The sequence below is a fragment of the Bacillus sp. AFS037270 genome, assembly GCF_002585305.1.
This window is the reverse complement of sequence record NZ_NUNF01000030.1, coordinates 57,672-107,750: the sequence shown is the minus strand read 5'-3', so window position 1 is coordinate 107,750 and position 50,079 is coordinate 57,672. Positions and strand designations below refer to the sequence as shown.

Annotated in this window: 49 protein-coding genes, 2 pseudogenes and 1 other annotated feature (1 of these 52 cut by a window edge); of the genes and pseudogenes, 34 read left to right on the top strand and 17 right to left on the bottom strand. The window is 38.8% G+C overall.

What is annotated here, in order from left to right; translation table 11 throughout:
• Positions 1-117 precede the first annotated feature (117 nt).
• Positions 118-1,581 (bottom strand): TerD family protein, encoded by a 1,464-nt coding sequence (locus COD92_RS15410; protein WP_098531677.1) that lies wholly within the window; start codon positions 1,579-1,581, stop codon positions 118-120.
• Positions 1,582-1,990: 409 nt separating this feature from the next.
• On the opposite strand from COD92_RS15410, the gene COD92_RS15405 reads away from it, so the two are divergent.
• From COD92_RS15405 to COD92_RS15380, 6 genes are all read left to right on the top strand, one after another.
• Complete coding sequence (locus COD92_RS15405; RefSeq protein ID WP_098531676.1) at positions 1,991-2,941, top strand: efflux RND transporter periplasmic adaptor subunit; 951 nt, start codon at positions 1,991-1,993, stop codon at positions 2,939-2,941.
• The gene (locus COD92_RS15400; protein WP_098531675.1) at positions 2,941-3,651 is read left to right on the top strand and encodes an ABC transporter ATP-binding protein; all 711 of its coding nucleotides are present in this window, start codon (positions 2,941-2,943) and stop codon (positions 3,649-3,651) included. The genes COD92_RS15405 and COD92_RS15400 overlap by 1 nt, the downstream gene beginning before the upstream one ends.
• Positions 3,629-4,795 (top strand): ABC transporter permease, encoded by a 1,167-nt coding sequence (locus COD92_RS15395; RefSeq protein ID WP_098531674.1) that lies wholly within the window; start codon positions 3,629-3,631, stop codon positions 4,793-4,795. Before COD92_RS15400 ends, COD92_RS15395 begins: the two co-directional genes overlap by 23 nt.
• An 88-nt stretch (positions 4,796-4,883) precedes the next feature.
• Positions 4,884-5,555 (top strand): response regulator transcription factor, encoded by a 672-nt coding sequence (locus COD92_RS15390; RefSeq protein ID WP_098531673.1) that lies wholly within the window; start codon positions 4,884-4,886, stop codon positions 5,553-5,555.
• Positions 5,556-5,564: 9 nt separating this feature from the next.
• Complete coding sequence (locus COD92_RS15385; RefSeq protein ID WP_098531672.1) at positions 5,565-6,830, top strand: sensor histidine kinase; 1,266 nt, start codon at positions 5,565-5,567, stop codon at positions 6,828-6,830.
• Between the two features lie 103 nt (positions 6,831-6,933).
• Positions 6,934-7,497, top strand: a complete 564-nt coding sequence (locus COD92_RS15380) for a PepSY-associated TM helix domain-containing protein (RefSeq protein ID WP_098531671.1) — start codon at positions 6,934-6,936, stop codon at positions 7,495-7,497.
• A 41-nt stretch (positions 7,498-7,538) separates the two neighbouring features.
• Here the strand turns inward: COD92_RS15380 and COD92_RS15375 are convergent, their stop codons facing one another.
• Both COD92_RS15375 and COD92_RS32845 read right to left on the bottom strand, forming a co-directional pair.
• Positions 7,539-8,432, bottom strand: coding sequence for a cupredoxin domain-containing protein (locus COD92_RS15375; protein ID WP_098531670.1), 894 nt, complete (start codon positions 8,430-8,432; stop codon positions 7,539-7,541).
• 118 nt (positions 8,433-8,550) lie between these two features.
• Positions 8,551-8,679 (bottom strand): hypothetical protein, encoded by a 129-nt coding sequence (locus COD92_RS32845; RefSeq protein WP_255286724.1) that lies wholly within the window; start codon positions 8,677-8,679, stop codon positions 8,551-8,553.
• Positions 8,680-8,781: 102 nt separating this feature from the next.
• Positions 8,782-9,000: a binding site (T-box leader), on the top strand.
• 105 nt (positions 9,001-9,105) lie between these two features.
• Here COD92_RS32845 and proS point away from each other — a divergent pair.
• Entirely contained in the window at positions 9,106-10,536 is a 1,431-nt protein-coding gene (gene proS, locus COD92_RS15370; protein ID WP_098531669.1) for a proline--tRNA ligase, read from the top strand.
• A gap of 257 nt (positions 10,537-10,793) precedes the next feature.
• Positions 10,794-11,354 carry a GNAT family N-acetyltransferase gene (locus COD92_RS15365; RefSeq protein WP_098531668.1) on the top strand — a complete coding sequence of 187 codons (561 nt, stop codon included), beginning with the start codon at positions 10,794-10,796 and terminating at the stop codon, positions 11,352-11,354.
• A gap of 34 nt (positions 11,355-11,388) precedes the next feature.
• Here COD92_RS15365 and COD92_RS15360 read toward each other — a convergent pair whose 3' ends face one another.
• Positions 11,389-11,979, bottom strand: a complete 591-nt coding sequence (locus COD92_RS15360; RefSeq protein WP_098531667.1) for a YdcF family protein — start codon at positions 11,977-11,979, stop codon at positions 11,389-11,391.
• A gap of 143 nt (positions 11,980-12,122) precedes the next feature.
• On the opposite strand from COD92_RS15360, the pseudogene COD92_RS15355 reads away from it, so the two are divergent.
• The 4 genes and pseudogenes from COD92_RS15355 to COD92_RS15340 form a co-directional block, all read left to right on the top strand.
• Positions 12,123-12,260: pseudogene (locus COD92_RS15355) on the top strand (VWA domain-containing protein); the annotation flags it as partial.
• Positions 12,261-12,393: 133 nt separating this feature from the next.
• The gene (locus tag COD92_RS15350) at positions 12,394-13,080 is read left to right on the top strand and encodes a hypothetical protein (RefSeq protein WP_098531666.1); all 687 of its coding nucleotides are present in this window, start codon (positions 12,394-12,396) and stop codon (positions 13,078-13,080) included.
• A gap of 110 nt (positions 13,081-13,190) precedes the next feature.
• A complete protein-coding gene (locus COD92_RS15345; protein WP_098531665.1) occupies positions 13,191-13,934 on the top strand; it encodes an IS200/IS605 family accessory protein TnpB-related protein in 744 nt (247 codons plus the stop codon).
• Positions 13,935-14,295: 361 nt separating this feature from the next.
• Positions 14,296-14,844, top strand: a pseudogene (locus COD92_RS15340) (vWA domain-containing protein); the annotation flags it as partial.
• 31 nt (positions 14,845-14,875) lie between these two features.
• Here COD92_RS15340 and COD92_RS15335 read toward each other — a convergent pair.
• Positions 14,876-15,724, bottom strand: a complete 849-nt coding sequence (locus COD92_RS15335; protein ID WP_176541290.1) for a DegV family protein — start codon at positions 15,722-15,724, stop codon at positions 14,876-14,878.
• Between the two features lie 219 nt (positions 15,725-15,943).
• Between COD92_RS15335 and hmpA the strand changes: the two genes are divergently transcribed.
• The 5 genes from hmpA (at position 15,944) to COD92_RS15310 (ending at position 20,678) form a co-directional block, all read left to right on the top strand.
• Positions 15,944-17,158 (top strand): NO-inducible flavohemoprotein, encoded by a 1,215-nt coding sequence (hmpA, locus tag COD92_RS15330; RefSeq protein WP_098531663.1) that lies wholly within the window; start codon positions 15,944-15,946, stop codon positions 17,156-17,158.
• Between the two features lie 325 nt (positions 17,159-17,483).
• A complete protein-coding gene (locus tag COD92_RS15325; RefSeq protein WP_098531662.1) occupies positions 17,484-18,260 on the top strand; it encodes an SGNH/GDSL hydrolase family protein in 777 nt (258 codons plus the stop codon).
• A 12-nt stretch (positions 18,261-18,272) separates the two neighbouring features.
• Entirely contained in the window at positions 18,273-19,187 is a 915-nt protein-coding gene (locus COD92_RS15320; protein ID WP_098996429.1) for an ABC transporter ATP-binding protein, read from the top strand.
• On the top strand, positions 19,180-20,160 hold the full coding sequence (locus tag COD92_RS15315) for an ABC transporter permease subunit (protein WP_098531660.1): 981 nt from the start codon (positions 19,180-19,182) through the stop codon (positions 20,158-20,160). The genes COD92_RS15320 and COD92_RS15315 overlap by 8 nt, the downstream gene beginning before the upstream one ends.
• Before the next feature lie 149 nt (positions 20,161-20,309).
• Positions 20,310-20,678: a VOC family protein gene (locus tag COD92_RS15310; RefSeq protein WP_098531659.1), complete on the top strand. Its 369-nt coding sequence runs from the start codon at positions 20,310-20,312 to the stop codon at positions 20,676-20,678.
• A 149-nt stretch (positions 20,679-20,827) separates the two neighbouring features.
• On the opposite strand, the gene COD92_RS15305 is transcribed toward COD92_RS15310, so the two are convergent.
• Complete coding sequence (locus COD92_RS15305; RefSeq protein ID WP_098531658.1) at positions 20,828-22,060, bottom strand: NAD(P)/FAD-dependent oxidoreductase; 1,233 nt, start codon at positions 22,058-22,060, stop codon at positions 20,828-20,830.
• Between the two features lie 280 nt (positions 22,061-22,340).
• Here COD92_RS15305 and COD92_RS15300 point away from each other — a divergent pair, with 280 nt between their 5' ends.
• Positions 22,341-22,883 (top strand): hypothetical protein, encoded by a 543-nt coding sequence (locus COD92_RS15300; protein ID WP_098531657.1) that lies wholly within the window; start codon positions 22,341-22,343, stop codon positions 22,881-22,883.
• Positions 22,884-23,192: 309 nt separating this feature from the next.
• Here the strand turns inward: COD92_RS15300 and COD92_RS15295 are convergent, their stop codons facing one another.
• From COD92_RS15295 to COD92_RS15285, 3 genes are all read right to left on the bottom strand, one after another.
• Complete coding sequence (locus tag COD92_RS15295; RefSeq protein WP_098531656.1) at positions 23,193-23,408, bottom strand: twin-arginine translocase TatA/TatE family subunit; 216 nt, start codon at positions 23,406-23,408, stop codon at positions 23,193-23,195.
• A gap of 80 nt (positions 23,409-23,488) precedes the next feature.
• Positions 23,489-24,073: a hypothetical protein gene (locus COD92_RS15290; protein ID WP_098531655.1), complete on the bottom strand. Its 585-nt coding sequence runs from the start codon at positions 24,071-24,073 to the stop codon at positions 23,489-23,491.
• Between the two features lie 149 nt (positions 24,074-24,222).
• Positions 24,223-25,245 (bottom strand): M42 family metallopeptidase, encoded by a 1,023-nt coding sequence (locus COD92_RS15285; protein WP_483295679.1) that lies wholly within the window; start codon positions 25,243-25,245, stop codon positions 24,223-24,225.
• Positions 25,246-25,510: 265 nt separating this feature from the next.
• On the opposite strand from COD92_RS15285, the gene COD92_RS15280 reads away from it, so the two are divergent.
• The gene (locus COD92_RS15280; RefSeq protein WP_098531653.1) at positions 25,511-25,825 is read left to right on the top strand and encodes a hypothetical protein; all 315 of its coding nucleotides are present in this window, start codon (positions 25,511-25,513) and stop codon (positions 25,823-25,825) included.
• Positions 25,826-25,871: 46 nt separating this feature from the next.
• On the opposite strand, the gene corA is transcribed toward COD92_RS15280, so the two are convergent.
• Entirely contained in the window at positions 25,872-26,822 is a 951-nt protein-coding gene (gene corA, locus COD92_RS15275; protein WP_098531652.1) for a magnesium/cobalt transporter CorA, read from the bottom strand.
• 77 nt (positions 26,823-26,899) lie between these two features.
• On the bottom strand, positions 26,900-28,333 hold the full coding sequence (locus COD92_RS15270; RefSeq protein WP_098531651.1) for a hypothetical protein: 1,434 nt from the start codon (positions 28,331-28,333) through the stop codon (positions 26,900-26,902).
• A 228-nt stretch (positions 28,334-28,561) separates the two neighbouring features.
• Between COD92_RS15270 and COD92_RS15265 the strand changes: the two genes are divergently transcribed.
• From COD92_RS15265 to COD92_RS15255, 3 genes are all read left to right on the top strand, one after another.
• On the top strand, positions 28,562-29,833 hold the full coding sequence (locus COD92_RS15265; RefSeq protein WP_255295278.1) for a spore germination protein: 1,272 nt from the start codon (positions 28,562-28,564) through the stop codon (positions 29,831-29,833).
• A gap of 125 nt (positions 29,834-29,958) precedes the next feature.
• Complete coding sequence (locus COD92_RS32840; protein ID WP_255295277.1) at positions 29,959-30,588, top strand: hypothetical protein; 630 nt, start codon at positions 29,959-29,961, stop codon at positions 30,586-30,588.
• A 338-nt stretch (positions 30,589-30,926) separates the two neighbouring features.
• Positions 30,927-32,027, top strand: coding sequence for a Ger(x)C family spore germination protein (locus tag COD92_RS15255; RefSeq protein ID WP_098531650.1), 1,101 nt, complete (start codon positions 30,927-30,929; stop codon positions 32,025-32,027).
• 35 nt (positions 32,028-32,062) lie between these two features.
• On the opposite strand, the gene COD92_RS15250 is transcribed toward COD92_RS15255, so the two are convergent.
• Positions 32,063-33,229 carry a TIGR04053 family radical SAM/SPASM domain-containing protein gene (locus COD92_RS15250; RefSeq protein ID WP_098531685.1) on the bottom strand — a complete coding sequence of 389 codons (1,167 nt, stop codon included), beginning with the start codon at positions 33,227-33,229 and terminating at the stop codon, positions 32,063-32,065.
• A 395-nt stretch (positions 33,230-33,624) separates the two neighbouring features.
• Between COD92_RS15250 and COD92_RS15245 the strand changes: the two genes are divergently transcribed.
• The 3 genes from COD92_RS15245 (at position 33,625) to COD92_RS15235 (ending at position 36,726) form a co-directional block, all read left to right on the top strand.
• Complete coding sequence (locus tag COD92_RS15245) at positions 33,625-34,392, top strand: C40 family peptidase (protein WP_098531649.1); 768 nt, start codon at positions 33,625-33,627, stop codon at positions 34,390-34,392.
• Between the two features lie 186 nt (positions 34,393-34,578).
• A complete protein-coding gene (locus COD92_RS15240; protein ID WP_098531648.1) occupies positions 34,579-36,009 on the top strand; it encodes a PAS domain S-box protein in 1,431 nt (476 codons plus the stop codon).
• Between the two features lie 84 nt (positions 36,010-36,093).
• A complete protein-coding gene (locus tag COD92_RS15235) occupies positions 36,094-36,726 on the top strand; it encodes a TVP38/TMEM64 family protein (RefSeq protein ID WP_098531647.1) in 633 nt (210 codons plus the stop codon).
• On the opposite strand, the gene COD92_RS15230 is transcribed toward COD92_RS15235, so the two are convergent.
• Positions 36,723-37,073, bottom strand: coding sequence for a hypothetical protein (locus COD92_RS15230; protein ID WP_098531646.1), 351 nt, complete (start codon positions 37,071-37,073; stop codon positions 36,723-36,725). The genes COD92_RS15235 and COD92_RS15230 overlap by 4 nt on opposite strands.
• 158 nt (positions 37,074-37,231) lie before the next feature.
• Between COD92_RS15230 and COD92_RS15225 the strand changes: the two genes are divergently transcribed.
• The 6 genes from COD92_RS15225 (at position 37,232) to COD92_RS15200 (ending at position 43,002) form a co-directional block, all read left to right on the top strand.
• Positions 37,232-37,489 (top strand): hypothetical protein, encoded by a 258-nt coding sequence (locus COD92_RS15225; RefSeq protein ID WP_483295677.1) that lies wholly within the window; start codon positions 37,232-37,234, stop codon positions 37,487-37,489.
• A 146-nt stretch (positions 37,490-37,635) separates the two neighbouring features.
• Complete coding sequence (locus COD92_RS15220) at positions 37,636-37,998, top strand: hypothetical protein (protein ID WP_098531645.1); 363 nt, start codon at positions 37,636-37,638, stop codon at positions 37,996-37,998.
• 334 nt (positions 37,999-38,332) lie between these two features.
• Positions 38,333-39,349, top strand: a complete 1,017-nt coding sequence (locus COD92_RS15215; RefSeq protein ID WP_255286721.1) for an XdhC family protein — start codon at positions 38,333-38,335, stop codon at positions 39,347-39,349.
• 24 nt (positions 39,350-39,373) lie between these two features.
• Positions 39,374-41,704 (top strand): xanthine dehydrogenase family protein molybdopterin-binding subunit, encoded by a 2,331-nt coding sequence (locus COD92_RS15210; protein ID WP_098531644.1) that lies wholly within the window; start codon positions 39,374-39,376, stop codon positions 41,702-41,704.
• Positions 41,691-42,530, top strand: a complete 840-nt coding sequence (locus tag COD92_RS15205) for an FAD binding domain-containing protein (RefSeq protein ID WP_098531643.1) — start codon at positions 41,691-41,693, stop codon at positions 42,528-42,530. Before COD92_RS15210 ends, COD92_RS15205 begins: the two co-directional genes overlap by 14 nt.
• A 16-nt stretch (positions 42,531-42,546) precedes the next feature.
• Positions 42,547-43,002, top strand: coding sequence for a (2Fe-2S)-binding protein (locus tag COD92_RS15200; RefSeq protein ID WP_098531642.1), 456 nt, complete (start codon positions 42,547-42,549; stop codon positions 43,000-43,002).
• Positions 43,003-43,070: 68 nt separating this feature from the next.
• Here the strand turns inward: COD92_RS15200 and COD92_RS15195 are convergent, their stop codons facing one another.
• Positions 43,071-45,140 (bottom strand): peptidoglycan D,D-transpeptidase FtsI family protein, encoded by a 2,070-nt coding sequence (locus COD92_RS15195; RefSeq protein ID WP_098531641.1) that lies wholly within the window; start codon positions 45,138-45,140, stop codon positions 43,071-43,073.
• A gap of 171 nt (positions 45,141-45,311) precedes the next feature.
• Here COD92_RS15195 and COD92_RS15190 point away from each other — a divergent pair, with 171 nt between their 5' ends.
• The 3 genes from COD92_RS15190 to pssA all read left to right on the top strand — a co-directional run bounded on the left by COD92_RS15190 (position 45,312) and on the right by pssA (position 48,885).
• On the top strand, positions 45,312-46,847 hold the full coding sequence (locus COD92_RS15190; protein ID WP_098996428.1) for a carboxypeptidase M32: 1,536 nt from the start codon (positions 45,312-45,314) through the stop codon (positions 46,845-46,847).
• 266 nt (positions 46,848-47,113) lie between these two features.
• Entirely contained in the window at positions 47,114-47,887 is a 774-nt protein-coding gene (locus COD92_RS15185) for a TerC family protein (protein ID WP_098531639.1), read from the top strand.
• Between the two features lie 296 nt (positions 47,888-48,183).
• The gene (gene pssA / locus COD92_RS15180) at positions 48,184-48,885 is read left to right on the top strand and encodes a CDP-diacylglycerol--serine O-phosphatidyltransferase (protein ID WP_176541289.1); all 702 of its coding nucleotides are present in this window, start codon (positions 48,184-48,186) and stop codon (positions 48,883-48,885) included.
• Between the two features lie 71 nt (positions 48,886-48,956).
• Here pssA and qoxD read toward each other — a convergent pair whose 3' ends face one another.
• The 3 genes in view from qoxD to qoxB are tightly spaced (at most 1 nt apart) and all read right to left on the bottom strand, a layout consistent with a single transcriptional unit that may run on beyond the window.
• Positions 48,957-49,250, bottom strand: coding sequence for a cytochrome aa3 quinol oxidase subunit IV (gene qoxD, locus COD92_RS15175; protein ID WP_098531638.1), 294 nt, complete (start codon positions 49,248-49,250; stop codon positions 48,957-48,959).
• 1 nt (position 49,251) lies between these two features.
• Positions 49,252-49,857, bottom strand: coding sequence for a cytochrome aa3 quinol oxidase subunit III (gene qoxC / locus COD92_RS15170; RefSeq protein WP_098531637.1), 606 nt, complete (start codon positions 49,855-49,857; stop codon positions 49,252-49,254).
• Positions 49,847-50,079: the final stretch of a cytochrome aa3 quinol oxidase subunit I gene (gene qoxB, locus COD92_RS15165; RefSeq protein WP_098531636.1), read on the bottom strand. Its footprint extends 1,744 nt past the window's final position; 233 of the gene's 1,977 nt are visible here — the last part of the coding sequence; its start codon lies off the right edge, out of view; it ends in the stop codon at positions 49,847-49,849. The genes qoxC and qoxB overlap by 11 nt, the downstream gene beginning before the upstream one ends.

Sequence of the window (50,079 nt, the reverse complement as noted above, 5' to 3'; positions counted from 1 at the left end):
AGCTGGACGTCGACAGTCCTATTATAAGCAGTTATCGACAAGCGAAAATTTTATAATTTACTATGATACTAGGAAAAGCCTCCATTCACATTAGGATTGGAGGCTTTTCTTTATCGTCTACGAAAGAAACTCAGCAGGATTTAAGCCAAGCTCTCGGCAAATGTCAGTAACCATTTGCTGTTCATTTTGATCAAAGTTTCCATCAGCATAACCGATGGCGATACAGTATCGGGCCACTAATCGAGCTACTTCAGGTTTTGTCCTAATTTTTCCGAGGGCACGAAAAGCTTCTGCACGGCCCATCATTCGGTCATTTTCCATCCTAGATACATAGAGATTGAATTTTTGAATGACTTTATTTGTATCAAAAACGCGTAATTCCTCACTTTGATGAACAAATTCAATCATTTTTTGCCGCTCTGCTGGATCTAAATAACCATCAGCCATGGCCACTAAAGCACAAGCGGCTGTCACTGCGTCAAGAAGGTCTTGACTTTTATAGCGATTGAACAATTCTTGAGCCCTTCTTTTTTGATTATTAGCCCATTCTACATAATCTGTTTGTGATGGAGACCATGCATTGCCGCAATGATTACAAGTGAACTTTAATTGGTTTTTTCCAATAAAACCGCCTAGTAACCCAACAGGTCCAAGGATTAACCCGCCGATTGCGGCTTTGCCTAGGCCAAATCCTTTTTTCCCTGTTCGTACATTAGCTGAATGGCAGCGAGGACACACAATCTCATCTCCAACGTAAGAAGAAGGACTGGAAATAGGGGGAGCAGACTGTGTCGACTGCGGATACCCATAGGCAGGCTGACGGTGTGTCGATTCGGGCTGAAGATGAACACGCTGTTGATTCCCATTTTGGTTTAACTGCCTCTGCTGGTAGGGATCATAGTTTGTTTGGTTTTGTTGATATGGATTATTTTGACTCGTGTTATTGGCTTGATTTCTAAAATCCTGCTGGTAATTTGGCTGCAGAACCTGTGTATTTTGCGGTGGGTCATCAACTGTTACACCGAAATTTTGGCATAATGCTCCTAGACCTCCTTGAAAACCGCTGGCAATCGCATTAAATTTCCATTCCCCGTTATGACGGTAAAGTTCTGCCGCAACTATGGCTGTTTCAACTGTAAAGTCTCTTCCAAGGTTAAACCGCAATAATTCTTCATTAGTCAGTTCATTAAAAATACGAACATAAGAATCTGAGATTTGGCCAAAATTTTGCTGTTTTACTTGTGCGTCATGGATTGTAATCGTAAAAGCAATCCTGTGAATGTGGTCAGGAACTTTCTTTAAATCTATTCTAATTTGTTCATCATCACGTACACCTGAACCAATCCGGTTATCGCCGCTGTATAAAATGGAACCATTACCGCCAGAAGGGTTATTGTAAAAAACGAAATCTTGATCGCTGTTTACTTTCCCCAATGGTCCTAATAAAAAGGCTGAGGCATCCAAGTCAAAATTAGAACCAAGCTGGCTAATATTCCAGCCTAGCCCGACAACCACATTTTGCAGGCCAGGGTGTGATTTCGTTAAATCCACCTTTTGTCCTTTGCTAAGTGTTACACCCACTGTTTTCACTCCTTATCCAAATTTGGCACGTCCAGCTCCAGCGCCCAACGGCAAGTGTCCTTCGCGCTTCTCCCTACGATAAGTCAACATCGAATCGCTAACGCTCTTCGTGTTTCCTTTATCTCAGTCGAAGCGCTCCAGGCCATACGCCGCTAAACGGGCGCTTCCGCTTTTGCTTTTATGTACATTATACCGGTAATTCTAAAAAGGGAAAAATTTCAAGTTTAGCTTTGTGAGATAGCCGCTCTAGTAAGTACGAATGAAGAAAGGAAAAGTTTCAAGCAGGTAAAAGAAAAAAGCACACAGTCCGGAAATTCTCCTTCCATTATTTCCTTTAAGGAAAAGTTAAGAAACAAAGATAATAATAGGCTTATTCAAATGAAACGATTATGAAAAGGAGCCAGCACAAATGAAAAAATGGATTATGATAGCAGTGGCTGCAGTAGTCATTAGTATTGCCGGTTATCAATGGTACGCAGCAAAAACTAGTGCCGAGACAACATCAGAGGTGCGGACTGCAGTTGCTAAAAAAGGCACATTAGATGTAAACATTAGTGGATCTGGATCTGTTCAGGCAGTGACCAGTCAAGATATCATGTCCACATTTAATAATGATGAAATTGATGAAGTATTGGTTACAAGTGGTGAGAAGGTAAATGAAGGGGATGAATTGATTACATTTACGGACGGCAGTGATCCGATTACTGCTGCTGCTGCTGGGAAGATAACGACGGTATCAGTATCTGCAGGGGATAGCGTTACTTCCGGACAAGTTCTCGCCCATGTAACGGACTATAGTGGATTGCAAACAGCTGTTCAAATTGATGAACTAGATATTACTAAAATCCAAAAAGGGCAATCGGTCAACTTGAAGGTAAGTGCATTCCCTGATGAGAAGTATACAGGAAAAGTAACGGATATATCCAAAGAAGGTACTTCTTCTAATGGTATTTCTACTTTTACGGTGACAATTACAATTGATAAAATTGCTAACCTTAAAGTGGGTATGAGTGTCGAGGCTAGTATCCTAACTGAAAGTAAACAAAATGCCATTTATGTTCCACTAGATGCGGTCCATACGTCAAATGGAAAAAAATATGTCAATGTTGTTTCATCAGATGATCCTTCAAGCAGTACAAAGAAAACAGTATCAACTGGCATAGCAAATGAAGATTATGTAGAAATCACGGAAGGAATCTCAGAGGGTGAAACCGTACTGCTGCCAAAATTAGCTAAAGCAAGCTCTACGACCTCTACAACACAAACCAATACGCTGCAAAGCAGCCTAAGCGGCATGGGGGGAACGGGCTCGATGAAATCAATGTATCGTGGCACTGGTACCGGAAGGAGTGGACAGTAATGGCAAAACCGATCATGCAAATTAGTAACCTAAAGAAAGCATATAGGCTGGGCGGCGAAATCGTCCATGCATTAAATGATGTTTCAATTGAGATTCAAAAAGGAGAATTTCTAGCGATTATTGGCCCATCAGGTTCAGGTAAATCAACGTTAATGAACATGATTGGATGTCTCGACAAGCCACAAACGGGAAAATATCTCCTTGATGGGAAGGATATCTTTAAAATGGATGACAATGAATTAGCGACGATCAGGAATCAAAAAATCGGCTTTATTTTCCAAAACTTTAACTTGTTAACTAAATTAACGGCGATCGAAAATGTTGAGCTCCCGTTATTATATGCTGGGGTATCCACAAAGGAACGAAGGGAGAGGGCAATCGAGGCATTAGATAAAGTTGGATTAAGAGATAGGGCAGGTCATTTGCCAACACAACTGTCTGGCGGACAGCAGCAGCGGGTTGCTATAGCCAGAGCACTTGCAGGAAATCCTGCAATTCTCCTAGCTGATGAACCAACTGGTGCCCTTGACAGTAAAACGAGCAAGGAAATCATGCAGATTATGAAACAATTAAATGAATTGGGCCATACGATTATCCTTATTACCCATGACCTAAACATTGCCAAACAAGCAAAACGAATGGTCAGCATCCAGGATGGACAATTACTGGAAAATGGAGGTGAACTCATTGGGCATCTTGCAATCCATTAAAATGGCTCTCAAAAGTATAAAGGGAAATAAACTAAGATCGGTTCTTACCATGCTGGGTATGATCATTGGGGTATCATCCGTAATTGTCTTGGTTTCAATTGCCCAAGGTTCTTCTAAAAATGTGACGAGCCAAATCAACCAATTAGGGACTAACTTATTAACTGTAAGTACCTTTGATACAAATGTGACATTAACAGATGACAAAATTAATGAACTTAGTAAAGTGGATGGTGTAAAAGAAGTATCACCGGTTGTTACTGGACGAGTAAACGTTAAAAAGGACCGGACAACTTCTCAAGTGACCTTGACAGGAACGAATGCTGCCTATTCAGATGTGCGTGATACTAAAGTAAGTGCAGGAAGATTTATCACGGATCTGGATATTGAATATAGGCAAAAGGTTGCCGTCATTGGTTCATCTACGGCTACAACTTTCTTTGGTACAGAAGACCCTGTTGGTCAATATCTGCAAATTGAAGGAACTTCATATAAAGTTATCGGTGTACTTGTTTCAAAAGGAAGCTCGATGGGACAAGGCGGAGACAATACGATTATAGTCCCGCTTAGCACGGGCCAGCGTTTAATTGGAAGTACCACGATTAGCACAGTGTACTTAAAAGGAGAAAGCGAAGACCAGATGGATACAGTCATGAGTTTAGTTGAGACGAAAATGGCTTCCCTTTTCCCAGGTCAAACGGATTCTTATAGTGTGACAAATCAACAGGATGTCATGGACACGATGAGCTCTGTTTCTGATACCATGACGTTGATGCTAGGCGGTATTGCAAGTATCTCCTTGCTTGTTGGCGGAATTGGTATTATGAATATTATGCTTGTATCTGTTTCCGAACGAACAAAGGAAATTGGTATACGTAAAGCGATTGGAGCCAAAAGGCGAGATGTCCTTGTCCAATTTTTAATTGAAGCGGTTGTATTGAGCGGTGTCGGCGGGCTAATAGGGATTATCTCAGGGTTAGGTATAGGAAAATTAGTATCCTCTCTATTTAGCTTAAGCGTCTCCTTCTCGTCAAACGTTATTTTATTCTCATTCTTGTTCTCGTTAGCCGTTGGAGTGGTATTTGGTGTATTCCCAGCAAATAAAGCCTCCAAGCTAAATCCAATTCAAGCATTAAGGTATGAATAATTGGGGAAATGAAGCGGTGCGCTACTGTTGCGTCCGCTTCGTTTCCTATATAATGAAATGAATTCTATTATTTTAAGGAGAGATAGAAATGCGTTTATTGGTGGTAGAGGATAACCTTTCTTTATTAGAATCCATCGTTCAATTATTATCCGATGAATTTGAGGTTGATCAAGCTTCAAATGGGGAGGATGCTTTATTTTTAGCAATGCAAAACATCCATGATGTAATTGTTTTGGATGTCATGATACCCGAAATCGATGGCTTTGAAGTGCTGCAGACCATCCGGAAGGAAGGATTAAAAATTCCGGTCTTATTTTTGACAGCAAGAGACTCTTTAGAAGACCGCGTCAAAGGACTTGATTTTGGCGGTGATGATTATTTAGTCAAACCGTTTCAAGCTGCCGAATTAAAGGCGAGAATCAGGGCGTTATTAAGAAGAAGCGGCAGCTTAACGACAGATCAAACAATTAAATATCGCGGCATAGAGTTATTAGGCAAGGAACGCGACATTCTTGTCGATGGAGAATCGATTAAACTAACAGCTAAACAATATGAGTTGTTGGAATATTTAATTCAAAATAAGGGTGCTATCCTAACAAAAGAACAGATTTATGACCGTGTATGGGGATTTGACTCCGATACAACGGTAGCAATTGTTGAGGTGTTCATGCACCATCTCCGCAAGAAATTAGAGCCGTTCGGCTACCATGCTGATATTAAAACCATCCGCGGTGTCGGCTACATGCTGAATGAAGAATAGGGGCAGCATATGTTTCGTCAAACACATATTCGACTTACTTTGATCAATTCGATTGTTTTTATTGTTTTAATTAGTATACTAGGGAGCATTATTTATTTTTATACAGATAATAAATTATATCAGGATGTTAACCAATCATTAATGGAATCTGTCAATCATTTTCAGCAGCCAAATGGGCCAGATAATAAGCAAGGGGACAATCTCGATGGAAATGAGGCTGAACCAAAATTCATGCGAAGAGATCCGCGGATTATCACATTGGTATGGGATGAAAAGGGCCAGCTATTGGCAGAGCAAGATCGTGGCTCAGCGTTATTTCAGGATAATACAAATCTCATCCGTCCAAAAAAATACGGCACCTTAGAGGATGTTGAAGTAGAGAACTTTACGTTTCGATATATGGCTTTCAAGACTGAATTGCCTCAAATAGGGAAAATAACAGTCCAAGTGATTCGAAATGTGGATTCTGAAAAAGACCTATTAAACAGACTCCTATTAATCATATTAATAGGTTGTGGTGTGGGAATCATTTGTGCAGTCGTTTCGGGTTATTTCTTAGCTGGCAGGGCATTAGTGCCAATTAAAAAATCTTGGCAAAAGCAGCAAGAGTTTGTTTCCGATGCATCACATGAGTTAAGAACGCCGTTAGCAGTCATTCAGGCCAAAACGGATATCCTTTTCCGCTCCCCATCCGCAACCATTCAGGAAAAAATATTAGATATCTCAACTATTTCAAAGGAATCAAGGCGGCTCTCCAAACTAGTAACCAATTTGCTGACTTTGGCTAGATCTGATTCCGATCAAATTGAAATGAAAAAGTCCACTTTTCAATTAGATGAGCTTTTATCAGAAATTATTCAGCAGTATGAAGATATAGCGTTGTACCAAGAGAAAACGTTAAAATTAGAGACAGTAGAGCCAGTTACATTTTTTGCAGATAAAGAAAGAATCCATCAATTGATTGTTATTTTATTAGACAACGCCATAAAGTATACAAAAGAGGGCGGGGAAATCTCACTTTCATGCACCCAGAGTCATTCCTCTATCTTCCTAAAAATAAACGATACGGGGATTGGAATTCCTGAACAGGACATTCCAAAGATTTTTGACCGTTTTTACCAAAGCGATAAGGCACGGACTGCGGCGGAAGGAACAGGGCTGGGGTTATCGATTGCAAAATGGATTATTGAAAAACATCATGGTAAGTCAAAGGTTCAAAGCGTCCTTGGTCAAGGAACAAAAATTGAAATCACCTTTCCAAAGTCCCAAAAATAATTTTTGGGGCTTCTTTAAAATCTTAAGAAAAACTTAAGGAAACCTCTTCATAATGTGCTTATCTACTTAAACAAGCTTCATGATTTTTGAAGGGAGAATACAGATGAAGAACACTAGAAAAGCCCATTTATGGATTGGATTAATTGCGTCTATTTTTATCTTTATGGAGTCAATAACAGGTCTATTGATGAATGAACCGTGGTTAATCGGACAAACATCGATGGAAGGCGGAAAGGGCAATTTTCAATCAGGTCAAATGAATCAAAATCAATTTAACAACGGTCAAACTAATCAGGGACAAACTAAGCAAGGAATGACCCAGAACTCTGGACAAACTGCCGGTCAAACACAGGGGCAAAACGGCAATCAAAACCAAAAGTTTAATGGAAATGGCCAATTCCAAGGACGTGGTAATTTTGGCGGGAATGGAAATTTTCCAGCTGGAATGACGATGAACAGAGAAGGAATGGGACAAACCTCCGCTATGGGCATCATCCGTGGTCTGCACGAAGGCAGAATTGGCAATACCGATATTAAATGGTTAATAGATTTAGTTGCGCTTGCCATGATCGCTTTAACAGGTACGGGAATCTATTTATCCATTAAGGTACTAGGTGCGGAAGCGAAACGAAAGAAACGCCAATCAGATATGTTAACCGAAATTTAATAAACAAAAGCACACGAGTCATGACCCGTGTGCATTTTGGCTTACTCTACTATGATTTTCCCCGTAAACATTTCCATTCCACAGCTAAACGTATATTCACCTGTTTTATCTAGAGTAAATGATAGTTTTGTCGATCCAGTTTTAAGGTTAATATTGTTAATGTTGAAATCCGGGATCATAAAGGTGGATAAACAGCTGCTGCTATCTAATGGGTTCGTAATCTCGAGTTCAACGGGAACGCCTTTCTTGACCCGGATAATGTTCGGCGAATATCCTTTCTCAGTTACAAGCATTTTAACTTTTGGTGTACTCTCTCCGGACACATCTACTTCGGTTTTGTCAGCCGTTTGACTGTTGGTTTCTTGTGTTAGCTGTGTTTGAGCCGTATCGTATTTACCTGGAATCTTTACCATATCACTGCTGTACATAAATAAGAATAATGAAACAAGGACAATGCCGCCAGCAATAATTGCAAAAGGTGAAAGTTCTTCAGTGTTGATTGAAAATTTGGGATTCGTTGCCACCTGAATATATATGATCACAAAGCCGATAATCACCACGTAAAATCCTAATAAGATTCCTAAAAAAAAAGTCGGGTTGATATATTGGAGGAAAAGACCAAGAATAGCCCCGTTAATCCCGCCCATTAAACCAGAAATAGCTCCCATTAATATCGCTAAAATACCGACCGGATGGCCCGCCAAGAAACCAACCACAAAGCCAATAATTATGCTGATACCAACAGTCAGGAAGGTCTCACCGGATACAATCCCAATGATGCTTCCGGCTAGTAAACCCGTAATCACAGCGATTACCATACTAATCAGGATTCCCGGAGTATTATTAAATTTGTTTTTATGACGGTATACAAGAAAAATAGAATAGCCTGTGCCGATCGCCACAAATGCTGCTGAAATAATCGAAAATATATTCATGTTTCGTCTCCTCTTATGTGCCTTTATAATTAAACAACATAAGAGTATTATAAATTTAAATAATGGTTGAAAATTTGTATATTCCGTGATATATATGAACGTTTTATGACTCTTGGTGCTAGTCTTTGTTTTTATCTAATGTGTTCTTATAGATTCTTTTAAGGGCTTCATTTTGAAGTTTCATGTATTCGAGTAATATTTCTTTTTCTGCTTCTTCTTTTTCAAACTCATCCTTTTCTTTGGTCATGCGGCACCCCTTTTTGTCCTGAATTTGGTTTACTGAGTAAAATAATCCATAAATGATTTGACTTTTATTATAGAGAAATATATAATTTTTTCAAAAATACTAATTGAAACGATGATGGGGATTAGTAAAATGACTTGGTCTTACCAAGAGAGGAAACCAGTGGTGTGAGGTTTCTTAAGACATTCATTTGAACCTGCCTCTGAGTTCTGTATCGGATTATTGTTTGAAGATACATGCGGATAAAATCCGTTATCATGTGAGAGAGTTTAAAGCAATTGCTTTATGAATTTAGGGTGGTACCGCCAGGCCTTGGTCCCTTTTTTAGGATCAGGGTCTTTTTGCATTTAAATAAGCGGAAATCCTTGTTTAGCGGCAAAGGCGCTGGACAATTCTTTCTATATTTTAAAAAAATAATGAGGTGTCAAAATGGCAAAAGAATTTGTAAAAGATGTAACCAGCATGGACGAGGATTTCGCCCAGTGGTATACAGATGTTGTCACGAAAGCAGATTTAATTGATTATTCAAGTGTTCGTGGTTCGATGATTATCCGCCCATATGGTTATGCATTATGGGACAATATTAAAAACGAGCTGGACCGTCGAATTAAAGAAACAGGGCATGAAAATGTATATATGCCATTATTTATTCCAGAGAGCCTGCTTCAAAAGGAAAAAGACCATGTTGAAGGATTTGCTCCTGAAGTGGCTTGGGTCACTCATGGCGGTTCTGAGCCATTAACAGAACGCTTAGTCGTCCGCCCGACATCAGAGGTATTATTCTGTGAGCATTACAGTAATATCATTCACTCTTATCGTGATTTGCCAAAGTTATATAACCAATGGGCTAACGTAGTCCGTTGGGAAAAAACAACCCGTCCATTCTTACGTACATTAGAGTTCTTATGGCAGGAAGGTCATACTGCCCATGCAACGGATGAAGATGCAATGGAAGAAACGATTAAGATGTTAAATGTCTATGCGGCTATTTGTGAAGAGATTCTTGCTATTCCTGTAGTAAAGGGCCAAAAAACCGAGAAAGAGAAGTTTGCTGGTGCGAAAGCTACTTTTACAATTGAAAGCTTAATGCATGATGGAAAAGCATTACAATCCGGAACTTCCCATCACTTTGGTACAGGGTTTGCTGAAGCGTTTAATATTCAGTACACAGATAAAGAAGGTAAACTGCAATACGTTCATCAAACTTCATGGGGTTTTACAACCAGAATCATCGGTGCATTAATCATGGTTCACGGCGACGACCGCGGTTTGGTAATACCTCCAAAAGCTGCTCCAACACAGGTCATGATTGTTCCTATTGCGCAGCATAAAGAGGGCGTGCTTGATTTTGCTTATGATTTGAAAAAGTCTCTAGCTTCTGTTGCTCGTGTTGATATTGATGCCAGCGATAAAAAACCAGGCTGGAAGTTCAATGAGTATGAAATGAAAGGGATCCCTGTTCGTCTTGAAGTTGGACCTAAGGATATTGAAAACAAGCAGGTTGTGTTGGTTCGCAGGGATACGTTAGAAAAGGTTGTTGTTTCTTTAGACGAGTTAGAAACAAAGCTTGTTGAATTGTTAGATGATATTCAATCAAACCTTTATAATAAGGCGTTAAATCATCGTGAAGAAAGAACTTCGGTTGCGACTAATCTAGGGGAGTTAAAAGATACCCTTGAAGCTAAACCAGGGTTCATTAAAGCAATGTGGTGCGGCGATTTAGCCTGTGAAGAAAAGATCAAAGAGGATACTGGCGCAACTTCCCGTTGTATTCCATTTGAGCAGGAAAAAGTCGCTGATAAATGTGTATGCTGCGGTAAAGAAACAGATAAGATGGTTTACTGGGCAAAGGCTTACTAAAAAATATGAAGGCTCTTCCATTATGGGAGGGCCTTTTTTATATAATAGAAAAAAACGGGCATGTGAAGGAATTATGGGTTCATGAGGACAATCCAAGAGAAAAAACCGAGCAACCTGTCCTCATGATACTTTTCTAAGAACTAGGGTCGTAAAATCTAGTGAATTTTTGCAATAGATCTCTCAAATTGACACCTATAAAAAAGGAGAACTAAAGACCTTTAGCGAATTTTAATCATTCAGAAGGGGGATGTACCTATATGAAACCAATCTTAATAGATTTTCCAGATGAAATTTACACTGAGAGACTATATATTCGAAAGCCGATGCCTGGAGATGGAAAAGTGGTCTTTGGAGCTATGCAGGCATCTTTAAATGAACTGAAACCGTGGATGCCCTGGGCTAATAGGGAGCAATCCGAGCAAGAGGTTGAGGCAAACATGCGTGATGCACATGCGAAATTTCTAACTAGAGAGGATCTTAGACTTCATATATTCAATCGGGAAACCGGTGAATTTATCGGGGCTTCCGGTTTGCATCGGATGAACTGGGAAGTACCAAAGTTTGAAATTGGCTACTGGATTGATACAAGCCTTAGCGGAAATGGGTATATTACGGAAGCAGCAGAGGCAATCACGGAATTTGCCTTTCGTGAACTAAACGCAAAACGCGTAGAAATCCGTTGTGATAGTAAAAATACCAAAAGCCGAGCAATTCCTGAGAAATTAGGTTTTACATTAGAAGGGATATTAAAAAATGACGGAATTTCTGCAGATGGACAAGAACTCCGCGATACTTGTATCTATGCAAAAACCAAATAATGAACAAAAAACTCGACGCCGTCGAGTTTTTTTACTAGAAACCGATTATATATCTTTCTAAATAAAATTTTGTAATCGCTAAATATTCACGTGAGTAGGACTTTATTACGGCTGACCAAGGAGTCTTAGCAGATAGACCCTCTACACGTAAACCTTGGTAATATGCAATAGAAAGAGCACGATACAAATGGAAAGTGTTCGTTACAACAACGCCTAGTTCAGCATTAGGAGGAATGAATTCCTTCGAGAACTCAATATTTTCATATGTATCCGTAGAGCGCTCTTCTAATAGTATACGAGATTCGTTAATACCTTGACTTACTAGCTCTCTTTTAATGGCCTCCGCTTCAGATATATCTTCGCCTGGACCTTTGCCCCCTGAAGCAATCACAAGTGTATCAGTATTTTCCTTTAAGTACTTTGCTGCAGCGTCGATCCTACTAGCTAATACCTTAGATGGTTCCTTACCTTTAACCCTTGCTCCAAGGACAATTAGATAATCGGCGTTTTTAGGAGCAATTAAATGACTATATTGACTAATTATAATGTGTAATATGGCAACATATATCAGCCCCATTACAACAAAGGAACTTATAATCCATTGCAATCTTTTGTTTTTCATCATCAGTTCAAATCCATTCCACAAATTTATATGACTATATTATACAAAATAATCTAACATATTTTTGAAAGGAAGTATAATAATAGAAGATGCTGATATTCTGATATTCTACGAATGGCACCATAAAGAAATGGGAGGTATATAAAATGTCATCCATTAGTTTATTGAAACAAAAAGCAGGAATTGTTTTAGAAAAAAAGAAGCTTACAAATGTCGTTGCTAGAGTTGGATTAGTGTTGGATATTTCAGGGTCAATGAGAGGGTTTATAACAGTTTTTAAAAATATAGACGATAGTAGACAACAATAGACAATGGTAATATTTTATGTACTTATCATTAAATACTTGAAAAAGGGATAGGAAAATATGATAATACTCCTACGAATAAATGTTCCTATATTTATTTGGAGGTGCAAAAATGTTACAAACCTACCAAACGAAACTAATAAACTTCTCACTACATGATGGACTCTCAGCAACCATGTACCTACATGAGTATGCAGAATACTTTGGCAGGCTGGAACGAAAACTTTTTGTTCAGTCACACATAAAAGGTGTTTCGTCCTCTAGCCTAAAAAAGAACTTTCTAACTCAATTTGGAATCACAGCCCGACAATTCAATTCTTTGAGAATGCAGCTTGACGGAAAAGTCTCTTCCTTTGTCGAAAAAAGAAAGTTAGATATCAAGGAGCTGGAAACCAAAACGACTTATCTGCAAAAAAACATCGACAAGAAAACTACACAAAAAGAACAACTCCATCAAAAACTCCAGGAAATCCCACAAACCCATTCATTATTCTTGAAACAGGTAAAGAAGTATCGTAATCTCAAGTTTTACCTTCATCAAAAAAAACGCCGGCTGAGGAATCTTCAACAAAAATTAAAAAAGCTACAGGTAGACGTGATAAATAAAAAGATTCGCATCTGCTTCGGCTCGAAGAAACTGTTTCACAAACAATTCCATTTGGAGGAAAATCAATACAAGTGTCATCAAGAGTGGCGAAAGGATTGGGCTGAGGTGCGTGGCTCTCAATTTTTGGTCATTGGTTCCAAGGATGAAACATTTGGAAACCAGACAGCTACCTATGATTTGAAGGCACGTTAAGACTGCGTGCCACGAATCACTTCACCGATAAATATGGAAAATATATCGAGTTTCCTGAAGTGATTTTCCCTTACGGACAAGAGTGGCTGGACAAGGGGAAGGTTCCCTATATGGGTCATACCCGAAGTGGAAGAACACAAAAGTACTATACTTCTATTACATATCGTTTTATTAGACGGGAAAAAGGATGGTATGTAAACGCAACGGTTGAACGGAAGACACCTAAGGCGGGGACATCGAATTTAAATGGGCTCATCGGAATAGATATCAATGCCGGATTTTTGGCCATTTGTGAAATTGACCGATTTGGAAATCCCATCAAAAACTGGTCGATTAAAGTCCCCATGTATAGCAGAAGAAAAGAACAGGTAACGGCCTCCATGAGTGATGCCATAAAGGAGATCCTCAAATACGCCATTTTGGTTCAAAAGGATGTCATGATTGAAAAATTGAATTTTTCGAAGAAAAAGACACAGCTGCGGGAAAAAGGGGCAGCCTATGCCAGGATGCTTTCGGGGTTTACCTATTCGAATTTCCACCAATTAATTGAGGCAAAAGCGAAAAAAGCAGGAGTCAGAATAAAGCAGGTAAATCCCGCCTACACAAGCCAAATTGGACAAATGAAATTTATGGCACGATATGGGTTAAGCTCCCATTCAGCGGCCGCTTGTGTGATCGCGAGAAGAGGATATCACTTGAAAGTGGAAAAACCAAGGTATGATACCATCCTTTCACTGCCCCCAAATTTCAATAAGCAACAATCTAACTTAAGCAATTGGCGAACGATTACCGCTCATATAAAAAAACAATATTCATTTAAAGATAAAATTGAACTTTTAAAAGCCGATCGTTAAAGCTACAAAAAAATTGGAGCAACGCTTCCTCTTTACCTGCAAGGAAAAAATGGACCACGTACTCCAATTAACCAATTGATTTTGCTTCACCAGCGTGGCTAACAGCCTTCCTAGAGTATCGAAAGGTATCCTCTGCCGTGCATTTCCTAATTGAAAAACATGGCATTGTGATGGAAACGATGAAGTGTATAGTGGTTGAAAGACTCCTATGGTACGGATGTTTCCATTCTAGAATTAGGGTGTGATTCCCTAACGCGATTCGCAAAAAGCTCTGTTCGTTTTGCGTGCTAAATGAATGGATAGGATTCATTTAGAACATATAGATAGTAATATCCATAAATGTCTATATTTTTAGGAACGGTTATATAAAAATGGTACTGTACAAAAGGTAGTGGAGCGAATCCTTGCTGTTGCCAGTCAATTTGATGATGATGGTACTTTAGATGTTTGGGTATATGATAATGAATGTTCCCGATTAAAATCTGTTACCGAGTAGGACTTCGTCAATTATGTTGAAGAATATATTTTAAACAACGACCTGATACATAAATTTGGTAGAAACGATGAGCCTCCTGTCATGGAAGATGTAATTAAAAAATATACGATTGAATCACCTTCCTCGGATCCTGCTTTTGTCGTTTTCATAAACGATGGAGGATGTAAAAGAACGATTAAGAAACCAGTAGTTGAATCATCGACTAAGCCAATCTTCTGGCAATTTGTCGGCATTGGGGATTCAAATTTTGAGGTACTTGAAAAATTGGATACAATGGAAGGCCGCTTTGTAGATAATGCCAACTTTTTTCATATAAAAGAGATTGAAAAGACAACAGATGAGGAATTGTATAACCAGTTGCTAAATGAGTTTCCGGGATGGATAACCGAAGCGAAAACTAAAGGCATTTTATAGAAGGAAAAAAGGACTGATGAGAATCAGTCCTTTATTCACATACCCACGAAAGCCCCATTGTCCCAACACCAGTATGGACACCCGCAACGGTGATAAGCATCAAAACCTCTGTTTCAATACCAGGGAAGTTTTCGTTAATGTAATTTTCAATCTCTGCAGCTTTTTTCGGATCGTTCGCATGAACAACCGCGACCTTTTTGACTGTTTTTGTTTCAAGATCTTCTTTTAATTTAGATGCCAGCCAGAATATCGCTTTTTTATCGGTACGAACTTTGTCTTTAATCTGTGCAGCACCGTCTTCTATGGCCAAAATCGGTTTTATATTAAAAAGAGAGGCCAAGATTTTTTGGCCGCCAGACACCCGGCCGCTTTTATGAAGCTGATCCAAATTCGATGGAACTAAATATAATCGAGTATTGCTGCGTAAAGCATTTAGCTGTTCAACCACTTCCTCGGCATCCACACCCTGCTCCACAAGCTCGATCCCTTTTTTTATTAAAAAAGAAAGTGGATAGGAACCAATTTTAGAATCGATTGCAAATAACTTGAAATCTTCCATATTAGCGGCAATGACGGAGGACTGATAGGTCCCTGTTAAAGTACTAGAGGCATGTATGGCGATTCCAAAATCATATTCTTCTTTCAATTTTTTATAAAGTTCAACAAAGTCGTTAATGGAAGGTTGAGACGACTGAAACTTTCCTTCCTCGTTTTTCATTCGCTCATAAAATTCTTGTTCCGTTATATCAATCGTTTCTTTATAAAATTCATCGTTAATGACAACGTGTAAGGGAATGACATATATATGATGTTTCTCAATAAATTCTTTGCTAAGAGAAGCAGTTGTGTCTGTAATCCATGCAATTTTTGCTTTACTCATATCTTTTCCTCCGGTAAATACTTTCAATATAGTTAACATTACTATACTGAAAACAGTTTCACTAGTTATATTTGTCATATTAAACTTTGAACAATTTGTGAAAATTTATAGAAGATATTATTTAAAAATATAAAAGTGTGATTTGAATCACTTATATGAGATGATTTATTTCATATAATCACTATGGATATAGTGATAACTAAATAAGGAGTGTTTCATGTGTTAGATCAAAAAACAATCGATATTATCAAATCAACAGTACCGGTATTAGAAAAACATGGAGAAACCATAACAACCCGCTTTTATCAATTAATGTTTGGAAACCACCCAGAATTATTAAATATCTTCAATCATGCAAATCAAAAACAAGGTAGACAGCAAAAGGCATTAGCTGGAACGGTATATGCCGCTGCCATGTATATTGATAACCTTTCAGCAATCCTGCCAGTAGTTAAACAAATCGCACATAAACATAGAAGTCTTGGAATTAAGCCAGAGCATTATCCGATTGTAGGAAAACACCTATTAATGGCTATTAAGGATGTATTGGGTGATGCAGCTACAGATGAAATTATCGATGCTTGGGCACAAGCTTACAATTTAATTGCTGACGCCTTTATCAGTGTGGAAGCGGAAATGTATGATGAAGCTACACATCAACAAGGGGGCTGGAGCGGCTTCCGGAATTTTGTTGTTGACCGTAAAGTAACCGAAAGTGATGTTATTACATCTTTCTATTTAAAACCTGAAGATAAACGCGAAATCGCCGGTTTCATCCCTGGTCAGTATATTAGTATTAAACTAGATATAGATGGTGAGAAGTTTACTCACATCCGTCAATATAGTCTTTCAGATGCCCCTGGCAAAGATTATTACCGCATCAGTGTTAAAAAAGAGGCTGGTACAGCAAACCCTGATGGAATGGTGTCTAATTACTTGCATGACAATGTGAGCGAAGGAGACATTCTTAAAGTCAGTGCACCTGCAGGTGATTTTATTCTTGATACCAACAAGACGACTCCTGTTGTGTTATTAAGTGGCGGGGTCGGCTTAACACCAATGATGAGTATGCTGAAAACAGTTGTAGAAGTGCAGCCTGGACGTCAGGTAACGTTTGTCCATGCAGCAGCAAATAGCAATGTTCATGCCCTAGGTGATGAAGTTAAAGAATTATCTGATCTCGATTATGTGAATTCATATGTGTTTTATGATGCACCTACAGATGAGGACCGTTTAAACAAAAGGTTTGATGTTGAAGGTTATGTCACTCGTGAGTGGCTAAAGGATAATGTATTAATTGAGGAAGCAGACTTTTATTTCTGTGGACCAGTGCCTTTTATGAAAGCCATCAACCGTTCTTTAAAAGAATTAGGTGTCAATGAAGGCAGAATTCACTTTGAGTTCTTTGGACCAATGGGGAATTTAGAAGAATAGTGAATGGATTAGCCGGTTTCCAATTTGGAAATCGGCTTATTTTTTTAAAAAAGATAAGAAAGTAAAGTATAAATTTCGACTTCGAGAATTGTCCAGCTCCAGGCGCCATCGGCTCGAGGTCACAAGCCATTCCGTACAAAAGGTTAAAGAACAACATTTCAGCCGGCTCGTCTTGTGCTGTCGCCGATATGCGGGCGCCTTACGCTTTAAAAGTTAACAAAAAATGAAATTAATGTTTTTTTAATCAAAGACACCTATGTCAAAAGTTTGATTCGGACCACAACTGTGATTTAATAAAAGAAAAAGGGCAGAAAGGGTTTTGAGTATGGGTAAGAATACCATCCGTACCATCACGGCCATTGGGGGATTGTTTTTACTCCTCTGGGTGATTGGACTTGGCTGGGCAGTAGGGCAATATTATGCAGACCAGCCGGACAAGGTTCCTGTTACAAATACCGTTAGCAAAAAAGTGGAGAACAAAAAGGGTCTCACGATAGTCGCTTTAGGTGACTCCTTAACAAGGGGAACAGGGGATGAGACCGGAAAAGGGTATGTCGGAGATCTGACCGATGAAATCAAAGAAAAAACAAAAAAGCCGGTCCAGCTCACCAATTTAGGCATCAATGGGCAAACATCAGACCAGCTTCGTAAACAGGTTCAACAAACAGAAGTGGCTCGTCAAATCCAAAAGGCGGACATGGTGTTAGTCACCATTGGCGGAAATGATTTGTTCAGGGGCAGTCAAGGCCTAACCGATTATTCATCAAAAAATATAGCTGCCATCGAAAAAAAATATCTGGATAACCTTAAGTTTATTCTTGAGCAGATTCGCAAGAACAACAAAACAGCCAATGTTTTTTTCGTTGGATTATACAATCCGTTTATAGAATTAGATCAAGGGAAAGAAATGTCAAAAGTTGTTCGTCATTGGAATTATGACAGTGCCGAGGCAAGTGCAGCATTCTCGAAAGTCGTATTTGTACCAACATTTGATTTATTTGAATTAAAAGTGAATGATTATTTATATTCAGACAAGTTTCATCCGAACTCAAAAGGGTATCGTTTAATTGCAGAACGTGTAGCCTCACTGCTTACCTGGTAAGGAGAAGAATGAATGGAGAAAAAAATTACCTTAGCTGTAGAAAATTTAAAAAAAGTCATTGGAAAAAGAGAAATTATCAAGGGCTTAACATTTGATCTGCGAGAAGGGGAAGTATTTGGGTTCTTGGGACCAAATGGTGCCGGAAAAACAACAACAATCCGAATGTTGGTTGGGCTTATCAAACCGACGGATGGGAACATCCAGATCTGCGGATACAATGTAGCGGATCAATTTCAAAAGGCGATGAGAAACCTTGGCTGTATTGTCGAAAATCCGGAATTATATCCTTACTTATCAGGCTATAACAACCTGCTCCACTTTGCCCGTATGCTTGATGGAATAGGGGAAGAACGTATTAAAGAGGTCACTGAGCTAGTCGGATTGACGGATCGAATCCATGATAAAGTGAAAACTTATTCGTTAGGAATGAGGCAGCGTTTGGGGATTGCCCAAGCCCTTTTAGGCCGGCCCAAGGTATTAATACTCGATGAACCGACAAATGGGCTAGACCCAGCAGGAATTCGGGAGATGCGCCAATTTATTCGCTTTCTAGCGGAGCAGGAAGGGTTAAGCGTCCTTGTGTCGAGCCACTTATTAAGTGAAATTCAATTATTGTGCGATCGGGTCGCTATTATTTCAAAAGGAACGATTATTAAAATTGATACAGTAGAGCAGCTCCTTGCGAATCGTGAACGGGCCGTCTGGCGGGTAATTCCACTTGAAAAAGGGAAACAAGTATTAAGTAAATTAACTACAATTGAAGTTAGTGATGATGGGACGTTTGTAACGGAATATGATGAACAAAAAATACCGGTGTGGAATAAGGAGCTTGTTTCGGCAGGAGTGTCCGTCACGGAAATTAATCGAAAAATGCCTGTGTTGGAAGATTTATTCCTCGAACTAACGGGGGGTGACTCGATTGAGTAAATTAATCCAAAATGAAATGATGAAGCTGATCGCTAAAAAGAGGTTAGTGGTCATTGCATTAATAATCGGTGTCCTTGTCATGTTGTTTACATATGCTCAATATAAGCAAGTCCAGACACAGCGCGAAAAATTAGGAACAAGTGATTGGCGTACGATACTACAACAGCAGATTGTCGATACGACCAACCGTTTAAGCAGCAGCCGATTATCAGACGAATGGAAAAAGCAGCTGCAAATCTCATTGCAGCAGCAGCAATATTATTTGGATCATGATATCAACCCATCAGAGCCTGGTGCACCCACGTTCATGCGCATCTTTTTAGAAAACTCAATTGATTTATTTATCCCTTTGATGGTCATGGTTATTGCCAGTGATTTAGTTTCCTCGGAACACAGTCTTGGTTCGATTAAGCTGCTGCTGACGAGGCCGGTCAAAAGGTGGAAGGTGCTATTAAGTAAATATATCACGCTATGTTTCGCAGTATCGTTAATTATTGCGATAACTGGTATCCTCTCCTATCTCATTTCTGGATTGGTCTTTGGATATAAGGGGTGGGGTGCGCCAATCTTAACGGGGTTTAATGTAACGGACACGGGATTAAATACTTCAGATGTAAAACTTCTCAGCCTTTGGAAGTTTCTATTGATGGATTTTGGATTAGTTTGGTTTGTTGCTATTGTCGTCGGCACCTTATCGTTTATGCTATCTGTACTAATCCGGAGCACCGCCGCCGGAATGGGGGTTATGCTGGCCGCGCTGATCTCTGGAGCGATTTTAAGTAACATGGTATCCTCTTGGGAATCGGCCAAATACTTTTTTATGGTGAATTTACGGTTAACCGATTACATGAAGGGAACCGCTCCACCAATTGAGGGAATGGATCTTTCCTTTTCCTTGATGGTCCTACTGATTTGGTGGGCCGTGGCATTAGTTGTTTCCTTCGTGGTCTTTACAAAAAAAGATGTTTATTAAAATAAGAAGCTATTCCTATCTTGGGAATAGCTTTTTTTATTGCGCTTTTTGCATATTTCCGTTAATTTAAAGTAGCGTAACTTAAAATTTGATAGAATATTATTAATTTTATAAAATGGTGATGAGAGATGAGAAACGGAGGGGTCTAAATGTCATTTGCAATAAAAAAGATCGATCATGTGCAGCTTGCCGGTCCAAAAGGGTGCGAAGATGCCGCAAGAGGATTTTTTTCAGGCATCCTTGGATTAACAGAGGTTGAAAAACCGGAAGAGTTAAAAAAACGCGGCGGAGTGTGGTTTGAATTTGGAACTTTTCAACTGCATATTGGCATTGAAGATCCATTCTCACCAGCTAAAAAGGCTCATCCAGCATTAATCGTTGAAAATATCGAGGGACTAAAAATCCATTTAAAAGAACATGAAATTGCTTTTACAGAGGATGATAACCTCCCAGGAGCCAGCAGAATCCATGTATTTGATCCTTTTGGTAATCGTCTTGAATTCCTTGAGTGGGAATAAAGGTAATCCTGCAAAATAAAACAGCCCCATCCCCAAATATGTAGGGATGGGGCTGTCTGCCTTACGATCGGGGGATTTAAGGCATTCATTTTGGGAGCCATTAGCCAATGGCAGGGCGGAGGGGGATCCTCTGCTTGGAAAACAAGATTTTAATTTATTTTACTTTTTGCTGCTGTTTTCAACGGTGCACGGTTAACTCCAAAATGCTGCTTGATGATTAAGGATTGACCGCCAAGATTAAAGAGATAACGAGCTTCAATGACTAGTTTCATAAAGGCTCCAATTAACCCGGATAAGCGGACACTTCCAACCTTGCCGACACCGCTTTTAAGTCCAATGGATGCAACTGAACCCTTATGGTGGTACTCAAAAGCCTTTAAGGATTCACCTCGAATAGAAGCGATAATATTTTTCGCACATACAGGCGCTTGTTGGAGTGCAACTTGGGCAGTTGGTGCCAACGCATTCTTTTCATCTTTCATAAATAGGGAGCAATCTCCAAGGCTAAAGACATTCTTCATGTTTTTAACACGAAGATAAGAATCAACCGCAATCTTTCCTCTTTCAATTGGCAAACCCCAATGATGAACAATCGTATTTCCTTTTACACCACAGGACCAAATTAGGGTCCGAGTTGGAATATCGCAATTAGGATCAATGACAACCTTTTCGGGTGTACATTCAAGAATCTTTCTGCCAGTGATCAGTTCGATATTCATTTTTTCCAAGACCTCAGTTGTATACTCAATCGATTGTTTAGGGAAGAATGGAATGACTGATGGCGCGGCCTCAATGGCAACAATTTTAACCTTTTCAAATGGAATATTGTGTTCCTTACATAGTTTTGGAAGTCCATCAGCAAACTCTCCAAGCATTTCGACGCCAGTAAAACCGCCGCCAGCAACAACAAAGGTTAAGCGGGAAGGATCTTGATCTTGTTTATACAAGTTAAATTGTTTAATAATTTGATTATAAATAGCTTTTGAACTTCTAAAACTTCTTATTTCGAAGGCATTTTCCTTAATACCAGGTGTCCCGTATGTTTCAACCTCAAATCCTAATGCGATTAATAGATAATCATATGGAACTGTGTCGCCGCCTGCAAGGAGCACTTCTTGTTTATGAATGTCAACAGATGATACGGTAGCTTGTAAAAAGTGTGTTTTACTGGGATTAATTAGTTCAGGGATGGACGTAGCAATTTGGCGATCGGCTGCTGTTCCTACTACTGTTTTATGTAGTTGAGTAGTAATGTAGTGATATTCATGCTTATTAATCAGGGTAACATCTGCTTCTCCTGAATTTAGTAGTTTCTCAAGACTTTTACTTGTGATGATTCCGCCATATCCGGCACCTAAGATTACAATTTTTGGCTTATTCATTGAACTTCCCACTCCAAACCCATTTATTTATCTATTGTCTATTTATCTACTTTGTGAAATTATTCACATTATAATATTAAAAAATAGAGCAAAGCTCTTTTTATAAAAATTGTGAAATGTTTCACATCTAATTTGTGATTATAGAATACGCTAATCTTTTTGATTTCACAAGTGTTTATTACCTAAAAATATGTCAAATTGGTAAATTTTTTTTGACAAATGGGGCATGATAATTCCATGCTTTAAGAAAATTTTTAAGACAGTTGGAAGGAGAGTTGTTATGAAGTTTAGAGGATTAGTTTTAACATTAGCAATATTAGTAATGCCTACTGTTGCACTGGCTAATACGATCCCTGCGAATCATGAGGAAAAACCGTGTGATTGCAAGGAAGGAAAACACCACCATATGACCCATAAAGATTGGCAGGCAATGATGGCGGAAAGAGAGCAAAAGCTTCTTGCATGGGTTAGCCAATATACCCCTGAAAAAAAGGCCGAATGGACGAGGGTTCTTGAGGAAAAGAAAAATCTTCGAAACCAATGGATGAGCCCTGAAAATTCCGCCAAACGTGAGCAATGGAAAAAAGAAAGAATAGCGAAAATGGAAGCTCTGAAGAAGCAATTTGAATCGGGCAAGATTACAAAAGAGGAGTTTATTAAACAATCACATGGCGGGAAAGAAATGGGCCATTGGAAAACCTTCCATGAGCTAAGAATAGCTGTTGATAAAAAGGAAAGCAAACGAGCAGCCATTCTCTTAAATCAACTGTTAGAACAAACCAAACAGCATAATCAGCTAATGAAAGAAAAACTGGCAAAGTAAAAAAACGTTCAGGAGCGTCTTTAGGTAAATGTGTTCAAAAGTCAATTTCCTAATTGGAATTAACTTCTCTTCTTTATAGGTACTAATATCGTCGTTCTAAGGAAAAATTAATTAATGATGGCATTCCAAGGAGGATGATAAAAATGAAAAGAAAATCATTGATGATGACAACCATTGGTTTAGGTGCAGCATATTTGCTGCGCAATCCCGATTCTAGAAAAAAATTAATCAATCAATTCCAAGCCATGACAAAAAGAAGGTAACACATGAGGCATCCCCTTACGAATGGGGATGCCTCATGTTTATTCATTACTTCTTTAAATTGATTTGGTCTTTCTTTGCCTCGATAATATCCTCTTTAATTTCTTCTTTTATATCATCAGCAATTCCTTCAGTTGCCTTTTTGAATTCGCGAATCGATTTCCCAAATGCTCGTCCGATTTCAGGAAGTTTGTTTGGACCAAAGATAACTAAAGCCACAATTAGAATTAAGATTAATCCGGGTACACCAATATTAGAAAACATTTCTTCATCTCCTAGTGATGAGTTATAACAATTCAACGTTATTATAACGTTTTTTCTCCTATAGTACTAGTGAAGAATGGTTAAGAGAAGTTAGCATGGATGAAAAATAAAATCAAGAAAGTGATGGCAAGTTTGAAATGCCAATTGCGATCCTTTCTTTTAAAGCGCATAAAACCCATATACATCAGTGGAAGGAGAACAAGGACTGTCACAATTCCGGAAATATAAGTGAAATCCAGCTTAAATCCACGCAAAATAGCCATATAAACATGGAGAAAAACGATACCAGTTGACAGTAATGCAATAGGAACATGCCATATACGAACCAGTTTACCAATAAATTGTAATCCCGTTTTTAACTCGATTGTTCCCCATTTAATCCCTTTTATCTGTTTACTTTTTAATAAAAGAAAAACTGGATAAATAGAAAGCGCAGTATAGAAACCTATTTGAGCAATGGAACCAAACTGCTTAAATGTTCCCTTGTAGTGTCGGAAATCTTGGGTCATTAGCTGTTGTTGATTGAAATAAACAAACAATACTTCAGCCAAAATTAGCCCAACCATTATCATAAAAAATAAATTGGTTCTTCGCCTTTCTTTTGGATTAGCAATTAAATTCGCAAATAAGCCGCTTTTTCTCTGCGAAAGGGAACCTTGTTTCATGTATATCACACCTTCATTCAACGTTTCTTTGATTATAAATGACAAATATGAAAAAGTGTTTAATTTTAAGGAGATTTTAATGAACGGAATGGTGGTAAGAATCAGCCGGTTGAATGCTTGCCGGCTGATGTTTTATGATGATGCCAACATTAAATAACTAAATTAGATTGAACGTAATAGTATAAAAGCTTGGCTGTATTTTCAATCGAAGATACATGTGTTCGTTCAAACGCATGGGATGAATCAATTCCCGGTCCGATTAAGCCATGGACGATATCATGGCCTGAACGAATTGCCGCAGAAGCATCTGATCCATAGAAGGGATAAATGTCGAGTTTATAGCCGATTTTATTTTCTTCGGCAAGGCGAACTAATTGTTTGCGTAATTCATAGTGATAGGGACCACTAGAATCCTTTACACAAATAGAAACCGTATATTCATCTGTAGACTGGCCGTCACCCATTGCTCCCATGTCGACAGCTAAATATTCGACTGTTTCTGGTGTAATATTGGAATTTCCTCCATAGCCAATTTCCTCATTGTTAGATATTAAGAAATGAGTCGTATACGGCAGCGTAATTCCTTCACTTTTGATTTTTTTGATCAATTGAAGAAGGATGCCTACACTTGCTTTGTCATCCAAATGGCGGGATTTGATATAGCCGCTCTGGGTAAGTTCTACACGGGGGTCAAACGAAACGAAATCACCGACTTCAATTCCAAGTGCCCGTACTTCATCTGCTGTATGTACTTTTTCATCAATGCGTATTTCGATATTATCTTGATTTCTCTCAAGCTTTCCGGCGTCTTTATAAACATGGACTGAAGTTTGGTGCATGAGGATCGTTCCGGTATATTTCTTGCCATTCTGTGTTTCAATTTGGCAGTATTCACCCTCGATCGAGTTATATCTGAAACCGCCAATAAGGTCAATTTTTAATCTTCCATTTGCTTTTACTTCCTTCACCATAGCCCCAAGTGTATCTACATGGGCAGTCAACATCCGATGTTTGCTTTTATCCTGTCCTTCGATGGTGGCAATTAATCCACCCTTTCGATTTCGATATGTATCAACCTGTAACTCTTTTAAAAATTTCTCTACAAATGTCACTACCTCATTTGTATTTCCGGATGGACTCGGAATTGAAACCAAATCAGCAATCAACTTCATTATTTCTTCAGAATTTATTTGCACCATTTCAATACCCCTTTCAGTTTGTGCTCTCTCTTATTATACCTAATCTTGTCTAAATAAGTGGTTTTAATGAGTTTATGGTCAACTTTTAAGTTAATGACGCATAGGTTAACAAGGGTCGAAAATTCCCTTTTTAGGGATAAAAATAAGGGAATTTGGGTATGAATGAAATACAAAATATTTTGAAAAAAAGGGGCAAACTTTTATTGAACCTGCTTTATAAAAATGGGAGGAGAAAAAGTTGACCAGATTAGAGCTATACCATCAACATAAAACAAAGCAATTTTCGTGGAAGGGTCTATTTTTTTTCATAGTAGTTAGTTGGATCTTAACAGTTAGTTTCTTTGTCTTCAGCTATTATTATCAAAATTCAATAAAAATCGAAGAACCTCAAGAGAAATTAGGAGAAAAAGTGGTTATTCAGATGCCAAATGGACAGAAGATCTATACGTATGATAATTTTGTCGTTGAAAAAGATGGAAAGACTTTTTATAAGGGAGAGCGGAATACCATTGATTTAACGGGTGGGACGGTTTCTTATGAGGATTGGAAGTAAGTTGAATAACAAGAGCGCAAGTGTTTAAGGACACTTGCGCTCTATATTATTTGAACCAGCCTTTCCTTTTAAACCATAATGACATCCCAATTGTAATAAGTGCCATGATAATTAGCGCCCAGGGATAACCATATTTCCAAGTCAGCTCCGGCATATAGCGGAAATTCATCCCATATAAGCCTGCGATAAATGTGATTGGCATGAAAATCGTGGTGATGACGGTTAACACCTTCATCACGTGATTGGTTTGATGGGAATTTAAAGAGATATAGCTGTCACGTATATCGGTGGTTAATTCCCGATTAGCTTCAATCATTTCTGTTAATTTAAGTAAATGGTCATGAATGTCTGAAAAGTATTCTGTTTTTCCTTTTATGTATGTTTCTCTTTGTGAGTTAAGAATCCTATATAAAAGATCTCGCATCGGTGTAACAGTATGCCTTAAGGACAAAAGACTGTGCCGCGTTTCAAATAAGTCCTCAAGCAAGTCTTCCATTGATCTTCTTTTCGAATTATCATCAAGTTCATTTAACATATCCTCAATTTGGTAAACATGCGGAAAATAATTGTCAACCATATTATCCAAGACAGAGTAAAACACATGGGATGCATCCCATTTCTCGAAGTTTTCACTAAGAACTAATCTCTTCCAAACTTCATCAATTTCCGAACTAGGCTGATGGTGAAAGGTAATGATAAAGTTCTTACCTAGAAAAAAGTCTACTTCTTCTTTCCTTGTGGGTATGGAATTCAAGGTCTGGGTGACAAAAAAAGTATATCCGTCATAGTAGTCGAGTTTGGGACGCTGCAGGTGATGCATACAATCCTCGATTGCTAAAGGATGAAAAGAAAAGGGAGTTCGCAAATAATTGCTCTCTTCTTCGGTAGGCTGGTGAAAATCAACCCAGTACCAGAGATACTCCCCGTTAACTAGTTTTTCAATTTCTATATCTTTGATCAGTTGGTTTTGCTGATCGACCGCCATTGTTCTTAACATAAAATCAGTGTATCTCCTTTTAAACATCAATACCTTCACTATATAGGATTGCCAAAAAAAGAAAAGCCCATTTTGTCCTAATTCTTCTTTTTCGAGGACCAAACCGTATTCCGGACCCATTTTTTACGATTCGTAATGTTTTGATACCATTGAATGATTCCTTTAATGGCTAGTGTACCTACCACGATTATTCCGCTAAAGACGATAAAAACCGCAAAATATTCGAAGGGGTTATAGGATTTAAAATGATCCAACTCTATATTTCCTTGTAAATCATGGGTGAATAGATTCATACTAAAAATTCCGCAAATAACCGTATATAAAGTTAATACTAACAATAACATACTGTCATTTTTCGCGACATTATTATCTTCATACTTAACCAAGCTAAATAAAATGTCCTTGGTATTAGCATACAATTGATCAATACGAAAGCTTTTTCTTATTAGTTTGAAAATTTCTTGTCCTTCGGAAGTAAGCGGGTAAACCGTATAAAAGTAATTAGACGTAAAGGAGTTTAATTGATAAAGCAGGCACTCTATCTTTTGTTTATCCTGCTCAATATGGATGGCGGAATAGCTATTTGCTATTTTTAATAACACCAATTTATGAAAAAGGCTAAGCAGCAAAGCATAATAATAAAATCCGTAAAAACGTTGGGTCTGAGAACATGAATAAACCGTTATTTCTGATGTCGTCAAACCAACTAGACAGTTTTGTTGAATAAGATAATTTGATGTTGGTGCAAATCGGTCATACGTGTATCCCTGAAGAAAGTGTGAAATAAACTCCAAGTTATTGGCATTTACATAAGGTTTCCCAGTGGAATCATAGCCGCATAATGTGCCAAATCGGTAAAGATCAACTAGGTTAATTGATTCTGTGGCTTCAATAGACAATAAGGATTGAACAAACATTTTTTCTTTTTCCAAGAAAAGGACATCGTCATTGTTAAAAAAGTTAGGAAGCTGTTGGCAAAAACGACTTACTATGAAGTTGATGATAGTTGGATATGTACATCCGTCAAAATCAAGCTCAAAATTATTAGTCTCGTCCTTAATTTTTCTCATACATTCAGCAAATTCAATTGATTGTGAGAAAGAAATAGTTTGTATTTCCGTACGTAAAGTTAAAAAACCTAGGCCAAATGGGCAAATAGTGATGTCGATTGAATGGATTTTAAATGGAATAGAGGATTGTTCAGTCTTTAACTGAACATCTACATTAAGTTTTTTAGAATATCGTTGAAAGCCCTTTTCCAGCTGTGTAATGGGAAAGAGAAAATTAGCTGTTAAAGGGAGAAAATAATTCTCGATATCGCTATGATTCAAACGGAATCCTCCATAATAGGTATTTTCCATATCCACATCATCTAAACGAAAAAGGGTAAAATTCATTTCCTGTAAATAATCTATTACTGTGCGGGAAGCGCTGGATTTCAATGAAAAAGGGAAAATAAATTGAAAAAGACCTTTAGAAACATGTTTTTCTTTCAAATTAATGGGCTGCATCTAGTGAATTTCCCTTCCTAAATATTCCTAAAAACAACATTCCCAAAATCGAGGAAACTTAACCATGGATATGGGATTATAGCTGCTAATTGAAGAGGGGGGTATTTTTTAGAATAAAATGGCAATAGCCGTGGGAAATTATGAAGAAAGAAGCCCGGAGAGGTATAAAAATGCCATCTAGTAAATCGATCAAAGATAACCTTAAGGAAAACTTGTCACTATCAGAGGATGTCATACAAAAGGGAACTCCATTCAAAGAAAAAAAGGATTGAAGTTCTATATATTAAAACCATTTGTGATGAAAAAGTTTTTCAGCAAAAGTTAATAATCCCCTTTTATGAAATAGAAGATTCTATCCAATTCTTAGCTTATCTTGAATCGCATCCGTTAATAAAACCCTTTGATAATCAACAAGATACACAGGAAGAGTTACTTAGGGGTGTGACGATCCTTTTTTACAGGGATGAGGTATACCTCCTTGATAGTAAAGCCGACCGAAACAATTCTGTTTTAGATACAACTGTTGAAACGACCATTCAGGGCCCGCAATCTGGTTTTAGCGAAAGCTTGCCAACTAATCTAGGGTTAATCCGCCAGCGCTACCCTGAGCCTTCCTTACAGATTGAATCAACAACAGTGGGGAAACTTTCAAAAACGAAAGTGATGATAGTTCATGATTCAAAGCTTGCGGACCCTGATACACTGAAAAGGATTAAGGATTTTTTGTCTCAAATCGATGTTCAGATGTTTGAAACGGGTGAGCAGCTTTTGGAATTAATCAAAAAGAGCAATAGAGCCTTAGTTCCAATGATGCTGGTAACGGAGCGACCCGATCGAGTAGTCGTAAATTTAGCAGCCGGTAAAATAATACTGCTAGTAAGCGGAAGTCCATTTGCCGTTGTTTTGCCTACGGTAATGAAGGATTTCATGGCATCAATGGAAGATATTTATCAGACCTTTTGGGTAACAAAGTTCCTCCAGCTATTAAGGTATATCGGCTTTATTACCAGTCTAGTTCTCCCAGGACTGTATGTGGCAGTAACCAGTTATAATCCGGAGTTATTTAGGGTTCAATTGTCCATAAGTATTGCAGGGAGCCGGACAGGGGTTCCTTATCCTTCCTTTATTGAAGTAACGATAATGTTAATCATGATGGAGATGCTGACAGAGGCCAGTATCCGCCTGCCTAAGGCTATTGGACCGACTGCCACAACTGTAGGCGGCTTGATCTTAGGACAGGCAGCAACAGAGGCAGGTCTAGTCAGCAATATTATGATTATCATCACATCTGCTGTAGCCATCTCAAACTTTGTTGTCCCGATTAATGCTTTTAGTTTTACATTGCGAATTATGAAATACATTGTGTTAGCATTTGCAACTATATTCGGTCTAGTCGGAGTCGTAGTTGGATTCATGATGATTGTAGCCTACATGGTCAAACTAGATAGCTTTGGAACCCCGTTTCTTACCTTAGTCCAAACTAAACCAAATAAAGAGTAGGGGAAGAAGAGGAGGTGAGGGCAATAAACCGATATTATCTTTATTTAATTTTCTTAAACATGATTATAAATGTGATTATTTTCGTTCCCAAGATTCTAATTAGGTATCGTTATGAAGGGGCTGTTATGGCCACCATCCTGTCCATCCCTATAGGTGTTGCCCTTACCTACTTCTACAGTACAGCGATCACCAAATTCTCGGAACAAGGGCTTCCCGAAATTCTAGACAACACAAAACACCGCTGGCTGAAGATCCTCCATCTTGGGTGCGTTCAACTGCTGTGGTTTTCAGCTGGTCTTCTGACACTTGTTGGCTTTATTGATATTTTGGCTCGATTTGTAAACCCTGAAATGCCTAAATTCCTGCTCCTTTTAATTTATTTAGCAGCTATTTTTCTAATCATCCAGATGCCAACTGAAAGGGTAATGTATTTACTTGAGATTGTACTATTTCTTAATACACCACTGATTTTATTTATTATTTTTAAGGCATATACAAATGAATTCCTTAACTGGGATTCGATACTTGAAGTAGGTACCCATATTTTTAAATGGCCAAGTTTAAAGGCATTTGCTGCGGCCACCTACTGCTTTTCCGGATATGGGAATTTAATAATATTTAATCGTGTGATAAAAGGTAAACTAAAAGTTTGGAATTTTATAATTATCACAGTCTTAGGATTAATAAATGCCTTTACGACCTTCTTAATTCCAATTGGCTTTCATGGTTCAGACGGTGCACAACAATATCTTTAGCCATGGATCAGCACTGCGGATTCACTGAGATTGGTGTACAGCCCGATTGAACGGGTTATCTTTATATTTCTTATGTTTTATATGAGCATTTCACTAATGAGTATTTCAATACATTGGCATGTAGCTCTTGAGTTGTTAAAAGGAACCTTTAGGGAACAAATCAGTAAGAGAAAAAATCGGATGATCCTTAGTGTATTCACAGGTATCTCTATAGTCGGAATCATTTATCTAAATTCAATTCTTTTAATGAAAATAGCTGTATATTGGTTAATTATTCGGCTATTCTTTGAAATACTGTTCGTAATCATTTTCTTTATTTGGGCTAGGAGGAGAATAGCGTGAAAACCCTAACCAAATGGAGATACGCAATCCTTTTTCTGCTGATGAGCTTCGTTTTAGGCGGTTGTGGGTTCAAAGACATTGATAAGCGATTTTTTGTTGTTAGTATTGGTGTGGATGAAGCAAAGGATAGTTCGAAAAAGTATTTAGTAAGCTTAAAGTTTGCCGTTCCTGGTACCTCCAAAGAGAGTCCGAGTCAATATCAAATTGTTTCGCAAAATGCTAATTCTATGTCTGAAGCAGTACGAATTATTAAAACAAAGATGGATAAAGAAATTGATTTCAGCCATGCCAAAGTATGCGTGTTCAGTGAGAAATTAGTAAAAAAAAGAGGAAATGCTGGCATGTATTATTGGTTTACGCGGCGCAGGGACATACAAAAAATTGCTTGGGTGAATATTGCTAAACCTACAGCATTGGATGTATTAAAAGTAAAACCAAAATCAGAGCATATCCCTTCCAATGCCCTATTTCTATCATTAGGGAAGGAGGGGTCAGAGACTCCCTATATAGCCTCAGAATTTTTATTTGATTTGAAGTACAGGTTAATTGAAAGAGGAATAGACCCAATCATGCCAATTGTGAAGGCAAAAAATGACTTATTTGAAATAAATAGTGTTGGGTTATTTAATAAAAGCACATTGAAACTGACCCTTAAACCAGAGGAAACCAAAATGTTAAATTTTCTAAGGAATCGTGAACAAAAGAGTGCCATTAGAGTCAAGAAGGGGGATACAACCATTGTCATCGATACACATAAAGTAAAAACAAAATATAAGCTTTTTACACCAAAAGGTAGAACTCCCTATGTAAAGATAAATGTGTCGATGGAGGGCAATTTGGAAGAAGCATCAAAACGGGTACCTATTAAGAATTTATCGGACTTTGAGAAAGCCGCACAAAAATCTATAAATAAGCGGATTGAAAATCTTCTTGTCAAGATTCAAAAATCTAATATTGATCCGATCGGATTCGGGCTGCGCTATCGTTCACGGCATTTTAATGATGATGATTGGGAACAATGGAAAAGCTTATATTTAAATGTTGTATTTAAGGTTAAATCAAAAGTACAAATTGAGGATACGGGGCTAATTGAATAGAAAAGGCATTCCNNGGAATGCCTTTTCTATTCAAATTAGACAGTAGGTGCTGTTTCTTTATTTCGCAATGCCTGGGGAATGTAAACGCAGAATGGTTCACTTTCCAAATAATCACCAGTTACTGCATAGGTCCTTGAGCGGGAGCCACCGCAAATTTTGTTGTATTCACAAACGCCGCATTTTCCATTATAGTTATCTGGCTGGCGAAGTTCCTTAAATACTTTTGATTCACGATAAATTTCAGCAAGTGGTGTCTCACGAATATTACCGGCAACGATTGGCAGCAAGCCACTAGGTACAACATCACCAATATGTGTAATAAACGCAAAGCCATTGCCATCATTAACTCCTTTTGGGGCTCGCTTTAAGCCATCATGCATGGAAGCAAAGTCTGTCGTAATCGAATCTTCGTAGTGGATTTCACCTTTTTCAATTAGGTGATCTCGAGTTTTTTGCTGCAGAACAACGCGGCGGTAATGCTGTGCCGCAGTAGTTTTAATATCATATGGTGCTGTTTTGCTTAATTCATAAAGCCAACGGAATACCTTTTCATGTTCAGCAGGAGAGATACAAGCATCTATTTGTCCTCTTCCTGTAGGAACAAGCAGAAAAATATACCACATTACTGCCCCTAGCTCGGCCACTAAATTTGACATTTCTTCAAGAGAATCATAATTATAGCGAGAGATGACCGTGTTTATTTGTAACGGCATCTCAAGTTCATTTAAGTATTTAATTTTCTCAACCGTTAAATCAAATGATCCAGGTGTACCGCGAAAATGGTCATGGATTTCCGGTGTAGGTCCGTCTAAACTAAATCCCCACCGAGATAGACCAACCTCCTTAAACTGTTTCATTTTTTCCTTTGTTACATTACTTGTAGCACTAGGTGTCATTGAGACACGCATTCCTTTTTTGATTGCATAATCAGCAATCTCATATAGATCTTCTCTCAACATGCAATCCCCGCCAGTGAAAACCAGCATAGGATTATCCATTTCGTATATTTGATCAATTAAGTTGATTCCTTCTTCATGTGAAAGTTCTCGTGGATCTTTAGTTAGCTGAGCATCGGCCCGACAGTGAACACATTTAAGCTCACAAGCTCTTGTTACTTCCCAAATGACAATAAATGGGTTGAGATCATAATCTATTTTCTTTCCTGCTCTATGTGGATGTCCCATTGTATGTGGATGTCCCATTGTATGTGGATGTCCTTTACCAATATCTTGCATCTTCATCACCAAAATTCATTTATTTTTTTACCATTAATGGTGTTTCTATAGGTTAATTATAAATAAGCGATTCTGTCGTGGCTGAAGGGTTTGTTACAATATTTCTACATTCATATATAAATCGCAAAATATTACAAGTGTGTTACAATTTGATGAAGAAAAAATAATAGATTTTAAGAGGTTGAGGCTATAACCCTTACTATATTAGGAATTGACTATAATAGTGGTTGTCACATAAAGTGCTGTTTTTTCCTTTTCTGGGTACAGATGTATTGAAAACCATATCTTTGGTATTTTAACCAAATACAGCTCTCGCTTAGTATAAAAGTAACAATTAACGAAATAAAGGAGAGCTATCATCTATGAAAAAACAGCTTCTGATAGCTGCTGCAACTGCAGGCATTTTATTTGCATCATTTACTGGTACTGCAAGTGCCCATGAACTTATTTATACAGTACAATCAGGTGACACCCTCTGGAAAATCTCGCAGGCTAACAAAATATCAATAGCTGATTTAAAAATTTGGAATAACCTAACAAGCGATACCCTCTATGTAAATCAAAGACTATCATTATTAGCACCGCATAGCCATGTTACCACCTATACCGTTCAAAGCGGTGACACGCTTTGGAAAATTAGTTCTCGCTTTAATATTTCCGTTACACAGCTTAAAACAATCAATAACTTAGCATCGGATACTATTTTAGTAGGACAAGTCTTGAAGGTATCTACTTTTACTTCTAGTACAACAGCACCTGAAACTACAGTTGCAAACGCGCAAATGGTCATTAACGAGGCAAATAAATATATCGGTACTCCATACTTATGGGGAGGAAACACGCCTGCTGGATTCGATTGCAGCGGCTATACGAGCTACGTATTTGCTAAAGTAGGAATCACCATTCCAAGGACCGCAGCAACACAATGGTCTGGATTAAAACCGGTTAGTAACCCAAATCCAGGAGATCTCGTATTCTTTGAAACCTACGCCCCTGGTCCTACACATGTAGGCATTTATTTAGGCAATAATAAATTTATTCAAGCTGGATCTTCTGGTGTTTCGATTGCAGATATGACCAACACTTATTGGAAACCTAGATATTTGGGCGCTAGAACGGTTATAAATTAATAGATTTAAAAAAGGATGTCTTAAAGCGTTATTACCGCGGTGACATCCTTTTTAGTTTTCTAAAAATTAAAAAATTAGTACTTTATGAATTGCCCAATTCGCTATATACTTATAAAGTGTCTTTTTTTCTAAATGACAGAGACCTCAAAATATTGAAAAAATGGAATGGAATGGTTGGAGGTTTAGATGTTTAATTTAACATTGTTTCGAGCGGTTTTTTATCAATCCCGGATTCCGCAATTAATAAGTTCAATAGATTTAACCATGGTTCAATTTAATCCAGCGTTTTGCGAGTTTGTTGGTTATTCGCCCGATGAATTGGAAAAATTGTCAATGGAAAAGATTTCCCACCCTGATGATATGGCAGCTGACGCACAATTATTTGGAGAATTATTAGATCGAAAAAGGGATGAATATCAGCTGGAAAAGAGGTATATCCACAAGTCGGGGGAAATTAAAACGGGGGTATTAACAGTATCGAAAATACATGAACAATTGACGGGTGAGGAATATTTACTCGGTCAAGTTCTCGACATCACTGAGAAAAAACATATGGAGAACGCTTTAAAATATAGAGAGAAGAAATACCGGCTCCTTGCCGAGCATTCTTCTGACATCATCATGTTACATAAAGTTGATTTTTCCTGCCTTTATATTTCTCCTTCAGTTAAAACCGTACTGGGATATCAACCCGAAGAAATGATTGAAAAAAGTCCTCTAGAATTGATCCATCCTGATGACCTAATCGAATTAAGAAAACAGCAAATTTGTGACCATATTGAAGAAACGAAACTTATAACCTACCGTTGCCGCAAGAAGGACGGTTCTTTTATATGGATTGAATCAACGGTTAAGGCGCTAGTGTGTACAGAAACAGGAGAAGTGAAGGAGATTGTCACGGTTTCACGGGATATTGAGCAGCGGGTGGAAACGCAGGACCGACTGCGAAAGTCGGAAAAATTAGCAGTGGTTGGACAAATGGCCGCCGCCGTTGCCCATGAGATTCGAAATCCATTAACACCTATCAAGGGCTTTATGCAGCTCTTAAATACGGAACAAGAAATGAATCCGGTTTATTTAAAAATTGTTTTGGATGAATTACAGCGAGTGGAGGCCATTATTTCTGAATTCTTAACAATGGCTAAACCACATACAAAAAAATTAAGAATAGTTTTTGTTGACCAATTAGTTAAACAGGTTGTACAACTATTACAGACAGAGGCTAAACTGGAGCAAAAAGGGTTGTATTTAGAAGTTGGCCAACCTATCCTTTCTATTATGGGTGATTCGAATTCCTTAACACAGGTGTTCCTAAATATCATCCAAAATGCCCTTGAGTCACTTTCTAAATGGGGGCAGGTTCAAATAAGGGTCATGGCTGATAGTACGGGTGTGACGGTGAAAATTGAAGACAACGGTTGTGGTATCCCCAAAGAACGATTATCGAAGCTTGGCGAGCCGTTTTACTCGACAAAGGAAAGAGGGACTGGCCTTGGTTTAATGACCTGCTATAGGATTATAGAAGCACATCAAGGACGAATCGATATTGAAAGTGAAGAAGGGGAAGGGACAACTGTTACCATTTGGCTTCCTTATAGGACGGAAAAAAGCGAATAACCCCACTTGTTTTTGATATCCCTCTTAGAGGTACGATTATTGAGATTATAAGATGGGTAATAATGTGAACGCGGAGGGGAATCCGTGCAAAAAAGAATTATCAGCATTTGTATTCTGCTCGTAATTATCGCGATTGGTTTATTTCAAAGAGATGTGTTGTTAGAAGTTGTTAAACATGGTGGCAGCTGGTCAATTATCGTCAGCATGATATTAGTTGCTATTTGTGTTTTCTTTCCTATTGTCCCTTTTCCTGTTTTGGCAGGTGTTATTGGTGCAGTATTTGGGATTACGCAAGGTGTATTTATATCTTTAACAGGGGCTATGGCCGGCACAATGGGTTTCTTTTATTTGAGCCGTTATGGTTTCAGAGATTGGGCTGAAAGAAAGCTGGCTTACTATTCAAAAATAAAAGAATATGAAGAATTGCTAAACCGAAATTCGTTTATTGCAATTCTAACCTGCCGTCTTATCCCTGTTATTCCCGCACCAATAATAAATATAATCTGCGGATTAAGTAGAGTAAAAGCGATTATTTTCTTTACAGCTTCACTTGTGGGGAAAATTCCCAATATCCTGATATTGTCCTATGCCGGCTTACTTTTTAACAAAAACAAGCTTTATTCCTTTGGGATTTATGGCTGTTATGTATTAATCATATTTTTTATAAATTTTGCGATTTTTTATCGCCGGTCTGCGAATAAATCTTCTCTTGATTAAATCGCTTGTTGCTGATTCAAGTCGTTTTGTTTATCAATCATAATGAATTCGTGGAAATAGCTTTTTAAAATAAGCCATTTTGCTGGATAAGTATAAATAAAATCTTCAACAGCCTGCAAGGAATAATAGATAAAATAGTCGAACGAGGTATTCTCTTTGCGCAAATCGTACAGCAGGGCATGAGGGACGGAGTAATACTCCTTCAACTGGTAAGGGTTCAAAGTAACAGCTTGGATATTTTGTTCGGCAAGATAATTTTTTATGGATTGTTCTTGTATACTAACGCTTTCTTCTCTGGTTCGTCCATCGATGCTTATACGATCATTAATAAAATAAATACCATTCATACTAGCCACCCTCTCAAAATTCATTGGTATTGTTATTGACAGGGATAGATAGAAGTATACGTATAGATAGAAAATGATAGAGGAGATCATCATGATAAGTGCTGCGATTCATGGCTTTTTACTAGCGTTAGGGCTCATTCTCCCCTTAGGCGTCCAAAATGTCTGTGTTTGCTGTTGCCATCATAGATACGATTGGTGTGATTGGAACAAGTTCGTTAGCCTATATTGATACTGCGAAAATAATCTTTATGCTTTCCCGTATTCTTGTATCGTGGATTTGGTTTTTTAGTTTGGCATTAGCAGGAAAAATGATCGGTAAGCTTGACTCATCAGGGACATTCATTCTTATGTTAAATAAGTTGTCTGCAATCATTATGTGGGGTACATCTATTTTTCTTATTTTTTCACTAAAATAATATGATAACTCCACACATTTATTGGAAGTTTTGTTCCGAATGAAAACCTCTAAAAGTGCGAAATATAATCTTGGGTTGAAGGTTCAACCCGTTGATTCTTAAGGGTTTGTATTGCATCTGATATCCAAAAAATTGGAGGTAAATACATGAACACTCAACATACGATTACACACGTTAATCAATGCCGTCAACTCTCGCAGCAACTTATCCAGCAAACACAGTTAAGTAATCAGCAATACCAGCAAATGCTGCAAAATGAGCAGCAAAATGTTCGTATGCTCGAGCAAATGCTGCAAAAAGAAAGAATGGCGGTTCAAACGATTCAACAAAGCTTACAAGGGCATGAGATGGCGATTCAACGCTGTCAAGAAGTTATTGCTCAGTGTAATCAATTGGAGAGAGAATTAACGGGACAAATGGGGACATTCGGATATCAAACAGTTACAAATATAAATCCTGCTTTTCAAACCCAAACATTTCAACAACACCAATCTCATTCATTCCGCTAATTAAAAATAAGCGCGCACATTTCGATGTGCGTGCTTTTCTTTTTAAGCAAAAAAAATGACCCGGCAAATGCCGGGCAGGTTAAAACCTAATCTATATTAAGGGGGGCGGAGGTTAAAAGGTTCTTTAAGAGAACCTATTTATATCTTAATAGATAAATATGAACAAACTATGAAGGATTAATTAATAGTTTAAGAAGGTTTTTAATAGATAATTTAAAGGGCCAATTTCGGAATTTTTCCGTCATTAATTAATAAAGATTTCATTCTAGGAATAGCTTACTTCTTAATATAAATAACAATAGGGAATTTATAAATCTAAAAGTGGGGGGAAAGTGTGGAGGATTTTTATCAAATTTTAGATGTTCTTGATTACCCTGAGGAAAAAGTCATAGCAACAATCATCGGTGTCGAAGGTTCTGCATACAAAAAAGAAGGTTCCTCAATGCTATTTTTTTCAGATGGAACTCAAAAAGGAATGTTAACAGCCGGCTGCTTGGAAGAGGACCTGGCCTTAAAAGTGAGGGAGGTCTTTAAGAAACAAGAGGCGATAATTCTCCAATACGATATGTATATGGAGGATGATTTGGATTGGGGGCAAGGGGCGGGCTGCAATGGCACGATTGATATTTTAATCGAACCGGTTACCGAGCAATTAACAGAGGATCTTCATATGGTTAAAGAACTTCTTAGCAAGCATAAGCCTGTTATTGCTTTAAAAAAGCTGGATGATCTCGGGGAATATGTTTTTATCGAGGAAGATGGGGAGCCGTTTGGAAACTGGTCGGGTCCGCTTCCGACGATCGAGTTTACTTCTAAAAGCGGCAGCATCACAAGGGATGGCTCGGCAGTCTTTCAACAAACGTTTTATCCTAAGCCGCGCTTAATTATCTTCGGTGCAGGACCAGATGCAAGACCACTTGTCTCATTAGCAGCTGAAACCGGTTTTTCAGTAGTGGTTTGTGATTGGCGGGAAACATTTTGCCAGAAAGAACATTTTCCTTCGGCAGCCAAAATTCTGCAAGGTTTTCCTATCGATCTCCTTCAACAGATTTCCTTTTCACCCTATGATTTTGTTGTCATAATGACCCATCAATTCAAAAGAGACCAAGAATTGTTGACGAGAATCCTAAATAAAAATATTCGATACTTAGGTGTTTTGGGACCAAGAGAACGAACAAGGAGATTGCTAAATAGCGAGGACATTCCGAGAGGGATATTTTCACCAATGGGTGTGGCAATAGGTGCAAAGGGTCCTGTTGAAATAGCGGTTAGTGTAATGGCACAAATGATTGAAGTATGGAGAAAACCGTTGCACGAAAGAATAGAATTGCTTTGGACCATTCCAGATTAGCAACAAGTGTTAGGAGGTTGAACTGTGGAGGTTATTGGGAAAAGTGTTATCCGCAAAGATGCACTTGAAAAGGTGACGGGTCGTGCAAAGTATACGAACGATTATTATAATAATCCAATGCTGTCCGGAAAAATGGTCATCAGTCCCTATGGTCATGCAAAAATCGTCTATATTAACACAATAGAGGCATCCCAAGTCCCCGGTGTCAGAGCGATCCTTGCTGGCCAGCATTTCCCATTAACAGGTGAGGCTATCAGGGATCGGCCGCCAATAGCCGTTGATAAGGTTCGGTACCATGGTGAACCCGTGGCACTTGTTGTAGCAGATACCCCTGCCCAGGCAAAAAAGGCCGCGGACTTAATAAAGGTTCAATATGAATTACTTCCAGTTGTCAATTCGCCAACCCAGGCATTTAAAGAAGTGGCACCGCTGGTCCATGAAGGGCTTGGAAACTATGATAAAGATAAAGATTCCCACCCTGTTCCAGGGACAAATATCGCCACCCTTATTAAAATACGTAAAGGGAATATGGAAGCGGGCTGGGCAGCGAGTGAAATCGTAGTGGAAGAGAACTTTTCCTTTGCACCTTCTGATCATGCAGCCATAGAAACAAGATGTGCAACCGCCGAAATCAAGCCGGATGGGACAATCATGATTATGACCTCATCACAAGCTCCATTTATGGTCAAAGAGCTTATAGCCCAATACTTTAAGGAGGATATTGGCAAGATTGTAGTCCATACTCCATTGGTAGGCGGAGCTTATGGAGGCAAAGCCGCTGTACAGTTGGAGGTCCTTGCATACCTTGCTTCTAAGGCGGTCGGAGGAAAGCCAGTCAAAATATTAAATGAACGGGAACAAGATATCATCACTTCCCCATGTCACATCGGACTAGATGCCACTATTAAACTAGGGGCAGACAGGAATGGGAAAATAACAGCAGCAGAAATTCAATATTTATGGGATGGCGGTGCGTATTCAGATAAGGCAATTGATGTAACGCGATCAGGAGCCGTGGATTGCACCGGTCCTTATAATATTGAAAATGTGTGGTGTAATTCCTACTGCATGTATACCAATCATCCGTATGCCTCTCCATTTCGGGGATTTAGCCATTCGGAGTTGTCATTTTGCATTGAACGGACAATGGATATCCTCGCTCAAAGATTAAATATGGACCCGTATGATCTTAGATATATCAATGCAATCATGCCAGGCCATACCACGCCGACAAGGGTTATGCTGAATAAAAGCAATGTTGGTAACCTGCAAAAATGCATTCAGAAGGCCCGAGAATTAATTAAATGGGATGAAGGAGCCATAAAGGAAATAGATGAACGATTTGTTAGGGTAAAGGGTGTAAGCTGCAGCTGGAAAACTTCAACCATAGACCCTAACGCTCCATCAGGGGCTATCATTACCTTCAACCGCGATGGCAGTCTTAATTTGATGTCTGGTGTCATTGAAATAGGGACAGGGACAAAGACCATCCTTGCTCAAATCCTCGCCGAAAGGCTAAAAATGGACATAGATAAAATCCATGTCCGAATGGAAGTGGATACGCAAACGACACCGGAACACTGGAAAACCGTTGCCAGCCGAGGGACTTACATGGGAGGAAGAGCCGTCCTTAATGCAGCGGAGGATGTGATAAAACAGTTAAAGGAGATTGCCTCTTGTGTCCTTCGAGCTCCAAAAGAGGATATTGAGGTAGCCAACAGCCGTGTTTTTTTGCGGGATGATCCTTCGATTGGGCTTGATTTTAAAGATGTGGGTTACGGGTACCAATACCCGAACGGAAATTCAATCGGAGGTCAAATCATTGGCAGAGGAAAATTTATATTACGCCACCTGACGCATTTAGATCCGGAAACAGGTGAAGGAAAGCCTGGTCCGGATTGGACCGTCGCAGCCTATGGGGTTGAAATAGAATTAGATCGAAGGGATTATACGTATCGTGTGCTGAAAGCATGTACAGTAGTGGATATTGGGAGAGTAATGAACGAAAAAGCTGCCCTTGGTCAAGTGATGGGAGCGATGAGCATGGGCTTGGCTTTTGCAGGACGAGAAACATTTTATTTTGACGAGTTAGGAAGAGTCTTGAATCCCCAGCTCAGGACCTATAGGCCTCTAAGGTACGGAGAGCATCCTGAATACCTTGTCGGTTTTGTGGAGACTCCGCAGATAGACGCGCCATACGGAGCCCGGGGTGTCGGAGAGCATGGTTTAATGGGGATGCCAGGGGCGCTTGGGAATGCATTATCACTCGCAGCAGGTGTATCGCTTCGGAATCTTCCGCTCCTTCCGGAATTAATCTGGAGGGCAAAGGAGGCATCTCATCATGCTTCCCTTTGATTTTGATTATTATCGTCCAGAAACATTAAATGAGGCTGTTGATTTATATCAAAAATTAGATCAACAGGGGAAGCAGCCGTTTTATTTTTCTGGAGGGACTGAATTAATAACCCTTGGAAGAATTGACTTAGCCTACACGGAGGCTGTTATTGATATTAAAGGAATTCCGGAATGTAATATTATGCAAGTTTTTGGAGACCATTTATTGCTCGGCAGTTCACTCACTTTAACGGGTTTAGAAGCAGCAAATCTCTTCCCGCTATTAACAAAGACATCCAGTGAAATCGCAGATCATTCAGCTCGCGGGAAAATTACTTTGGGCGGCAATATTTGCGCGCAGATTTTTTACCGGGAAGCGGTTCTGCCCTTTTTATTAGCCGAAAGCATGGTCTTGATAATTGGGACTGAGGGGAAAAAAATGGTGCCAATTAATGATGTGTTTCAAGGTCATTTACGTTTGAATAAGGGAGAATTTTTAGTTCAAACGGCTACGGAAAATCGTTATATACAGGCCCCTTACTTTACGGTTAAACGAAGGCAGCAATGGGAAACAGGTTACCCGTTGATTACGTTGGCAGCCTTAAAAATCGATCAAAAAATTCGTGTAGCTGTCAGCGGTTTATGCCCATTTCCGTTCCGGTCACCTGCAGTGGAGGAATCTATCAATACCAGGGGGCAATCGATTGAAACAAGGGTAGAAGGAGCCATTGCTGCATTGCCTCAGCCTATTTTAGATGATATAGAGGGTTCCAGTGAATATCGTTTGTTTGTCCTGCGGAATTTGCTGTTGGATGCGCTAGAAACCCTAGATAGGGAACAGTATTAATAGGGAGGAGAGGACCCTGAGATCTTATTCCATAACGTTAGATGTGAATGGTGAAAGTCATACTTTGTTAGTCAGTCCAGCTGATATTCTTTTGTATGCACTTCGAAGCTATCTTGGCCTGACTGGCGCAAAGCCTGGCTGTTTAAATGGGGACTGCGGTGCTTGTACAATTAATATTGACGGATGGCCGATGAAGTCGTGCTTAATGCTGGCTGTCGAAGCGGCTGGGAAAAAAGTGACGACAATTGAAGGTCTTCATGGGACTGCAATACAAAAAGAGTTTATTGAAAATTTTGCGTTTCAATGCGGCTATTGTACGCCCGGCTTTATAATGAACTGTCACTCGTTAATCGAACAGCATCCCGATGCCGATGATGAAACGATAAAGGAATGGCTGGAATCAAATATTTGCCGATGCACAAGCTATGCTGAGATTGAAAAAGCTGTCAAAACAGTGTTGCGGAAGAGGTAAGCATTGGTGAGTTTGTCTACCCGATTGGTGCTTTTTTCAATAGGTCAAATAGGGTGCGATAATGCACCCTATTTGCCTTTCATCTGAAAATACGTATCCAATACACGACGGCCAATTTTAAGATTTGCTCGATTATCCTCTTTGCCGTCGTATGCCCATGGAACTAAAACGGCCATCGCCACCTCTGGATTAGAACTTGGAGCATAACTTACAAGGCTTAAATTCATTACAGGCGGTGGTTCTTTGCCAAAACGACTGCGCAGGGGCCCATCATAAAAGGCCTGAGCGGTTCCTGTTTTTCCGGCAGGAGAGTATCGGGCACCTTCGAAAAACTTGTAAGCAGTTCCGCCAGGTTCTTGCATTACTTTTTTAAAGCCTATTTGCACGCGTTTGAGCCATTCTTTTTTTACATCAATCGTATTAAGGACTGTAGGGTTAATTTCTTTCCATACAGGCCCAAGCGTCTCTCCATCACGGGCAGGTTCTCGGATTTGTTTAACGATATGCGGCTGCATTCGGTAGCCCCCATTGGCAATCGTTGAAACATATTGGGCTAGCTGCATGGCCGAATAGGTATCATATTGTCCAATCACAAGGTCAAGCAAATATCCCGGCAGCTTACTTTGACCCTTAAAACCTGTCTGCTCATTCGGTAAATCAATTCCAGTCCTTGTTCCTAAGCCGAATGAGGCAAAAGAACTCCTTATCGTTTCAAAAGCCATTTTATTGGCGAAATTTAGGGGCTTGTCATAATCATAATACCCTTTGCCAATCCTTATAGCAGTATGAAACATATAAACGTTAGACGACTTTTTTAAGGCATTAATTTCATTTAACCGACCTAAATAAGCATAGGATTTTTTAATAGGCGTGCCTTTAATTTTGATCCCTCTATCATCAAAATAAGTATTAGGTGAAATGGCCCCTGTTTTATAGCCGGTTAATATGGTAGCTCCTTTTACAGCCGACCCTACGCTATAGGTCGTCGTAAAGGTTCCCAGGGCATCATCCATCATTTCAGTTCTCCCGGTTTTTGAGTCCTTCACGATTTTCCTTCCTGACATAGCCAGTACATCGCCAGTTTTCGGATCCATTAAAACCACATAGGCTCGGTCGGTTAAACGGGTACCAGGCCATCTTTTCGCTGCCCAAAGCTCTTCCTCAATAATTTTATTAACGGCTATCTGCAAATCCATATCGATGGATAAAACAAGGTCTTTTCCTTTATTACCTGGTAACACTGTTTCGGTTTCAATCACATTGCCTTCTTTATCGGTAATATTTTTCACCTTTGATTTATTTCCGTGCAGGACATCCTCATATTGCATCTCTAGCTGGCTTTTCCCAACCCGGTCATTACGGCTATAACCTCTAGCCAGAAAATAATCTAATTGATCGGCGGGGAGTCCATCCCCTGATTTGGTCACGTGACCTAAAACAGACCTTAACGTATTTTCAAAGGCATAGGAACGGTCCCAATCAGTTGTAGTTTCAACACCAGGAAGGGATTGGAGATTCTCACTTACAACAGCAAATTCCTTCTCAGAGACTCCTTCGTTTTTAACGATCACCGGTATAAATTTAACGCCTTTGCTGAATTCCCTATAAATCGCTAAAATCTCAAGATCTTTTTCTGTTAATCGATTTAATTCTGCCGCTGTGATCCGGTCTAGTTTTAATTGATAGAGGTCACTATCTGTTAGTTTTTTGGCACGATACAAAGCCTTTTCTTGCTCGGTAATTTTGGTGTTAACCTGCTCGGGGTATTTCATCATCCAATAGTCCCGTTTATCTCTTTCGGTCACCATATCTGTTTTTTTCTCGATGAGATGCGCTAATTTTTTAGCTGTTTGCATCATTTCCAACTGGCTAAAACCTACATTTGTAAAGGTAATCGCACTTTTTGGAATATTATCAACAACCACCCGGTAATCCCGGTCATAAATTTTTCCCCTTGGGACCGGATTACTTACAGTTATGTCTTCCTTTCTCTCCAAATCTCTTTTGAAGTTTTCTCCGTAAACAATTTGGACAAAACCAAGTCTTAGTATCAATATGGAAAATAGAAAAAACACACTAAAAAAAAGCATATTTAAACGAAAAGGAAAATGAGATTTTTTCTTTTTCTGATTTTCCAAGTTGGTAACACATCCTTTTTTCCAAATATTTTCCTTTTCTTATTATGCCTATTAGAAATAATAGGTACAACCAAAAGTAAAAAAAGTAAGTATTTCAAAACTTTACCATTATTTAAATTTTTACTTTATAATAAATGAGATGCTGCAGATATCAGGTAAGGGGGTCTAAAAATGGCGGAGAAAGTGGTTCAACCATCATCATTGCAAAAGGCAATGGAACAATTTAAAATTCTAGACGAGAAAATAACGCATTACTCAAGTATCTTAGGTTTAGCAGATTGGGATCAAAAGGTGATAGCACCGAAAAAAGGCCGGAACGTTTTTGCCAAAGCGACTGGAACATTACGAACCGAAATCTTTCAACTGTCAGTTTCACCAGAAATGGGCCATTTGTTAGAAACGCTAACTTTAGAAAAACATTATTCTCAATTGGATCAAGCGACAAGGGCAAAGGTGCGTGAATATAAGACGTATTATCAAAAATCTAAAGCCATACCCGCTGATCTTTTCAAGGAATATAGTATTTTAACTGCACAGGCAAATGATGCTTGGGAGGAAGCAAGGGAAAACAATGATTTTGCCAGTTATCTGCCCTTTTTAGAAAAAATTATTGACTACAAACGCCAGTTTGCGAAAATATATGGTTATAATGAACACCCATATGATGCTCTGCTTGATGAGTTTGAGCCGGGATTAACGGTGAAAAGATTGGATCCGTTATTTGCAAAATTACGGGAATCTAGTGTGCAATTATTAGAACGAATCAGAAAAAATGGCCAGCCTACAAAAGTGAAAGTGTTCGATCAATCATTTGATATTGAAAAACAAAAGGCCTTTAATCGGTTTATTTTACCACTGATTGGTTTTGATATGCAGGCAGGCCGCCTTGATGAAACCGTCCACCCGTTTGCGCAGACAGTAAATATTGGGGATGTCCGATTAACAACACGATACTTAGAAAAAAATGTCCGTTCGGCATTGTTTGGGACGATCCATGAAGCAGGACACGGTATATATGAACAGCATGTCAATCCTATTTATGAAGAAACCGTGCTGCAGAGTGGGGCATCCTTTGGAATTCACGAATCACAATCAAGGTTTTTAGAAAATATGATAGGGCGCAGCCGGGAATTTTGGCATTTCTTTTTTCCAAAGCTTAATGAGTATTTTCCAGAGCAATTGAAAGATGTGACTGTTGAGGAATTTTATCGTGCGGTTAATACCGTTCAGCCATCCTTGATCCGTGTGGAGGCAGATGAACTAACCTATAATCTGCATATCATGCTGCGCTATGAAATTGAAAAAGCCTTAATCGGCGGAGAGATTGAAGCTAGGGATTTACCGGCGGTTTGGAATCAGAAAATGATGGATTACCTAGGGATTTCGCCTGGGACTGATACAGAAGGGGTCTTGCAGGATGTGCATTGGTCATTCGGCGGAATCGGCTATTTTCCTTCGTATTCATTAGGGAATTTATATGCAGCCCAAATTCTCCGCGCGGTTCAAAAGGACATTCCAGATCTTTACAGCAATATTGAAAAGGGCAAATTTGAGATTATACAAGAATGGTTGAAGGGGAATATCCACCAGTATGGAAAACTCTATACACCAAATGAGTTAATCGTTAAGGTAACAGGTGAGGAATTAAATGCAGATTACCTGATTGATTATCTGGAGAAAAAATATACAGAGATATATTGCCTATAAAAAGCGTTGACATTTTTATTACAGTTTAGTATATTAATAGTAATTAAATATTTCCTTTTAAAGGGGAGTAGCTGCTACAATAAAGTCGTCATTTCGAGAATTTATTTCTCCGGCTTTATTGGCAACATGAACGTTGTTAGCAAGACCTTTACTTTACTGTAAAGGTCTTTTCTGTGTTTTTTTAGGCCTTTACTGTTACAGTAGAGGCCTATTTTTATGGCGTGAGGGAGTATTTGAAAAAAATCAATACTTAGGAGGAATTTTGAATGGATTTTACTTTATTACTGGAATACAGCTGGGTTTTACTCATCTTGGTGGCTCTAGAAGGACTATTAGCAGCAGACAATGCCCTCGTCCTCGCGATTATGGTGAAACATCTTCCGGAAAAAGACAGAAAAAAAGCGTTATTCTACGGTTTGGCCGGAGCGTTTGTGTTCCGTTTTGCATCTTTATTTGTGATTTCGTTTCTCGTAGACGTGTGGCAGGTTCAAGCCATTGGAGCACTGTATTTAATCTTTATGGCCGCTAACCATATTTTCCGTAAAGTTGTAAAAGAAAAATCAGAAGAAAAGGATGAAATGGAAACTAAGAAGAACAGCAGATTTTGGACAACAGTTTTGAAGGTGGAATTGGCGGATATTGCCTTTGCTGTTGATTCGATCTTGGCCGCGGTCGCGATGGCGGTTGTTCTTCCTGACACGCCGCTGCCAAATATCGGTGGGCTTGATGGCGGTAAATTCCTTGTCATATTTGCAGGCGGGATTATTGGCTTAGTAATCATGCGTTTTGCCGCAAATCAATTCGTAAAACTTTTGGAAAAGAGACCTGGTCTTGAAATCGCAGCTTTTACGATTGTTGGATGGGTAGGAGTGAAGCTTGCCGTTTACACACTTTCACATCCATCATTGGCAATATTAAACGAAGAATTTGCTCACTCTACGGAATGGAAAGTAAGCTTTTATTTAGTATTAGTTGGAATTGCAGCTGCAGGATGGTTCTTCTCAAAAGAGCAGCGGGAAACAAAAAAAGTAAATGTTTGATAAAGGGGGAACTCGCCAATTGGCGGGTTTTTTCTTTTAAAGATAAGAAAGTATAAATTTAACTTCGAGAATTGTCCAGCTCCAGGCGCCTTACGCTTTTCTTATTCTTTAAGTTAGTGTCAGTTTCTGTTTCACATACTATTCAAAGTAAAAGAGATATTATAGATAGGATTAACATTTATCTTGTCAGTGGCGATAGGTAAGGACTACCATTTTGTTTTTCCACTTTTACAAAGAAAAGCGTTATAATAAGAAGTATTAAAGGCAAAGCTGCCTAATTTTTTAATTTTTTTGGAGTGATACATATTATTAGAAACAGTATTCCTAACTTATTTACACTTGCAAATTTATTTTTTGGCTTTTTATCTGTAATGAACTCTGCAGAAGGGGATTACAAGAATGCTGCAATTTTAATCTTGATTGGTATGATGCTTGACAGCATGGATGGGCGAATTGCCCGAATGTTGCGGGCAGATAGCGAATTAGGGAAGGAATTGGACTCCTTGGCTGACATAGTCACCTTCGGAGTTGCACCTGCGATGATGGCCTATTATTCGTACTTTTCTTCCTTTGGCATTCTTGGGATGGCAGTTGCCGGACTATTCCCGTTATTTGGCGCTTATCGGTTAGCTCGGTTTAATATCAACGCTGTTAAGTCGTCGCTAAAACATTTTACAGGTGTTCCGATTACAGCAGCAGGTGGGCTATTAACTCTTTTAACGTTATTTCAATTAAAAATGCCAGGTTTCATTTTTGTGATTGCCTTTTTTGTATTATGTATTTTGATGGTGAGTACGATTAAAATCCCGAGCTTAAAGGAAATACCTCTGCCGAAATACGGAATTATCATAACTCTTTTCTTGGGTTATGCACTCTATATTGTCTTTAAAAAAGAACAGCACCGTTTTCCATATTTTATTTATGTCGCAATACCGCTTTATGTAGCCTTCATCGGTTACCAAATGGTCCGGACAAAAAGAAAACACACAACAAAATAAGTAAAAGCAAAAGAAAAGGTGACAGGCACCATGTGAAGAATTCACATGGTGCCTGTCACCTTTATTAATGGTTACATTCCAAATGACATGACCCAAATAGATCCAGCTACCGCTACGAATGCGATGAATACTCCGGAAGCGATGTTGATCATATTTGATTTACCGTCTTCACCTTCGTTCAAGTGCATGAACATGAAGAGCTGCAGGGCCGCTTGGATAACCGCTAAACTGCCAATCACCCATAAAATCGTTTTGAAGGAAAGGGATGTTTTTAAGGCTACGAAAAGGGCTGCGAAGGTGAGTACCAACGAAGAGATAAAGCCCAAGACGTGAGTTATAGGAAATCCTTTTGTATTTTTAGCCATCTTATGCCACCATCCTTGCTAAATACACAAATGTGAAAATAAAGATCCAAACAACATCCAAGAAGTGCCAGTATAGCCCGATAATAAACGTCTTTCGTGCAGTAACAGGTGTTAAACCTCTTTGCAGTAATTGGATAATAACCATTGTTGCCCAGCCAATACCCATACTAACGTGAAGACCGTGGGTACCAAGCAAGACAAAGAAGCTTGATAGGAAGGCACTTGTAGTCCATGTTGCACCTTCATGTACATAGTGAATAAATTCAGTTATTTCAAAGAATACAAAGCCTGCACCCAGCAGCAGGGTAATGACAAACCATAGAATTAACCCATTACGATTGCTCCGGCGCATTTCATAAATAGCAAGACCCATGGTAAAACTACTTGTTAATAGCAAGATGGTCTCAATCATGACACCTTTTATTTCAAAAAGTTCATGCGGGGTAGGGCCGCCGGCATATCTTGCATTCAATACTGAAAACGTTGCAAAGAGAGTTCCAAAAAGGATGATCTCGGCTCCTAGGAAAATCCAGAAGCCAAGAATGTTCATACGGTTTTGTTCTGTTTGATATTCAAGTGGTAGAGCTGTATTTACATTAGCTGACATGGTTGTTCACCCCTTTATCTTTACCGCGCCATGCCTTTTCAATCTGTTTAATTTCATCTACTTTTACATGGAAGCCGTCATTATAATCGAAAGAACGAACGATTAAACCTGCAAGGATTCCAACAGTTGCCACAAGGGCAGCGATTTTCCATTCAAAGACAAGTAAGAAACCGGCAATTCCGAAGATAACGCCCATATAGAATGGCAAGCCCGAATTGCTAG

Coding starts and splice junctions, on each gene's coding strand:
- COD92_RS15405 (WP_098531676.1), top strand. CDS start 1,991: ATGAAAAAATGGATTATGATAGCAGTGGCTGCAGTAGTCATTAGTATT.
- COD92_RS15400 (WP_098531675.1), top strand. CDS start 2,941: ATGGCAAAACCGATCATGCAAATTAGTAACCTAAAGAAAGCATATAGG.
- COD92_RS15390 (WP_098531673.1), top strand. CDS start 4,884: ATGCGTTTATTGGTGGTAGAGGATAACCTTTCTTTATTAGAATCCATC.
- COD92_RS15385 (WP_098531672.1), top strand. CDS start 5,565: ATGTTTCGTCAAACACATATTCGACTTACTTTGATCAATTCGATTGTT.
- COD92_RS15380 (WP_098531671.1), top strand. CDS start 6,934: ATGAAGAACACTAGAAAAGCCCATTTATGGATTGGATTAATTGCGTCT.
- COD92_RS15375 (WP_098531670.1), bottom strand. CDS start 8,432: ATGAATATATTTTCGATTATTTCAGCAGCATTTGTGGCGATCGGCACA.
- COD92_RS32845 (WP_255286724.1), bottom strand. CDS start 8,679: ATGACCAAAGAAAAGGATGAGTTTGAAAAAGAAGAAGCAGAAAAAGAA.
- proS (WP_098531669.1), top strand. CDS start 9,106: ATGGCAAAAGAATTTGTAAAAGATGTAACCAGCATGGACGAGGATTTC.
- COD92_RS15365 (WP_098531668.1), top strand. CDS start 10,794: ATGAAACCAATCTTAATAGATTTTCCAGATGAAATTTACACTGAGAGA.
- COD92_RS15360 (WP_098531667.1), bottom strand. CDS start 11,979: ATGATGAAAAACAAAAGATTGCAATGGATTATAAGTTCCTTTGTTGTA.
- COD92_RS15350 (WP_098531666.1), top strand. CDS start 12,394: ATGTTACAAACCTACCAAACGAAACTAATAAACTTCTCACTACATGAT.
- COD92_RS15345 (WP_098531665.1), top strand. CDS start 13,191: ATGGGTCATACCCGAAGTGGAAGAACACAAAAGTACTATACTTCTATT.
- COD92_RS15335 (WP_176541290.1), bottom strand. CDS start 15,724: ATGAGTAAAGCAAAAATTGCATGGATTACAGACACAACTGCTTCTCTT.
- COD92_RS15325 (WP_098531662.1), top strand. CDS start 17,484: ATGGGTAAGAATACCATCCGTACCATCACGGCCATTGGGGGATTGTTT.
- COD92_RS15320 (WP_098996429.1), top strand. CDS start 18,273: ATGGAGAAAAAAATTACCTTAGCTGTAGAAAATTTAAAAAAAGTCATT.
- COD92_RS15310 (WP_098531659.1), top strand. CDS start 20,310: ATGTCATTTGCAATAAAAAAGATCGATCATGTGCAGCTTGCCGGTCCA.
- COD92_RS15305 (WP_098531658.1), bottom strand. CDS start 22,060: ATGAATAAGCCAAAAATTGTAATCTTAGGTGCCGGATATGGCGGAATC.
- COD92_RS15300 (WP_098531657.1), top strand. CDS start 22,341: ATGAAGTTTAGAGGATTAGTTTTAACATTAGCAATATTAGTAATGCCT.
- COD92_RS15295 (WP_098531656.1), bottom strand. CDS start 23,408: ATGTTTTCTAATATTGGTGTACCCGGATTAATCTTAATTCTAATTGTG.
- COD92_RS15290 (WP_098531655.1), bottom strand. CDS start 24,073: ATGAAACAAGGTTCCCTTTCGCAGAGAAAAAGCGGCTTATTTGCGAAT.
- COD92_RS15285 (WP_483295679.1), bottom strand. CDS start 25,245: ATGAAGTTGATTGCTGATTTGGTTTCAATTCCGAGTCCATCCGGAAAT.
- corA (WP_098531652.1), bottom strand. CDS start 26,822: ATGTTAAGAACAATGGCGGTCGATCAGCAAAACCAACTGATCAAAGAT.
- COD92_RS15270 (WP_098531651.1), bottom strand. CDS start 28,333: ATGCAGCCCATTAATTTGAAAGAAAAACATGTTTCTAAAGGTCTTTTT.
- COD92_RS15265 (WP_255295278.1), top strand. CDS start 28,562: ATGTCATACAAAAGGGAACTCCATTCAAAGAAAAAAAGGATTGAAGTT.
- COD92_RS32840 (WP_255295277.1), top strand. CDS start 29,959: ATGGCCACCATCCTGTCCATCCCTATAGGTGTTGCCCTTACCTACTTC.
- COD92_RS15250 (WP_098531685.1), bottom strand. CDS start 33,229: ATGGGACATCCACATACAATGGGACATCCACATAGAGCAGGAAAGAAA.
- COD92_RS15245 (WP_098531649.1), top strand. CDS start 33,625: ATGAAAAAACAGCTTCTGATAGCTGCTGCAACTGCAGGCATTTTATTT.
- COD92_RS15240 (WP_098531648.1), top strand. CDS start 34,579: ATGTTTAATTTAACATTGTTTCGAGCGGTTTTTTATCAATCCCGGATT.
- COD92_RS15230 (WP_098531646.1), bottom strand. CDS start 37,073: ATGAATGGTATTTATTTTATTAATGATCGTATAAGCATCGATGGACGA.
- COD92_RS15225 (WP_483295677.1), top strand. CDS start 37,232: ATGTCTGTGTTTGCTGTTGCCATCATAGATACGATTGGTGTGATTGGA.
- COD92_RS15220 (WP_098531645.1), top strand. CDS start 37,636: ATGAACACTCAACATACGATTACACACGTTAATCAATGCCGTCAACTC.
- COD92_RS15205 (WP_098531643.1), top strand. CDS start 41,691: ATGCTTCCCTTTGATTTTGATTATTATCGTCCAGAAACATTAAATGAG.
- COD92_RS15190 (WP_098996428.1), top strand. CDS start 45,312: ATGGCGGAGAAAGTGGTTCAACCATCATCATTGCAAAAGGCAATGGAA.
- COD92_RS15185 (WP_098531639.1), top strand. CDS start 47,114: ATGGATTTTACTTTATTACTGGAATACAGCTGGGTTTTACTCATCTTG.
- qoxD (WP_098531638.1), bottom strand. CDS start 49,250: ATGGCTAAAAATACAAAAGGATTTCCTATAACTCACGTCTTGGGCTTT.
- qoxC (WP_098531637.1), bottom strand. CDS start 49,857: ATGTCAGCTAATGTAAATACAGCTCTACCACTTGAATATCAAACAGAA.